Genomic DNA, 49,837 nt, shown 5'->3' on the forward strand with positions numbered 1-49,837 from the left:
ACCGCTGGATTTGCCCATCCGGGTCCCGCCCATCTACCTCATCCATCGTCAGGACCGCCCTCTGTCTAGCGCCGCGAACAGTTTCGCGGTGCAAATCAGTGGTTACACGCCCTAGAACAGCCGGCGCAGTTCACCAGAAACCCAAGCAAAAAAAAGCGCTGACAAACCTGTCAGCGCTGAGGAAAAGAGACCCGTCTGGCACCTATGCCAATCCCTTTTTACACGAGCACGCCTGTTTCGACCGCGCCCTTAATCATTCAACGGCTCAGCTCAAGGCTGGCCGCTTAGAGCAGTGGAATGCTGTAGCTGACAAAGACCCGGTTCTGATCCTGGTTACGGCTGGCGTCACTGTTGGACTTGCCGTTGCGCCAGCTAAACCCGACACCCTTGAGCGCACCGCTCTGCAGGACGTAGTCCAGGCTGATATCACGTTCCCACTCTTTCTGGCGATCGCCCGAGGTGGTCTTGATGTTGTCACCGGACAAGTACATGACCGAGGCTTTCAGGCCCGGCACACCCAGTGCCACGAAGTCATAGGCGTATTGACCAAAAACAGTACGCTCACCCGCTCGGGTAAAGCTCTGGATCAGGCGGTCGGTATACAGGTAGTTGCTGGCACCACCCGCGCCCTTGTCAACCAGGCTGCCCTGGTTCAGTTGGGTGAAGTTACTGCCATCCGAGACACTCTGGTAACCCGCTGTAATTGCATGGGCCCCAAGTGAGTAGATAAACGCTGCACTCCAGGTACGGTTGTCGATCTCGCCGTCACCGTTTTTGGTGTAACCGCCAATTCTGTAGCCAGAGGTGCCGGAGCTGTTTCTGCCCGAAGAGTCTGTCTTGAAGTAGCGCAAGTCGGTTTTCAACGACTGGTCGTCTGAAATCGAGAGCGTGTGAATCAACCCCAGGAAATGCTGGCTGTAGTAGTTCTCAAGGTTGGCATAGTAGTACTGAGCCAGCAGGTCTTTATTAACGCTCCAATCACCACCGGCAAAGTAGAACTGATTGCTTTCGCGCGTCCCGCCCGAAACGGCCAGGCCTGTCTGATCACTCGAACCACGCCCAGTGGCATGGTTGATCCGGCCACCGGTCAGGGTCAGCCCCTTGATCTCATTCGAGGTGATTTGGCCACCCTCGAACGTTTGCGGAAGCAGACGCCCATCGTTGGCAACCAGGATCGGCAATTTCGGAATCAGCGTGCCGTAGCGCATTTCGGTGTTCGACACTTTGACTTTGGCGGTCACGCCCAACCGGCTCCAGTCGTCGACGGCACGGTCGTCGCGGTTAGACGGAATCATGGTGCTGCCTACATGACGCCCTTTGCCGCTGTCCAGATTGATGCCGACCATGCCCAGCGCATCCACGCCGAAGCCTACCGTGCCTTCGGTGTAACCCGACTTGTAATCGAGCATGAAACCTTGTGCCCACTCTTCAGTTTTTGAAGGCGCAGCGGCCCCATCGCGGTTGTCATTATTGAAGTAGAAGTTCCTGATTCCCAGCGTGGCTTTACTGTCACCCAGAAAATCAGCATTCGCCTGGCTGCTTAATGCAATAGTGCCCAGACCGACCATTAAAACGATATGTTTACTGCCCACTTTTAACGCTCCGTTATTTTTATTGTTAAAGCACAACTTACAACCGGCCCTGACAACCCCTGTGGGTAAAACAGTGGGTCGCCAGAACACCTTTAGTTCCTTGACACTAAGGCCGCATACAACACTTAGAGGTTTAACCGCGGCGACCGCTCCCCCAACATCAAGCCATCGCGGTTAACGCCAGGTGCCCTGCGCAACAACTTGAGCCCATTATTCGAAGTGGTTGACCACCGTCTTGGTCACGATGAATTCGTCCATCGCCATAAGGCCTTTCTCGCGGCCATGCCCGCTCTTGCGAATACCCCCGAATGGCAATTCAACACCGCCGCCTGCGCCATAGCAGTTAATGAACACTTGACCGCCTTCGAGCCGTCTTGCCATGCGCTGCTGACGACCGCCATTTTCTGTCCATACGGAGGCGACCAGGCCATAATCCGTGCCATTGGCCAGTGCGACAGCATCATCCTCATCGTCAAACGGCAGCACCGCCAACACCGGCCCAAAGACCTCTTCATGGGCAAGCTTGTGGTCACGAGGAACGGGGCCGAAGACCACCGGGCGCACGTAATAACCGGCCTGAGGCAGGTCAGCGTCCATTTGAGCGCGGGCCAGTACCGGTAGCCCCGAGTCTTCACATTCCTTGATGAACTGCTGAACACGGCCGTACTGCGCTTTGGTGATGATCGGCCCACAATCCGGGTTGGTTTCTGGCAAGCCAACACGCATGTGCGAAAAGCGTTCGGCGATCAGCTTGACCGCTTTGTCGTAAATCGACCGCTGGATCAACACCCGGCTGCCCGCAGAGCAGGTCTGGCCAGCGTTCTGGATAATGGCACCGACCAGAATCGGCACCGCCTTGTCCAGGTCAGCATCGTCGAAAACCACCTGAGGGCATTTGCCGCCCAACTCCAGCACGCATTTCACATAGTGGGTAGCCGCCGCTGTCTGAATCGCAATCCCCACCTCAGGCGAGCCGGTGAAGGTGATCAGGTTGATGCCGGGGTGCCCCGCCAGTGCCGCACCGGCTTCGCGGCCAAAGCCGGTGACGATGTTCAACGCACCCGCCGGCAGCCCGGCCTCATGGGCAATTTCAGCCACGCGCAGGGCCGTCAGGCACGCGTCTTCAGCCGGTTTGATAACCGACGCATTACCGGTGGCCAGTGCGGGAGCCAAGGTGCGGCCCAAGGTCTGAGCCGGGTAGTTCCAAGGAATGATATGACCCACAACACCGCAAGGTTCACGCACCACACTGACGGAATAACCCGACAGGTAAGGGATGACCTCACCGTGCACCTTGTCGGCAGCCCCCCCGTAAAATTCAAAGTAGCGGGCCAGGGCTTCAATGTCTTTGCGCGCCAGAGCAAGCGGCTTGCCGGTATCTTTCGCTTCGATGGCCGACAGCTCATCAATATGATCCAGCACGCCCTGACCGATGCGGACCAGCACCCTGCCGCGTTCAGCGGCCGAGAACTGACCCCATGGGCCGCTCAGCGAAGCCCTGGCGGCGACCACCGCTGCATCGATATCCGCGGGCAAACCGCGACCGATTTCAGCGTAGGCCTCTCCGGTCACCGGCGAGTAAACAGGGATTGTCTGCCCACTGGATGCCGGTGTTTTTTTACCATTGATAAACATCATGCTCATAGTGATTGCTCCAGAGATACGCAATAGGTCGGCCAGGAGGCAAACGTGCCTGCGCATGGCCTCGCGGTTACCAATCGCATGTGCGCGCAACCCGCGGAGGGCGCAGCATGCTCATCGACCGGCGGGTAAATTATTCAAGCCCTTGGCTGTCAACCAGCCGTTGCGCCTGCCTGATCACAGGGGCATCCACCATTCGTCCGTCCAGGCGAAATGCGCCAGCCGATTGAGTACGTGCGGCCTCGATAACCCGGCGTGCCCAGTCCAGTTCTTCGGGGTTCGGCGAAAACGCCTGGTTAACCGGCCCCACCTGCGCCGGGTGGATGCACAGCATGCCGCACATCCCCATGTCCCGACCTTCACCCGCCATCTGTGCAAGGCCTTCAAGGTCTCCGATGTGCGTGAAAATCGTGTCCAGCGGCTTGGCCAGCCCCGCGTTGACGGACGCGAGAAGCATCGCGTAGCGAACGTGATCCATCACCTTGTGCGCGGCGTTGCTGCCCGCCTTCAGGCCAAGATCAAAGCCCAAATCCAGCGCACCAAAGGTCAAGCGCTCAACCCCCGCTGCGCCCGCAATTTCGGCAATAGCCAACACCCCTTGGGCGCTTTCAATCAGCGGCCACAGCGGCTTGCCACAGCGGGCCACGGCCTCGAGCTGAGCCTTGCTTTCGGCCTTCGGCAACATCACCGCGACCACTCCGGGGCAGGTTGTGCAAAAGGCTAAATCGGCCAGGTGCTCTGGATGCCCGACCGCGTTGATGCGCACAGCAACACGCACATCCGGTCGATCATTGAGGTAGGCCGCCAGGTGGCTGCGAGCGAGCGCCTTGAGGGCTTCTTCTACGGCGTCCTCAAAGTCCACGATCATACGATCCGCCCCCGTGGCGAGCGCTTTGTCAAAACGCTCTGGGCGGCTGCCCGGTACGAACAGTGCAGACCTGATCGGGTTAAGCGATATCATTAAATTGCCCCTTCAGATCGCAGCGCTTCAATTTGCGCAGTCGAACGCCCCAACGCACTGAGAATGGCATCGGTGTGTTGGCCCAGCGCCGGAATGGCATCCATGCGCGGTGTGAACGCACTGTTTGCACCGGGGGGTAACAGCGCAGGCAAGCTGCCCGCCGGGCTTTGCACCTCAACCCAGCGCCCACGCGCTTTTAGCTGCGGGTGCTGCCACACACCTTTCATGTCGTTGACCTTGGCGTTGGCAATCTGCGCGGTTTCCAGGCGCTCAACGACTTCGTCGATGGTCAGCGTAGAAAAGGCTTGCACGATGATCGCCCGCAACGCGTCACGGTTTTCCGAGCGACGTGCGTTGGCAGAGAACCGCTCTTCGCTTTTCAGCTCAGGTTGCAACAGCACATGCAGGCAGAACTGCTCCCACTCGCGCTCATTCTGCAAGCCGAGCATCACGGTATTACCGTCGCCCACCGCAAAGGGGCCATAAGGGTAAATCGTCGAATGCGACGCACCCGCGCGCGCCGGTTGCGGCGCATCGTTGTAGGCGTAATAAAGGGGGTAGCCCATCCACTCGACCAGGCTTTCCAGCATGCTCACGTCAATACGGCTGCCCAACCCCGTTTTTTCGCGAAGCATCAGTGCCGACAAAATATTGGTGTAGGCATACATCCCCGCAGCGATGTCTGCAATCGAACAGCCGGCCTTGGCCAGGTCGCCTTCTTCAGGGCCACCCGTGACCGACAAGAAACCGCCTTCACTTTGAATCAGAAGGTCGTAGGCCTTTTTCTTCTCATACGCGCCACCCTCGCCATACCCCGAGATGTCGCACACGATCAGTTGAGGAAAACGCTCATGCAGCGCCTCAAACGAGAGCCCCATGCGCGCCGCTGCACCGGGTGCCAGGTTTTGCACCAGAACGTCCGCCGAACCCAGCAACTCCAGGAGCACATCCTGGGCACCGGGCTTTTTCACATCCAGCGTCAGGCTTTCTTTCGAGCGGTTGGTCCAGACAAAATGCGAGGCCAGGCCATTGGTCCGCGTGTCATACGCACGCGCAAAATCGCCCACACCGGGTCTCTCGACCTTGATCACACGCGCACCCAGGTCAGCGAGCTGACGGGTACAAAAAGGGGCTGCGATAGCGTGTTCAAGACTGACCACGGTAATGCCATCAAGCGGCCGCACATTGGGGATTACGCTATTCATCGGTGTAACTCCGTTTGGCTACCAGGCCAAGCTCGGCAACCTGGTTTCTATGCAACCGAAACCAGGCAGAGGGCCCCAGATATCCGAAGGCCTTTATTCACTGGGCGAAGTTGGAACCATCAGACAGCAGCGTCACCATGTCCGGGATCGTCGCTTGCGGATCAGCTACCCGCTTGGCTTGCTCGTAGGTGCTGCGAACGCTTTCAGCGTTCTGATGGAAGGCACCCATTTCGCTTGCCATGGTGGTGTAGTAGGTCATGTCTTTGAGCGCGTTGCTGATGTAGAAACGGAAACCGTTTTCATCACCGGTCTCCAGGAACGGACGGAAGCGCTCAAGCACCACGCTGTTACCGCCGCCTTTACCCAGCACCTCCAGCAACACCTCTGAAGAGATCCCTGCATTTTTCGCGCACGCAGCGGCCTCTGCCAAAACGGCCGAGAACCCCAGGGAGACAAAGTTGTGAATCAGCTTGAGCTGGTGACCAGAACCCACATCACCGGCGTACACGACGTTTTCCGTGTAGCTGTTGAGGATCGGCAGAACCTGCTCATAGATCTCATGGCGACCGCCAACGGTCAGGTTCAAACGGCCTTGCGCAGCTTCTTTGGGGGTGCGCGTCATCGGTGCGTCGATAAAGAAGGCGTCGCGCTTCTCAACTTCGACGGCAATGCGTTTGGTCGAAGAGGGAATGGCCGTTGAGCAGTCGATGATGATGGTGCCGGGTTTGATCCCTTCCAGCAGGCCGCCCTCACGGAACAGAACGTCTTCAACCTCTGGAGTGCCGGTGACACAGAGAATGACTACGTCGACTTGGGAAGCCAACGATGAAAGACTTGAAGAAGACGTCGCGCCGGCGGCCAGCAGTGCGTCGAGAGGCTGGTTACCAGGGTGCTCAAACAGCACCATTGAGAAGCCTTGCTTGAGGATATTCGTCGCTATCCCATGGCCCATCAAGCCAATGCCAACCATGCCTATTTTCTTCATTACGAATGCTCTCCAGGAGACAATTTATAATTGTTAAGTCGTCTGTCAGCGTGAGCTGGGAGCCAGGCTCCATCGACACGCTGCACCACTGCACAAGCAGCACTGCTGAAGCGAATTCTAGAGCGTTGAGTTGCAGAGGTGATTAGTAAAATAACAACCGCCCTTCGCCGAATTGGAAATCAGCACACCCGAAAAACCGCTGCCCCCCCAAAAACCCGGTGCCGGGAGGATCAGCCCCTGCACGCAGTGGATTGGGTATGATGCGGGTTACCACTCCCGCATTGCAGCCTGGCGCCGGGACTTACTGATTCGGATCAAGCATGCTCCCAGACCTGGTATCACTGGCTTTATTCCTTCGAACCGTCGACAGCGGCAGCCTGTCCAAGGCCGCCGAGCAGTCGCACATCGCACTTTCCGCCGCCAGCCGACGCATCGCCCTGCTTGAAAGCGGCTTTGACGTGAAGCTCCTGACTCGCGGCCAAAGAGGGGTTTCACCCACCCCCGCGGGCATTGCACTGGCTGCGCACGCACGCCGCCTGCTGAGCGAGGCGGAACACCTGAAAACCAACCTCTCGGATTACGCCAAAGGGGTTAAGGGCATGGTTCGCCTGTACGCGAACACGTCCGCCCTGACTCAGTATTTGCCCCACGAGATTGCGCTGTTCGCCAAATCGTTCCCCAATATCCGGGTCGACATCACGGAGCGTTTGAGCTCTGAAATCATTCAGTCGGTCGCCGAGGGTTATGCGGATGTGGGCGTGGTGTTTACGGGTGACAACTGCCGGCCCGAGATGAAGTTCTACCCTTACAAGGTGGACTGCCTGGTGGCGGTGATGCCCGTCAACGCGATGCTGGGGCTCAGGTGCCTGAAGCTGTCGGACTTGCTCGACCATGACCTGGTCGTTCTGGAAAGCAACACAGCAATGCTGCGGCTGCTGGAAAGTGCGGCGGAAGCCGAAGGCAAGACCCTGCGGTTGCGGGTTCAGGTAAAAAGTTTCGAGGCCATCTGCAAGATGATCGAGGCGGGGCTCGGTGTGGGGGTACTGCCAAAAATCGCCGCTGAGGCGTTTGCACAAACGATGGGGCTGAGGCTGGTGCCGCTCGCGGATGCGTGGGCGATCCGGCAGATGTTTGTGTGTACGCGAGACGAACCGCTGTCCATCTCGGCACAAAAACTCGTCGAGCATCTGCTGGCAGATGCGCAACGCTCTGAACTGCTGACAGAGCGTAAACCGCTGTGAGGCCGAAATACGGCGAAGGCGTCAACGCGGTAAACCGCTCTATCTGACGCCTTCGCAGCCCCTCTGAAGCGTGATCGCTTCGTGGGTTAGACCTTCACCGGTTACTTGTTGACCATTTGGGCCGGGAACTTGGTGAGGACCAACACGCACGCCAGCAGCATACAACCGGCCAGCACATACATGCCCATATCGGTGCTCTGGGTCGCGTCCTTCACAAAGCCGACCATGTAAGGGCTCACAAACCCGGCCAGGTTACCCACAGAGTTGATGAAGGCAATCCCGCCGGCGGCAGCGACACCACCCAGTACAGCGGTCGGGCAGCTCCAGAACAGCGGCAGTGCGGAAATGATGCCCAGCGTCGCCAATGATAACGAGGCAATCGCCAGTACCGGGTTGGCACTGAAAATGACGCTCAACACCAAACCACTCGCCCCCAGAAAGCAGGGCACTGCAATGTGCCAGCGACGTTCTCTGCGCGCATCGGCACTGCGGCCGATCAACACCATGCCGATGGCGGCAACGAGGTATGGAATGGCATAGATCAGCCCGACGTTCAGGGAGTTACCCACACCCATGCCTTTGATGATGGTCGGTAGCCAGAAACTGACCCCGTAAAGCCCCATGATCAGGCAGAAATACACCAGACACAGCAGCCAGACTTGCGGGTTGCTGAACGCTGAAAGCGCGGAACCGTGGCTTTTGTCGGCGTTGTCTTTTTCGATGTTGGCCCTGAGTACTTTCTTCTCGTCGTCCTGAAGCCACTTCGCATCTTCGATGCGGTCATCCAGGTAAGACAGCACAACAAAACCGACCAGCACGGAAGGGATACCTTCCAGCAGGAACAGCCACTGCCAGCCCGCCAAGCCGTACTTACCGGCCATGCTTTCGAGAATCAGACCGGAAAGCGGCCCGCCCAATACACCGGCAATCGGGATACCGGTCATGAACAGAGCGGTCATTTGCCCCCGGCGTTCGGACGGGAACCAAAAAGTGAGGTAAAGGATGATGCCCGGGAAAAAGCCGGCTTCGGCAACACCCAGGAAAAACCGCAGCACATAAAACATGGTCGGGCTGGAAACGAACATCGTGCAGGTCGAAATGATGCCCCACGTGATCATGATCCGGGCAATCCAGCGACGCGCACCGACCCTGTGCAAGATCAAGTTACTGGGCACTTCAAAGAAGAAGTAACCGATAAAGAAGATCCCCGCACCCAGGCCGTAAACGGTCTCACTGAACTGCAGGTCACTCATCATTTGCAGTTTGGCAAAACCGACGTTAACGCGGTCCAGATAAGACAGGATATAGCAGAGAAACAGCAGTGGGATAATGCGCCAGACAACCTTTTTATAGGCTCTCGCCTCGACCCCGATGTCAGCACCAGCAGTCGCAATTTTATTATGGCCGGTTGTGTTCATAACGGTACTCTCAGAATTACTGCACTATTATTTTTTTAGCGGCATTCTTTTTTAAAATCGTTGCAGTACACCAGAAGCGCCTTACGTTCAAAGGCACACCCACCGTACTTTTCATTGCTTATATTTAAACGATTCTAGGTAACCGGCAGGGCGTCACGATAACGCCCTGCCCAGAAGCTCTTGACGTGTTATTCGCCAGCAGGCCAGATAAAACGTTCTTCTGTCACCATGACGCCGCTGAGCTTGTCTACGAAGTTAGGGATATCTGCCAACAGCTCAACCCCTTCTGGGCCGGAAAAGGCCGCATCGTGATCTTCTTTGCTGTCAAACCACAGCTCGGAAAAGCCGTCGTAGGGCACATCTGGGTTGGCTTCACGGTCAATGATATTGATGGCGTAGCGCTTCAGGCCCGGGATCTTCTGGCACAGCACCGCGTGAGTACCACGCCAGTGCGCCGCGAACTGTTCAGGGGTCAGGTCTTTGCGCTTTTGCAGAAAGCCAATACGCTTTGCGAAGGTCTTGGACATGCAATCTCCGAATTCTTGTTGGTGTGTAATCGTGACTAGCTGAGCACGAGTATATGGCCGTTCCCTACGTCGCAAGTTACCAAGATCTCAACCACCCTTCTCATTTTTGGAAGGCAGGCCCGCCGTGATCCAGCAGGCCCGGCCCGCCTTCAGGCGAGCGCAACCGCTCTATCTTCAGGCACAGGGGTTCAGGTCGCCCGTCGGGGGCACGGCAAATCGAGATGCAGAAGGCCTGCGCGCTATTGAGGCTGGAAGATGGCCTGCAACGCGGCCGCTGCAAGGTGCAGGGCGGGAGGCGCGTTACGTGAGGGGATGCAAGGAGCACGCGCCCACGTCAGCAGGCGCGTGAGGTGACGTGTTAACGGAAAACCAGCCCACCATCAATCAAGGGGGCCTGGCCGGTCATGTAGTCGGCGTCCGGGCTGGCGAGGTAGGCGACAAACGCGGCAACGTCCTCAGGGGTTTCGGCACGACCCAAGGCAATGCCATTGACGAATTTCTCGTAGGTCGCACCAATCGGGGCTCCAGTGATTTCAGACATGCGTTTGTCGATGTCGACCCACATATCGGTGCCCACCACGCCCGGGCAATACGCGTTGACGGTGATACCGTCCACTGCCAGCTCTTTGGCGGCTGCCTGCGTCAGGGCGCGTACGGCAAACTTGGTGGAAGAGTAAACGCCCAGCAAGGCATAGCCTTCGTGGCCAGCAATGGAGCTGGCGTTGATGATTTTGCCTTTGCGCTTGAGTTCCTTGAACTTGGCCGCTGCCGCCTGAATGCCCCAGAGGGTGCCCTGAACGTTGATCCGGTAAATGCGCTCGACTTCTTCCTGCGTCACGTCCAACAACGGCTTGACCTGAGAGATGCCCGCGTTGTTGACCATGATGTCGAGGCCGCCCAGCGTGGCATGGGCATGCTCAACCGCCGCAAACACTTCATCGCGCTCGCTGACGTCGGCCAGGCAGGTGGTGGCTTTACGCCCCAGTGCTTGAATGTCCTTGGCGACTTGAGTGAGTTTGTCCAGGCTCAGGTCGACCAGCACAATGTCGGCACCTTCCTTGGCCAGCCGCAGCGCAATGCCGCGACCAATGCCCTGTGCTGCGCCGGTGACCAATGCAACTTTTCCAGAGAGTTTCATTCGTTGGTTTCCTTTCAACAGTGGGTCTGTGTCCAGCAGGCCTTAACCATAGACCAATCATCGCCACACCTATTGATGCAGAGCACGCCCGCCTGCGGCCAGCACCGCTTCGTGCATGGCCTCACTCAGGGTGGGATGGGCGAATATGACCTGGCTTAATTCCGCGTCCGTGGCTTCAAGGCACTGGGCAATGCCGAACCCCTGGATCTGTTCGGTCACGTGCGGCCCCACCATGTGCGCCCCCAGCAACTCGCCGGTGTCAGCGTCGAAGATGGTTTTTACAAAACCGGTGCTGTCGCCCATGGCCAGCGCTTTGCCGTTGGCCTGATAGTCGAAACGCCCCACGCGGATGTTAAGGCCGCGCGCCTTGGCGGCTGTTTCAGTCAACCCCAGGCTGGCGACTTCCGGCCGAGCATAGGTGCAACCCGGGATGCGGCTTTTATCCAGTGGATGAACGCCGTCTACACCGGCCAGTTTTTCCACACACAACACACCCTCGTGGCTGGCCTTGTGCGCCAGGCACGGTGCCCCCGCGACATCGCCGATGGCATATAACCCGACGACCGAGGTGCGGCACCAGGCATCGGTCTTGATAAAGCCGTTTTCAAACTCGACGCCCAGGGTTTCAAGGCCCATGTCCTGCGTATTGGGTTCGATCCCGGCGGCCAGCAGCACCTGTGAGACGTGCACGGTTTGCTCGCCGCCCTCCTTGAGGGTGACCCGACAGCGTAACGCTCCCACTTCACCCTCGACGGCGCTGACCCGGGCCTGGGTGAGGACGCGAATCCCGCGCTGCTCGAATTCGCGCTGCACCAGGCTCGCGACTTCATGGTCTTCGACCGGCATGATCTGCCTGGCCACTTCCACCAGCGTGACCTCGCTGCCCAGATCGCGGTACAGGCTGGCAAACTCGACGCCGATGGCCCCCGAGCCGATCACCAATAACGACGCCGGCACGCTTTTGGGCACCAACGCATCGAAGTAACTCCACACCTTCTGCCCATCGGCAGCCAGGCCGGGCAGCGAGCGGGGCCGCGCGCCCGTGGCCACAATAATGTGCCGCGCCTGGAGCACCTGCTCGCCTTGCCCGGTGCTCACGCTCACCACGCCTTTGGCGCTGACACGGCCGCGCCCATCGATCACCCGCACGCCATTTTTTTTCAACAGCCAGGCAATGCCGGACGTCAGGCGTTGCGACACGCCACGGCTGTGCGCCACCAGTTGGGCGATGTCGAACTGCACATTCTCAGCGCTGAAGCCGAACGTGTTGAGGTGCTTGAGCGTGTGCCCCACTTCAGCGCCTTTAAGCATCGCTTTGGTGGGGATACAGCCCCAGTTCAGGCAAATCCCGCCCAGGTGCTGCTGCTCCACCAGCGCCGTGGTCAGCCCCAGTTGTGCCGCGCGAATGGCCGCGACATAACCGCCGGGGCCGCCGCCAATGACGACCACATCAATTTTATCGGTCATGGTAGCTCCTAGAGCATCATCAGGCTGGGGGTCTGTACCAGGCGCTTGAGTTCCTTGAGGAACGCCGCCCCGAGCGCGCCGTCGATCACCCGGTGATCACACGACAACGTGACGGTCATTTGCGTGCGCACCGCCACTTGCCCGTTGTGCGCCACGGCCCTGGGCTCGCCGGCACCGATGGCCAGAATCGCGCCTTGGGGCGGGTTGATGATGGCGTCAAATTGGCTGACGCCGAGCATGCCCAGGTTGGACATGCTGAAACTGCCCCCCTGAAACTCTTCAGGCTTGAGCGTGCCGGCCTTGGCGCGGGTCACCAGGCTGAGCATTTCTGCCGAGATCTGCGCCAGCGATTTGCGATTGGCCTGACGCACGATCGGCGTAATCAAACCACCGGGCAGTGCGACCGCGACGCTGATGTCGGCATCGCTGAAACGCAGCACCGCCTGGCGCGCTTCATCGAACTGCACGTTAACGTCGGGCACTTTGACCAGCGCCAGCGCGCAGGCCTTGATCAGCAAATCGTTGACGGAGAGCTTGATCGCCGGGGCCGACGCATTGATCTCGCTGCGCAAAGTCAGCAGCGCTTCCAGATCCAGCTCGGCTTGCAGGCGAAAATGCGGGGCGGTGCGCTTGGACGCTTGCAACCGCGCCGCAATCGCCTTGCGCATGCCGCTCATCGGTAACACTTCAACAGCGTCCGGTTCAGGGATGGCTTGGTCCGTGGGTGCCAGCACCGGGTTTTGAGCCGCACTGACTTCCAGTACGTCGGCCTTGCACACGCGCCCACGGCTGCCCGTTACGCGACAGTCATTCAGATTGACGCCCCGCTCGGCGGCCAACCGCCGGGCCAACGGGGTCGCCAGCACTTGGCTGTCATCGGCTCGCGAACGCACCGGGCCCGCGGCCTTGAGTGCGGGGGCGAATACGGCAACCTTGCCGCCACCCTCACGTACCGCGCGCTCAATGTCCGCCACGCTGATGCGCGCTTGCGGCCCCGTGCCAGTGATGCGGCTCAGGTCAATGCCCTGTTCATTGGCCAAGCGCGCGGCATGCGGTGTGGCAAACACCGATTCAGGGCAGCTCCCCAGCAATGCCTGAGGCACCGTCCAGCCTTGAGCTGCCTGCGCGTTCGGGGCAGGCGCAGGGCCAGGCACTGTGACACTCACCTCGGGAACCACAGGTGCAACGGGGGCCGCCGTGACCAGGTCAGGCACCGGCGCAGCCGTCGCCGGAGCCCGTTGGGCCAAAAACGCATCAATGTCTGCGTCACTGACCGACGCCTCGGCCACCACGCCCAACACGCCGCCCACCGGCAGGGTTTGACCCGCAACGGCTACTTTGCGGCGCAACACGCCCTCAAAGGGTGCCTCCATCACATTGGAAATCTTGCTGGTTTCGATATCACAGATTTCCTGATGCAACGTGAAACGATCGCCTTCCTCGATCAACCAGCGATTGAGGGTGCCCTCTTCCATCGACAGGCCCCACTTGGGTACCTCGATAATCTTGATTGCACTCATGCTCAGGCCTCCATCACTTTGCGCACGGCCGCTTCAATGCGGTCGACGCTGGGGATCCAGGCCTGTTCAAGCACCGGCGAGAAAGGGACCGGCGTATGCGGCGGCGTGACCATGATGATCGGGGCCTTGAGCTGATAAAACGCTTGGGTGGCGATCAGCGCCGCCAGGTCATGGGCAAAGCCCAGGCGCGCGGCAGACTCGTCAACGATCACCACACGGCCGGTGGATTTCACCGACTCCAGAATGCCGTCTTCATCCAGTGGCGACACGGTGCGCGGGTCGACCACCTCGACCGAGATGCCTTCACCCTTGAGTTTGTCAGCCACTTGGTTGGCTTTGTGCACCATCGCCGCCAAAGCGATGATGGTGACATCGGTGCCTTCGCGGGTGTAATTGGCCACACCAAACGGGATGGTATAGGGCTCTTCGGGCACTTCGCCCTTGATGTCATAGAGGGCTTTGTGTTCACAGAACACCACCGGGTCATCATCGCGGATGGCTTGAATCAGCAAGCCTTTCACGTCGTAGGGCGTCGATGGCACCACGACTTTGAGGCCAGGGGTGGTGGCAAAAATATGGTACGGCGACTGGGAATGCTGAGCGGCTGCCGAGAAACCGGCACCGATCATACCGCGCACCACCATCGGGGCCTTGGCCTTGCCGCCGAACATGTAGCGGAACTTGGCCGCCTGGTTGTAGAGCATGTCGTGGCACACGCCGAAAAAGTCCATGAACATCAGCTCGGCCACCGGCCGCAAGCCGGTCATGGCCGCTCCCGCCGCCATGCCGATAATCGCCGACTCGGTGATGGGCGTATCTATCACCCGGGCCGAGCCAAACTCAGTCCACAGGCCCTTGGTCACGCCCAGCACACCGCCAAACGCCTCACCTTTGCTACCGACTTCGGCCGTGCCGGCCTGCCCGCCACACACGTCTTCGCCGATCAGCACCACCCGATCGTCGAGTGCCATTTCCTGAGCCAGGGCTTCTTTGACCGCTTCACGATAAGTACGAATTGCCATGGTTTAAATCCTCAGTAAGACACGTAAACGTCGGTCAGCAGGCTGTCTACTGACGGGAACTCTGCCGCCCGGGCCTTGGCCACGGCGTCATCGACCAAGGCCTGCACCTCGGCGTCGATGGCCGCCAGCTCTTGGGCAGAGATCTGACCGGCAACGTGTTGACTGAAGATTTTCAGCGGGTCGCTGTCTTGACGCAGGCGCTCAACCTCGCCGTCGGCGCGATACAGCATCGGGTCGCCTTCAAAGTGGCCGTACCAGCGGTGGGCGACAGCTTCAATCGCCGTAGGGCCTTCACCGGCGCGTGCGCGCGCCACCGCGACGGCAACGGCTTCATGCACGGCAAAAAAATCGGTCCCGTCGACCTTCACGGCCGGCATGCCAAAACCCGCCGCACGCTGGGTGATATTGCGCCCACCCACCGCATAGTCATGGCCTGTGGCTTCGCCGAAGCCATTGTTTTCAAAAATAAATATGACCGGTAATTGCAAAACCACAGCCATGTTCATGGCTTCGAAAACCAGTCCCTGGTTCGAACCGCCATCTCCGGTGAACGACACTGCGACACCGCGATTGCCCAGGGTTTTAGCGGTCAACGCGGCCCCGATCGCCAACGGCGGGGCTCCGCCGACAATGGCATTGGCTCCAAGCATGCCTTTGCTCAGATCAGCAATGTGCATGGAGCCGCCCTTGCCGCGGCACAATCCGGAATCCTTGCCAAAAATTTCCGCCATCATCCCGTGAATGTCGCAACCCTTCGCAATGCAGTGGCCATGACCCCGGTGCGTAGAGCCGATATAGTCGGTGTCTTCAAGGTGCTCGCAGACCCCGACGGCGATGGCTTCTTCACCGCAGTAAAGGTGAATAAAACCCGGTATATCACCGGAGGTATTTTCCTGGTGGAGGCGCTCTTCAAACACACGGATCTCGCGCATTTTTCGATAGGCCTTAAGCAGCGCTGGCTTGCTAAGCGACATGGGTTCGCCCTCTTGTCTTGGCTTTTTTATTGGATGTATCGCGTGCCCGAAGGCCCACGACGATGGCGTTGGCTTACGGTAAGAGCCTGAAGTCGCGGCCATAACTACCCGGATGGGGGGGCGCGATCCTATGCATGGGGGGCTACTCTTCAGCCCCTGGGACGGCGGCGCCAAGCGCTAGAGGGAGACATGACAACAATGACCCACACCCCGCGCTCCAAGCCTGCCCCTCGCCTGGGCACCTTGGGTCTTGACCACGGTTTGCCGCTGATTACAACCAAGCTGGTCCCACCGCGATCGTCGGGCACCGTGCTGGTACGCTCGCGGTTACTGGAGCACGTCAGCCTGCTGAACGCGCACGCCATGACACTCGTCTGCGGCCCGGCGGGTTTTGGCAAAACCACCCTGCTAAGCCAATGGCGCGAGTGCTTGCTGGAACAAGGTCAAAGCGTGGCCTGGCTCAGTCTCGACGAACAGGACGATACCCCCCAAACCTTTCGCCGCTATTTACTGAGCGCCCTGGGCCAGGCCAGCGGCATTGCTCTGCCCTACAACGATGCACTCATTGAGTGCATCTCGCTGGCCGATAGCCAATTTGTCCGTGAGTTGATCAACCGCCTGCAAGACCAGCCGCACCCGCTGCACCTGGTGCTGGACGATCTGCACCTGATTCACCACCCAAGCATCCTTGACGACCTTGAACAGTTGCTCCAGCACGCCCCTCAGGGTTTTCATCTGCTGGTCGGTAGCCGCAGCGTTCCCCCCTTGCCCCTGAGTCGCCTGCAGGCGCGCAATCAACTGCTGGAAATCGACACGAACGCCCTACGCTTCAATATCGAAGAGACCCAGGTCTATCTGGCCAGCACCGCCGCCGAGCGCTTCCCACCGGCCGACTTGCAGCGCGTGCACAGCCTGACGGAAGGCTGGATCACCGGTATCCAGATGGCCGCGCTGGCTCCCAGCGACCCTTTGCGCAACTTGAATCGCCTGCGCTTGGGTAACCGTCACATCGGGCGCTACTTGTACGACGTGGTCTTGGCACCGCTGTCCATACCGTTGCAGGACTTCCTGCTGAAAACGTCGATCCTCGGCCGCCTCACCCCCTCCCTGTGCAATGCCGTCGCAGGCTGCGAAGACGCGCACCACAAACTGGCCGAGATTGAGCGGCATAATCTGTTTCTGTTCTCACTGGACGACCAGGGGCATTGGTTTCGCTACCACACCCTGTTTGTCGAAACCCTTAATGAACGCCTGCTGAACAGCGATATTGACGTTATTCAATTACACCAGCGGGCCAGCAACTGGCTCGCCCACCATCAATATTGGGCTGAAGCAATACGCCACGCGGTGGCAGCGGGGCAACTCGGCAGCCGTAACGATTGTGCCCACCTGGGCGCGCAATCGCTGGCCGAAGAGGGCGATGTCGACACCCTCGTGCGCTGGTTGCAACAAGTGCCTGAAACGACCCGTACCCCCCTGGATGAACAGAGGATCGACTTGCAACTCAACCTGGCCTGGGCGCTGGGCCATCGTTTTCACTTTGCCGCTTCGCTAAGCTTGCTCGACAACCTTCACCCGGCGCTAGCCTTACAGCCGGCAGGTACCCGGCTCAACATCAAATACCAGGTCATCCGCGCCATCACCGACGCTTTCGCCGAGCATATACCGCTGAGCCTTGAGCGCGTCACCCCCTTGCTGGCGCATGTCCCCTGCGGTGACACCTGGGTCGACGGGTTGATCTGCAACATCCTCAGCTACGATCACATGACGCAAGGTCACTACGCCAAAGCACAAGCTGTTCAGCGCCATATGCCCTGCCCCACCACGCCCTCCCACAACCTGTTTGTGAACGTGTACCGCGCCTTCGTATTAGGGTTGAGCCACTTGCGCCAAGCGGACCTTCAGAACGCCGAGCAGTATTATCGCCAGGCATTGGCACCGACCGAACACCTGACCGGGCCGCACTCCAGCGGCAGTGCAACGCTGGCCGCATTACTGAGCGAGGTGCTCTACGAGCGCGGCGAATGGCAGCCCTTGCAAACGCTGCTCGCCGAAAGACTGGGGCAGATCGACGCCTTCGCGCCCTTGGACGCATTGCTCGGGGCCTATACCAGCCTGGCGCGTCGCGCCGTGCTGATGAATCAGCCAACGCAAGCCCGTCACCTGCTCGAACATGCGCAGCAATTGGCCACATTACGCCGCTGGCCACGCCTGCAGGCCTGGCTGCTGGTGGAGGAAATACGCCTTCGCCTGGCCTGTGAACAACTGCCACAGGCGCTGGAGTTGCAAACACAGCTACACGCTCTGGAAACGGACAACGCCCACCCCGAGATTTCCCGCGCACGCGCCGAGGCCCACTGCCATATTCTCTCGGCGCAACAGCACTGGCATGAAGCAGCCACTCGATGGCACAGCATGCTGCAGAACGACGAGCATCAAGGCCAATGGCTGCGCGCAGCCCGCAGCCGCGCCGCTTGGGCATGTTCGTTATGGCCATACGACCCGACAGCCGCACTGAGCGCCTTGCACGCCTTGCTGCCACTGGCCTGCCGCCAAAACCTGTGCCGCACCCTGCTGGATGCAGGCGACGCAATGCCAGCCTTGCTTGAGGCCACCCTGAAAACCGTACGCCCCGACATGGCCGATTATGTGCGCGGACTACTGGCCAACCGTGAGCAGCCCTCTGCCAAGGCCTACCTCGCCCGCAATGAACCCAGCTTGAGTGATCGCGAACACCAGATCCTGCAACTGATTGCCCAAGGCCAGGCCAACAAACAAATCGCTCGCAGCCTGGAGATCTCGGCTGAAACGGTGAAATGGCACCTCAAAAACCTGTTCAACAAACTGCGCGTCACTAGCCGCATGCAAGCGATGGCCCGCGCGCAACAACTCAACTTGTTGAACTGAACCGATTGGGCCGAGCAATGCCCAACGAAGCAGCGTCTTGTCATCGGGCTCTGGCAGGTAATCGCTGTTCAGCGCTCGGTGCCGGTTTTAGACCGAGCCTCTGTGCACAAGGCCTAGTACCTTCGATATTTGCCCCAAAACCCGCTGTCTGCTAGTGTCAGCCGGTTTTAACGCCCACCGAGAGCGTCGCTATGGCCCGCAAAAAAGCTTCCCTGGATTTCGAACAGTCCCTCGCAGACCTGCAAACGCTGGTCGAGCGTCTGGAAAATGGCGAACTGTCACTGGAAGACTCGCTAACTGCCTTTGAACAAGGCATCCGCCTGACCCGTGACTGCCAAGGCGCACTGGCGCAAGCGGAACAGAAAGTCCACATCCTGCTTGAGCGCGATGGGGAACTGGCACAAGAGCCCTTTGATGCGGAACACCTCTCATGATTGACGCTTATCAGGGCAGTAGTCAGGCGCGCGTCAATGCCTCCCTTGAGCGCTTGTTTGTCGCACCGGCACCAGAGCTGGAACGCCTCTATGAAGCGATGCGTTACAGCGTAATGAACGGTGGCAAGCGGGTACGCCCGCTACTGGCCTATGCCGCGTGTGAAGCCTTGGGCGGCGCACCGGAGCAGGCCAACGGTGCAGCGTGTGCCGTGGAACTGATTCACGCCTATTCGCTGGTGCACGACGACTTGCCCGCCATGGACGATGATGACCTGCGACGCGGCCAACCCACGACCCACAAAGCCTTCGACGAAGCCTGTGCCATACTGGCCGGGGACGGCCTGCAAAGCTTGGCATTCAGCGCCCTGCTTGACCCGCAACTCACCCCGTTAAGCGCTGATATCCGTTTGCGCATGGTGACGGGACTGGCGTTGTCCGCGGGCCCGGCAGGTATGGTTGGCGGGCAAGCGATCGACCTCGGCTCAGTGGGCATCAAGCTGGATCAAACCGCATTGGAGTTCATGCACCGCCACAAGACCGGAGCCCTGATCGAAGCCAGCGTGCAACTGGGTGCGCTCGCCAGTGGCCAGGCGTGTGACGACACTTTGCACGCGCTGAACGTTTACGCCCGGGCAATTGGCCTGGCGTTTCAGGTTCAGGACGACATCCTCGACGTGGAAAGCGATACCGCTACCCTGGGCAAACGCCAAGGCGCTGATATCGCACGCGACAAACCGACCTACCCGGCGCTGATGGGCCTGGAAGGGGCGAAAGCCTATGCACTGGAATTATGCGATCAGGCCCTTGTGGCTCTGCAATCTTTTGATACAGCAGCAGAACCCTTGCGTGCATTGGCTTTGTACATCGTGAATAGACGCCACTAAACGCGTGAAAAAACGATTATTCAGACAACTTCTAGTATGTAGGTCTGACTAACGATTACTACACTTCGTGGGCAGCTTCCGTTCCTTAAGGTAAACTGCCGCCTCTTCTTATACCTATAACGATTCGCCTGATGCCAACGACGTTTCATGAGATTCCCCGCAATCGCCCCACCACGCCCCTGCTCGATAGAGCCGGCACGCCTGTGGGCCTGCGCCGGTTAGCCGAAGCCGAACTGGAAACCCTGGCCGATGAGTTGCGCCAGCAATTGCTCTACACCGTTGGCCAGACGGGTGGGCACTTTGGCGCAGGTTTAGGGGTTATTGAACTGACCATCGCCTTGCACTACGTGTTCGACACACCGGATGACCGGCTGGTATGGGATGTGGGGCATCAAGCGTACCCCCATAAAATCCTCACCGGCCGTCGCGAGCAGATGACGACGCTGCGCCAAAAAGACGGTGTTGCAGCGTTTCCGCGTCGCTCCGAAAGTGAGTACGACACGTTTGGCGTGGGCCACTCCAGCACCTCGATCAGCGCTGCGCTGGGCATGGCCATCGCCGCCCGCCTGCAAAACAGCGAGCGCAAGGCCATCGCCGTGATCGGCGACGGTGCGCTGACGGCGGGCATGGCCTTCGAAGCGTTGAACCATGCGCCCGAAGTCGATGCCAACATGCTGGTCATCCTCAATGACAACGACATGTCGATCTCGCGCAATGTCGGCGGGCTGTCCAATTACCTGGCCAAAATTCTCTCCAGCCGCACCTACGCCAGCATGCGTGAAGGCAGCAAGAAAGTGCTGTCGCGCCTGCCCGGCGCGTGGGAAATTGCCCGGCGCACCGAAGAGTATGCCAAGGGCATGCTGGTACCCGGCACGTTGTTTGAGGAGTTGGGCTGGAACTATATCGGCCCGATTGATGGCCACGACCTGCCCACCCTGATTGCGACCTTGCGCAACATGCGCGACCTTAAAGGGCCACAGTTCCTGCACGTCGTGACCAAAAAAGGTAAAGGCTTTGCCCCGGCCGAGGCGGACCCGATTGGTTACCACGCCATCACCAAGCTCGAACCGCTGGACGCCCCCAAAGTCACTCCCCAGGTAGCGAGCGGGCCGAAATACTCGGCAGTGTTTGGCGAGTGGTTGTGCGACATGGCGGCCGCCGATCAGCGCCTGGTGGGGATTACCCCGGCCATGAAAGAAGGCTCCGACCTGATTGCCTTCAGCGAACGTTTTCCACTGCGCTATTTCGACGTGGCCATTGCCGAGCAACACGCCGTGACGTTTGCAGCCGGCATGGCCTGTGAAGGTGCCAAGCCTGTCGTCGCCATTTACTCGACGTTCCTGCAACGCGGTTACGACCAGTTGGTGCATGACGTCGCTGTACAGAACCTGGACGTACTGTTCGCCATTGACCGCGCCGGCCTGGTGGGCGAAGACGGCCCGACCCATGCGGGCAGTTTTGACCTGTCTTACCTGCGCTGCATCCCGGGCATGGTGATCATGACCCCGAGCGATGAAAACGAACTGCGCAAAATGCTCACCACCGGCCACCTGTACAACGGCCCGGCAGCCGTACGCTACCCACGCGGTACAGGCCCGAACGCCGTGATCGAAAAAGACCTCGAACCACTGGAAATCGGCAAAGGCATCGTCCGCCGCCAGGGCTCGAAAGTCGCCCTGCTGGTATTTGGCGTGCAAGTGGCCGAAGCCCTGAAAGTAGCTGAAACACTCGATGCCACCGTGGTTGACATGCGTTTCGTGAAGCCGATGGATGAAGCACTCGTACGCGAAATAGCCAACAGCCATGAGCTGCTGGTGACCGTCGAAGAGAACGCCATCATGGGCGGCGCGGGCGCAGCCGTCAGCGAGTTCCTGGCCCGTGAAAACGTGCTCAAGTCCGTGCTCCACCTGGGCTTGCCGGATGTGTATGTCGAGCACGCCAAGCCGAGCCAGATGCTGGCTGAATGCGGCCTGGATGTCGCAGGTATCGAAGCGTCGGTACGTCAACGCATGCAACTGCTGGGGCTCTGAGCTCAACCTCTGCCAGCAGAGCGGGCTTGCTCGCGGTCTTCTACCCGAAAGATCGCGAGCCTTTGAGCCGAATCAGCCGCGTATCAGCCGACCTGACGCGGTATGCGATACAGGTAAAACAACACCAGCGTCGACACGGTCAGCAGCAGTAAAGGCACACCTTCCAGCCCGACAAATACGGCAAGCGCCCCAACCCATACGGGCAGCCCGGCGGCCAGCAATGCCGTGTGTCGAACGCGGGCCAAGTGCGCCCAGGCAGCGGGCTCTTGCGGGGTATCCAGCGCTTTTTGCAGCGCAATCAAACCCTGCTTGTACGGCCCGAAAAACCGCAGCGTCGCGAACATCGACACCACGCCCGCAATAAAGAACGGCATCGTCAGGGACGGTAACAAGGGCTCGGTTTTGCCGAAAAACCCGTTGGCCAACAGCAACGGCAACAGGGTCAACACGAGTTGCTGCCACCAGCTGAAGCTCATGCGCCGACGGATCTGCCCACGGGTCACGCCGGGTCCGCCTCGCTTTGGTGCTGATTGCCCATCATGTGGCCCAGTTTGTTGGCCTTGGTCGCCAAGTACAGCTTGTTGTGCGGGTTATGCCCGGTATGCAGCGGCACGCGCTCCGCCACGTTAATGCCCATGTCGGTCAATGCTTTGACCTTGCGCGGGTTGTTGGTCATCAAACGTAACGACTTCACGCCCAAGTGTTCCAGCATCGGCAAGCAAATCGCATAGTCGCGCTGGTCGGCGGCAAAGCCCAGGCGCTCGTTGGCCTCAACCGTGTCAGCGCCGCCATCTTGCAACTCGTAGGCACGAAGTTTGTTCAACAAGCCAATACCACGGCCCTCCTGACGCAGGTACAGCAGCACCCCACGGCCTTCACGGGCGATGGCCTGCAGCGCGGCTTCCAGCTGCGAACCACAGTCACAACGCTGACTGAACAGGGCGTCGCCCGTCAGGCACTCGGAATGAACCCGGCCCAGCACGGGTGCGCCATCAGCCACGTCGCCCAAACTGAGCACAACGTGTTCACGACCCGTGGCTTGCTCAAGGAAGCCATGCAGGGTGAATTCGGCAAAGGGGGTGGGTAACTTGCAAGCGGCAACAAAAGCGACGGGCACCGTGTGCTCCTGATCTATTTGAGGACTGGATTTTAGCAACCGCGGCATTGTAACAGGACGTTCCTACAGACGCTTAGGCTGAATTGTCGGCGATAAATATCTAAAAGTTTGATGGCTTTACGGCCTCGGTCGTTGCTGCCAAACGCTGCGCTAAAAGCCGCAAAACCTTTAGGCCCAACCCCCCCCCCTTCCGGCAGCGACTAAGGGGCTACGTCAGCCGCCAAAATGTTGGTAACCGTGCACGGCCGGGGTGATGTCCTGCCCGTCCGTGTCCAGCAGGTTGACGCCCCGGCCTTCCACCACCCGGCCCACCACATGGATCGGCCAGCCATCAGCCAGCAGTGTCGGCAGTTCAAGCGCAGGCAAAGTAAACGCCAGCACATAGTCATCACCGCCACTCAACGCAGCCTGTTGCGCCCCCGCCTCGCCCAGAAACGCTTCCAGCGCCGGCGACAGCGGCACCCGGTCGAGTTCAATCACCAGACCGACGCCCGAGGCCGCAGCAATATGCCCGCAGTCCGCCAGCAGGCCATCAGAGATATCCAGCGCCGAGGTGGCCTTGCCCCGCAAGGCCTGGCCCAACGCCAACTGGGGTTGCGGCGACCAATAGTGCGCCAGCAGGGGTTCGCTGAGTAATGGCTCAGCCTGACGCTGGCCCAACACCAGCGGTAAGGCTCCCGCCGCATTGCCCAGTTCGCCACCCACACACAGCAGGTCACCCGGCTGCGCACCGCTGCGGGTCAGCGCCTTGCCCTGGGGCACACGCCCGAACACCGTCAACGTCAGGCACAACGGCCCGCGGGTGGTGTCGCCGCCGACCAAACGTAAACCACACCCCTGGGCCATCAGGTTCAACCCGCAGGCAAAGGCGTGCAACCAGTCGGCTTCAACCGTCGGCACCGTCAGGGCAAGGGTAAACGCGAGAGGCGTTGCGCCCATGGCCGCCAAGTCGCTGGCCGCCACCGCCAGCGAACGCTGACCGAGCAAAAAAGGATCGCAGGGGTCTGCAAAATGCACCCCGGCAACCAGGGTGTCAGTGGAAACGGCCAGTTGTTCCCCGAAGGGAACATCCAGCAGGGCACAATCGTCGCCGATGCCCAGCGCAACGCCCTCGCCGCCTTGCGCACAGGGCGCAGCGGCGAAGACAGTGCGGATCAGCTCAAATTCGCCCATGACGCACCGCGCTGGTTAGCGCTTGAACGCCTTGACTTCGGCTTCGCGCAAACGCGGTGCCAGCTTGTCGAGTACACCGTTGACGAACTTGTGGCCATCGGTGGAGCCAAACACTTTGGCCAGCTCGATGCCTTCGTTGATGACAACGCGGTAAGGCACGTCGACACGCTTGATCAGTTCCCACGTGGACAGACGCAGCACCGACAGTTCAACCGGGTCCAGCTCTTCGATTTCGATGTCCAGGCAAGGCTTCAGGGCACCGTCGATCTCGGTTCTGTGGGCAGGCACGCCGTGCAGGATTTCGCGGAAGTACGCCGCGTCCACGTCGGTGAAGTCGTTATCGACGCGGAACTGCGCTTCGATTTCGTTCAACGATTGCTTGGCCATGTGCCATTGGTACAGAGCCTGAGTCGCAAGCTGACGCGCTTCGCGGCGCTTGGCACTTTTGGAAGGCTTGCCAGCGTCCGCAGGTTTTGGATCGCGCGGGTTGAAACGATCGCTTTCGTCGGAAATCACTTGGCCTCCAACTGTGCCAGCAGGCTGACCATTTCGAGGGCGGACAAGGCAGCTTCAGCGCCTTTGTTGCCGGCTTTGGTGCCGGAACGCTCGATAGCTTGCTCGATCGAATCAACAGTCAGTACACCGAAGGCAACCGGCACACCGAACTGCATCGACACCTGGGACAGGCCCTTGGTGCATTCACCGGCCACGTATTCGAAGTGCGGGGTACCGCCACGAATCACAGCGCCCAAGGCGATGATGGCGGCGAACTCATTGCGCTGAGCTACTTTTTGCGCAACCAGCGGGATTTCGAACGCACCCGGTGCACGGATGATGGTGATGTCGCTTTCGTTCACACCGTGGCGAACCAGGGCATCAACGGCACCACTCACCAGGCTTTCGACGACGAAGCTGTTGAAGCGGCCGACGATCAGCGCGTAGCGGCCTTTGGGGGCGATGAAGGTACCTTCGATGGTCTTCAGGGTCATTCGGTATGTCTCGTATTAAAGAGCCAGAACGCACTTTCGTGCGTTCTTGAGGATATAGGGGCCACGAATTGGGGACTGGAAATGCCCGGTCTTTATTCGGAGGGCACGTATTCTACAACTTCCAGATCGAAACCGGATATGGCATTGAACTTCATTGGTGAACTCATCAGGCGCAATTTGCGCACACCGAGGTCACGCAGGATCTGCGAACCGGCCCCGACGATGCTGTAAGTCGTCGGTGTTTTCACCGGCGCGGCGTCTGCCGTCTCGCGGATTTGCGCCAGCAACACATCGCCGTCCAGCGGGTGCCCCAACAACAGCACCACACCACTGCCCGCCTCTGCCACCGCGGCCATGGCGGCGCGCAAGCTCCAGCGACCGGGCTGCTTGACCATCAACAGGTCGCGCAAAGGGTCCATGTTGTGCACGCGCACCAGCGTCGGCTCTTCGGCGCAGATCTTGCCCAGGGTCAGTGCCATGTGCACATCGCCTTCCACCGAATCACGATAGGTCACCAGGTTGAATTGGCCCAGTTCGCTGTCCAGTGGCTGCTCGGCAATCCGCTGAACGGTACGCTCATGGATCATCCGATAGTGGATCAAGTCGGCAATGGTGCCGATTTTAATGCCGTGCTCGGCGGCAAAGGTTTCCAGTTCCGGGCGACGGGCCATCGTACCGTCGTCGTTCATCACTTCGCAGATCACGCCACTGGGCTCAAAGCCAGCCATGCGCGCCAGGTCGCACGCGGCTTCCGTGTGACCGGCGCGAGCGAGCGTACCGCCCGCTTGCGCCATCAATGGGAAAATATGGCCCGGGCTGACGATGTCTTCGGCCTTGGCGTCTTTGGCTGCGGCGGCTTGTACCGTGCGGGCACGGTCGGCGGCCGAGATGCCGGTGGTCACGCCGGTGGCTGCTTCAATGGACACGGTGAACTTGGTGCCAAAACCGGAACCGTTGCGCGGTGCCATCAACGGCAACTTGAGCGTTTCGCAGCGCTCGCGGGTCATCGGCATGCAGATCAGCCCACGGGCAAAGCGCGCCATGAAGTTGATATGCTCGGCCTTGCAGCACTCGGCGGCCATGATCAGGTCGCCTTCGTTCTCGCGGTCTTCGTCATCCATCAGGATGACCATCTTGCCTTGGCGGATGTCTTCAACCAGTTCTTCGATGCTGTTGAGCGCCACGCGGCACCCCCTTATTTCAGGATTTGAGGTAGCCGTTGGCGGCCAGAAAACTTTCGCTGATGCCACCCGAGGTCGGCTCGGCGGCTTTTTCGCCCAGCAGCAGCCGCTCGAGGTAGCGCGCCAGCAAATCGACTTCAAGGTTGACCCGGCGACCTGGACGATAGTCGCCCATGATGGTTTCGCTCAGGGTGTGCGGAATAATCGTGAGAGAGAACTCTGCGCCATTGACCGAGTTGACCGTCAGGCTGGTGCCGTCGACGGTGATCGAACCTTTATGGGCGATGTACTTGGCCAGCTCCTTGGGCGCACGGATGCGGAATTCGATGGCCCGGGCGTTCTCTTCACGGGCAATCACTTCACCCACACCATCGACGTGGCCGCTTACCAGGTGGCCGCCCAGCCGCGTGGTCGGGGTCAGGGCTTTTTCCAGGTTGACCCGGCTGCCGCTTTTCAACTCATTGAACGCGGTGCAATCCAGCGTTTCGCGGCTGACGTCAGCCATAAAGCCGTCACCCGGCAATTCAACGGCGGTCAGGCAAACGCCATTGATTGCGATGCTGTCGCCGAGTTTGACGTCGCTCAGGTCGAGCTTGCCGGTCTCTACATAAACCCGCACATCGCCGCCCTTTGGGGTCAGTGCGCGGATGCTGCCGATGGATTCAATGATGCCGGTAAACATGGGCGTTCCCCTTGAGAACAGAACCTGCACTAAAACAGAGGCTAAGAATTATACGCTCGCGGGCGGCACAGGTATGGCGGTGACTCGCCAGTCATCGCCTACCGCGCGCATTTCAGTAATTTTGAGCAATGGCGCTTCGCGCATATGGGTCAATGGCAGCTCCAGCAACGGCCGAGCGGTAGAGCCCAGAAACTTGGCGGCAATGAAAATCTGATATTCATCCACCAGGCCTTGTTCAGCAAAGGCACCGGCAAGGCTGGGGCCAGCTTCGACCAACACTTCGTTAACGCCCCGGGCAGCCAGCGCGACCAGCAGCTTACGCAAATCAACCTGGCCGTTGGCACCGTGAATCACCAGGCACTCGGGCCCGGTGCGGTATTGCTCGGCAGGGGGAACGCAGGTCGCAACCAGCGCCGGGCCAGCCTTGAAAAAGGGCGCATCCAGCGGCACCCGCAAACGCCCATCAACCAGCACCCGCAACGGCGGACGGCTAAGCGCCAGCGCGGTCAGCTCGGGGTCCAGGCCCAGTTCCGGGCCGCGTACGGTCAGGCGAGCGCCATCGGCCAACACGGTGTCCGCACCGGTCAACACCACGCTGGCCTGGGCCCGCAGACGCTGCACAGCCGAACGGGCTGCCGGGCCCGTGATCCACTGGCTTTCACCGTTGGCCATGGCTGTACGCCCATCAAGGCTCATCGCCATTTTGACCCGCACAAACGGCAACCCGTGTTCCATACGCTTGAGGAACCCCGGGTTAAGGGCACGCGCCTGGGCTTCAAGTACGCCGCTGCACACCTCGATCCCGGCATCGGCCAAGCGCTTGAGGCCGCGCCCGGCGACTTCCGGGTTGGGGTCTTGCATGGCCGCGACCACCCGCGCCACCCCGGCCGTGATCAACCCTTCAGCACACGGCGGGGTGTGGCCGTAATGGCTGCATGGTTCGAGGGTGACGTAAGCGGTGGCACCACGCGCCTGTGCGCCTGCCGCACGCAAGGCGTGGACTTCGGCATGGGGCTCGCCGGTACGGACATGCCAGCCCTCGCCGACAACCTGCCCGTCGCGCACGATCACGCAACCGACCCGTGGGTTGGGGTGGGTGGTGTACAGCCCCTTGCGCGCCAGTTCGAGGGCGCGCGCCATGTAATGGGCGTCTAAAACGGATTGTTCAATGGACAGCGTCATTGTTTTGAAGGCTCACGGGCAAGTCGGTCGATCTCTTCACGGAACTCGTTGAGGTCCTGGAAACGTCGATAAACCGAAGCGAAACGGATGTAGGCCACTTCGTCGAGCTTTTGCAATTCGCCCATGACCAGCTCACCGACCACAAGGGACTTGACCTCGCGCTCTCCGGTGGCACGCAGCTTACTTTTGATGTGGGCCAGCGCCGCTTCAAGGCGCTCGACACTCACGGGGCGCTTTTCCAGCGCGCGCTGCATGCCGGCACGCAGTTTTTCTTCGTCGAACGGCTGACGGCTGCCGTCTTGCTTGATAAGGCGCGGTAACACCAACTCGGCTGTTTCAAAGGTAGTGAAACGCTCACCACAAGCCAGGCATTCACGCCGGCGACGCACCTGGTCGCCCTCGGCAACCAGACGCGAGTCAATGACTTTGGTGTCGTTGGCACCGCAGAAGGGACAGTGCATGGTGGCAGCCAACAAAAATGGGGACCGCCATGTTAGCGCATCCCACTGGCAAGACAAGCCATAGGCTTTACGGTATACAGTCCGCCGACTACGTTTTACATCACCTGTTACGTCCACTGACACGCCGCTGGAGCCTTCCATGTCGCTACGATCGTTTGTTTTGCCGTGCCTGGCCTGTTTGCTGGTCGCCTGCAGCAGCGGGCCGCAATCACCGGCTCAACCCCAAGTGTTAGTGCAGCCGCAAACCGATGCACCGGTCGACCTGGGCCCGTTGCCGGCCTATCAGCGTGAACTGAGCGGCGTGCTGACCGGCGCACCGGCAGGGGCCGAGGTTGAGCTGGCCATGCTGATCGTCGACGCGCGCGGGCGCCCACAAGGGCTGATGGCCAGCAGCAAGATCATCGGCAACAACCAACCGTTACCGTTCACCTTGCGCTTCAACCCCGAGGCTTTCCCGGCGGGAGCACGGGTTGAACTGCGCGGGCGCGCCAGCCAGTCGGGGCAATTGATCTTGCACCTGCCGTCTCGCATTATCGGCCAGCCCTCCACTCAGGCTCTGGGCACCCTGGCTTTCGTCAAGGCCCCATGAAAACACCTCTGGGCCTGCAACAGTCCTTGAGTGAACTTCTGGGCGATGCCCGGTTGGTGGTCACCGACTTGCCCGAGACAACGCTCAAGTTGTGGCTGATCGACGCCCACAACATGGACCGCGCCTTCACGCCCGACGAGACCCGGCGCATCCTTTACGAGCCGCCCTACTGGGCCTTTTGCTGGGCCAGCGGCCTGGCCTTGGCGCGTTACCTGGCCGCCCGGCCACGGTGGGTCCAGGGCAAGCGGGTGCTGGATTTCGGCGCAGGTTCCGGCGTGGCCGCGATCGCTGCCGCCAAGGCCGGAGCCCTCGAAGTGGTGGCCTGCGACCTCGACCCTCTGGCACTCGCGGCTTGCCGAGCCAATGCTGAACTCAATCAGGTCGAATTGGGCTATAGCCCTGACTTCTTTGCCGAAGCAGATCGCTTCGACCTGGTGCTGGTGGCGGATGTGCTGTACGACCGTGAAAACCTGCCGTTGCTGGATCAGTTCCTGAGCCGCGGCCAGCAAACACTGGTGGCAGACTCCCGAGTGCGCGATTTCAAACATCCGCGCTATCGACAACTGGGCAGCCTCAAGGCCTTGACCTTGCCGGACCTGGCCGAGCCCCACGAATTTCGCAACGTGAGCCTGTATCACGCGCAGCGCTAGCACACCGCTTTCAGGCCGCACCCGCAGCCTTTATAGTTGCCCTCACTTACCTGTTTCGAGACCCACAATGACTCAGCCAAAGCCTTCTTTCAGTTTCGACGTGACCTCAGCAGATTTTGACAAGCAGGTGGTCGAAGCGTCGTTCGAACAACCTGTTCTGGTGGATTTTTGGGCCGACTGGTGCGCACCGTGCAAAGTGATGCTGCCGATTCTTGAGCAGATCGCCGAGGACTATCAGGGCGAACTGCTGCTGGCCAAGGTCAACTGCGACGTCGAGCAGGACATTGTAGGCCGCATTGGCATTCAAACCTTGCCGACGGTTGTGTTGTTCAAAGACGGAAAAGTCGTCGACGGCTTCCAGGAGGCACAACCCGAGTCTGCGATACGGGCCATGCTTGAAAAGCATGTCGAGTTGCCAGCACCCGCCGAGGAAGACCCGATGGTGCAGGTGCAGGCCCTCTTTGCAGAGCGCCGCTTTGCCGATGCCGAAGCCCGGCTCAAAGACGTGCTGACAGAAAACAACACTAACGCCCTGGCGTTGATTCTGTACGGGCGCTGCCTGGCTGAACGCGGTGAGCTGACGGAGGCTCAAGCCGTGTTGGACGCGGTGAAGAGCGACGAGTACAAAGCCGAGCTGGCCGGAGCCAAGGCGCAACTGACCTTTTTGCGTCAGGCCGCCGACCTGCCTGACGTAGCCGACCTGAAAAGCCGCGTGGCGCAAAACCCGCAAGACGATGAAGCGGCTTACCAACTGGCGGTTCAACAACTGGCGCGCCAGCAATATGAAGGGGCGCTTGAAGGGCTGCTGAGGCTGTTTGTGCGTAACCGCAGCTATAACGAAGGCATCACCCACAAAACCCTGCTGCAAGTGTTCGACCTGCTGGGCAGCGACCACCCGCTGGTCAAAACCTACCGCCGCAAATTGTTTGCTGCGCTGTATTAAGCCTCCCTGCCTTGCTCGCGACCTCGACCGGCTGCTCCTACGGATGGCAGCGTTTGTAGGAACGAGCTTGCTCGTGATCTTTTGATCTGGCTTTTGATCTAAAAGGGCCCCCTCAAACCACGCTGGCCGAACGCGGGTTAGCCGCGACACGGCCAAAGATGGCCGATCGCGGCGTGCCCACGGAGCAAAGCCTGTGTGAGGGCATGCCGAGCCACAGCGAGGCACCGAGTGGTAGGGGCATGAGCGTTTGGTTACTTTGCGCTCCATCAAAGTAACACGGCGTAAAGCCGGAACCTTAAGTGGCCGTGACCGCAGCAATGGATAGGATTGCTGCACGACAGCGCGGCTGTCATTGAGCGTTTAAAGATCAAAAGATCGCGAGCAAGCTCGCTCCTACGCACCCTTCCCCCCCGCAAAACAAGGTTCTGTAGGAACAGCCGGTCGACGCTCGATTGCTCGTGATCTTTTGATCGTTAAAACCTCGCGCCTACAAAACCGCAGGTTTGTTTTATTCGATCCAGCTGTAAACAGGTGAGTCGGCACCGCTGACGACCTTGACCTGCGCGCAATGGCGCAAGCGCACCAGCAAGCGCTTGCCTGCGCCCGTACTGCCGGTTAACGCTTCGAGCTGCCCCAATAACTCCGGCCCGGTCATTTGCCCGGCGGCGCGCAACAGGCCTTTGGTCGTCTCCCAGAGGGCGTCGTCCTGACTCACCGGCCTGGCCGATGACGAGCTCGCTGGTGCATCAGCCACAGGCACCTGCGCGCCCAGCTTCGCCCAATCTGCTTCATCCAGCTCGACCGTCAAATCCACCGGCCATTCACCGATTGTTCCGCGAATACGTACCATCGTCCCGTTCCTCAAGTTTCATGAAGACATGCTCCCATGCGTCTTGCGTAACGCCAAGCACACGGGCAAACTCTCGCAACATTGTTATAAGATCACATAACAAAACATGTGCACTTTCTTGCTGGAGTCCCGCTATGCGCCGTTTGTTTCTTGCTTTGCCGTTTGTGCTGTTGCCACTGGCCATGGCCAATGCCGCCGACGCGCATGATCACGACCATGAACACGACAGCCTCCCCCCCCATGAACATGGCGTCGGCAGCTTGAATGTTGCGCTGGATGGTCAAACGCTGGAGCTGGACCTGGACGGCCCATCGATAAACCTCGTGGGCTTTGAGCACATAGCCACCACTGATGCGGATAAGGCCAAGGTCAACGCAGCGCGCAAGCAACTGGAAGACCCACACACCTTGTTCAGCCTGCCCAAAGCTGCTGGTTGCACCACTGAAGCACAGGAACTGGAGAGCCCATTGTTTGATCCGGCCCCCGAAGAAAGCACCGCAAAAGGCGGGCACCACCACAGCGATATCGACGTGCATTACGCCTTTACCTGCAGCAAGCCTGACGGGTTAAAGTCACTGGATCTGGCTCAATTCTTCAAAACCTTCCCAGGCACTCATAGCCTCAAGGTGCAATTGATTGGCCCAAGCGGTCAGCAATCGGTGGTGGTCACTTCAAAAGCGCCTACTGTCACGTTTTAAGCCTTGGCAGGAGCGGGCACACTCGCTCTTGTACACCTCCCCCGCTGGCTACCCGCACCTCATTACAGGCGATTTTTCCTCCCCATGACCCAAGCACTTATCGAACTCAGCGACCTGCGTTTCAGTTGGCCGGGGCAGCCCGTGTTACTGGATATCCCCGCCTTTCGCCTGGAGCCCGGTGAAACGCTGTTTCTCAAAGGGCCAAGCGGTAGTGGCAAAACCACCTTACTGGGGTTGCTCGGTGGGGTACAAATGGCGGAGGGCGGCAGCGTTCGTTTGCTGGGCCAGGAACTGGGGCAACTCGGTTCGGGGGCCCGCGATCGCTTTCGGGTCGACCACACCGGCTATATCTTTCAGCAGTTCAATTTGCTGCCATTTCTATCGGTACGCGAGAACGTTGAACTGCCCTGCCACTTTTCCACACTGCGTGCCCGCCGCGCCGCACAGCGCCACGGCAGTGTGAATAACGCCGCACGCACCCTGCTCGCGCACCTGGGCCTCAAAGACCCGGCACTGCTGGAACGGCGAGCAGACTCACTGTCCATCGGCCAACAACAACGAGTGGCTGCCGCCCGCGCGCTGATCGGCCAGCCTGAACTGGTGATCGCCGATGAGCCGACGTCGGCCCTCGACGCCGACGCACGCGAAGCCTTTATCCAGCTGCTGTTTGCCGAATGCCGCGAGGCAGGTGCCAGCCTGCTGTTTGTCAGTCACGACCAAAGCCTGGCCCCACTCTTCGACCGCAACTTGTCGCTGTCTGAACTCAATCGCGCCGCTCAATCGGCAGAGGTCTGAGATGTATTTGTTTCGTCTTGCCCTGGCCAGCCTGGCTAACCGGCGCTTCACCGCACTGCTGACAGCCTTCGCCATTGCCTTGTCGGTGTGCCTGTTGTTGGCGGTGGAACGCGTGCGCACCGAAGCCCGCGCCAGCTTTGCCAGCACCATCAGTGGCACCGACCTGATCGTGGGAGCCCGTTCAGGCTCGGTCAATTTGCTGTTGTATTCCGTGTTCCGGATTGGCAATGCCACCAACAATATTCGTTGGGACAGTTATGAGCATTTCGCCCACAACCCCAAAGTGAAATGGGCCATTCCCATGTCGCTGGGTGATTCCCATCGCGGCTATCGGGTAATGGGCACCAGCGAGGCCTACTTTGAACATTATCAGTATGGCCACCGGCAAAACCTGAAGCTGGCTGCAGGCCGCGCATTTGCTACTGACCCGTTTGAAGTCGTCCTCGGTGCCGAAGTGGCTGATGCCTTGCACTACACGCTCGGCGATAAACTGGTACTGGCCCACGGTGTGGCAGCGGTGAGCCTGGTCAAGCATGACGACAAGCCCTTTACCGTGGTCGGTATCCTCGAACGCACCGGCACCCCGGTCGACCGCACCTTACATATCAGCCTGGGCGGCATGGAAGCGATCCACATTGACTGGCATAACGGCGTTCCGGCCCGCGGTGCCGGGCGAATCAGTGCCGATCAGGCTCGTAACATGGACCTCACACCGCAGGCCATCACCGCGTTTATGGTGGGCTTGAACAGCAAAATTTCGACCTTCGCCCTGCAACGTGAGATCAACGATTTTCGTGGCGAACCCATGATGGCGATCTTGCCCGGCGTGGCGCTGCAAGAACTGTGGAGTTTGATGAGTACCGCTGAAAAGGCGCTGTTTGTGGTGTCGCTGTTCGTGGTACTGACGGGCCTGATCGGCATGCTGACGGCCATTTTGACCAGCCTTAATGAACGGCGTCGCGAGATGGCCATTCTGCGCTCAGTGGGTGCCCGGCCCTGGCACATTGCAACGCTGCTGGTGTTCGAGGCATTGGCCCTGGCACTGGCCGGAGTGATTGCCGGGGTCGCTTTGCTTTACGCAGGCATCGCCCTGGCCCAGGGGTATGTGCAATCCAACTACGGGCTCTACTTGCCCCTGGCCTGGCCAAGTGAATATGAATGGGCCCTGCTCGGCGGTATTCTGGCGGCCGCCCTGCTAATGGGCTGCGTGCCAGCCTGGCGCGCCTACCGACAATCGCTGGCCGATGGCCTGTCCATTCGTTTATGAGTGCCGTGCTATGAATACGTCTGTGTTGTCACGAGTGGTGCTGGCATTGTGGATGCTGATGTCCACGTCGCTGTGGGCGGCCGGCTCGAAAGAACTGACCTGGGCCGAGATGATTCCGCCCGACGCACCGCCTGAAGTCCCGAACATGACGCCCCTGCATGACCTCTCCCAATTGGGCAATCTGGACCCGGAAGCCGCACCCGCGGCCAAACAGGACTTGCCCGATGCCCCCGTGGTGTCCGCGCTGGACGGCCAACTTATCCGCTTGCCGGGCTATATCGTGCCGCTTGAAGTGAGCGAAGACGGCCGCACCACCGACTTTCTGCTGGTGCCGTATTTCGGTGCGTGTATTCACGTGCCGCCTCCGCCCTCTAACCAGATCGTACATGTGACCAGCAAAGAAGGCGTCAGGCTTGATGAGCTGTACCAGCCGTACTGGATAGAAGGCGCGATGCAGGTCAAGCCGAGCACCAGCGAATTGGCCGATGCAGGCTATCAAATGGAGGCGCAAAAAATCGTTGTCTACGAACTGCCCGAGTGAAGCCCGGCCGCTAAAACCAAGATAGCGCCGACAGACTGCGCACCAAATGACGAATTTTTCACAAACTCACCCTTCATTGAGCTGGGTCAACAGAAGCGCGCCAACCGCTCTTTACCATGGGTTATAACGTTTAAATATCCCAATGGAGCTCCCATGCACAAGTCTCTGCTCAGCGCCGCCGCTCTGGCGATTGCCGTCGTCACACCTCTGGCCCACGCACACACCGAAGGCGACATCATCGTGCGGGCCGGTGCTATCACGGTAAACCCTAAAGCCGACAGCTCCAGCGTCAAGGTCGACCAGGGGCCGATCGCAGGTACAGACCTGGGCGGCAAGGCAACCATGAGCAGCAACACGCAATTGGGTCTCAACTTCGCTTACATGGTGACTGACCATGTGGGTATCGAACTGCTGGCCGCTACGCCGTTTGAGCACGACGTCAAACTCAAAGGCACCAGCCTGCCCTCCGCCAACGGCAAATTGGGCAGCCTCAAACACTTGCCACCGACCTTGAGCGTTGTGTACTACCCGCTGGACAACAAGTCCGCATTCCAACCCTATGTCGGTGCTGGCATCAACTACACCTGGATCTACGACGAGCACGTTGGCAGCCGCGCCACCACTGCAGGCTTCGACAACTTCAAAGCCAAAAACTCGTGGGGCCTGGCCTGGCAGATCGGTGCTGACTACATGCTGACCGACAACATCATGATCAACGCCCAAGCGCGTTACATTGATATCGATACCCGGGCTACCGTAGAAAACAACGCCGTCGCCCCTGGCACACGCGCCAAGGTCAACGTCGACGTGGACCCATTCGTTTACATGGTGGGTTTGGGTTACAAGTTTTAATAAGCCCCATGAAAAAGGCACCTTGCGGTGCCTTTTTTTTTGCAGCAGTTAATCCCTGTCGCGAATCAGCAATGGCTTCAAATAGAACCCTGTGTGCGATTGCGGCATGTCAGCGACTTCTTCAGGTGTGCCGGTTGCAATAATTTGCCCGCCCTTGGAACCGCCCTCTGGCCCCAGGTCCACCAGCCAGTCGGCCGTCTTGATCACATCCAGGTTGTGCTCGATCACCACCACCGTGTTGCCGTGATCGCGAAGCCGATGCAGCACATCCAGTAATTGCTGGATATCCGCAAAGTGCAAACCGGTTGTAGGTTCATCAAGGATATACAACGTCTTGCCGGTATCTCGCTTGGACAGCTCGCGGGACAACTTCACCCGTTGCGCCTCACCGCCTGACAGCGTTGTGGCGGATTGCCCCAGCTTGATATACGAAAGCCCTACGTCCATCAGCGTTTGCAGCTTACGCGCCAGCGCAGGGACGGCATCAAAGAACGTGCGCGCTTCTTCGATGGTCATTTCCAGCACTTCGTGAATGCTTTTGCCCTTGTATTTGACCTCAAGGGTTTCGCGGTTGTATCGCTTGCTCTTGCACACATCGCAAGGCACATAGATGTCCGGCAGAAAGTGCATTTCCACCTTGATCAGGCCATCGCCCTGGCAGGCCTCGCAGCGCCCACCCTTCACGTTGAAAGAGAAACGCCCCGGCCCGTAGCCGCGAGAGCGGGACTCCGGCACGCCCGAGAACAGTTCGCGGATGGGGGTGAACAAACCCGTGTAGGTCGCCGGATTGGAGCGCGGGGTGCGGCCAATCGGGCTTTGATCGATATCGACCACTTTGTCCAGGTGCTCCAGCCCCTTGATGCTGTCATGGGCCGCCGCTTCGAGAGTGGTTGCACCGTTCAGGGCAGTCGCGCTGAGGGGGTAAAGCGTGTTGTTGATCAGGGTCGACTTGCCAGAACCGGACACGCCGGTTACGCACGTCAGCAGGCCAATCGGGATCTCCAGGTCAACATTGCGCAGGTTGTTGCCGCGTGCGCCCTTGAGCGACAGGGTCAGCTTTTTGTTGCGCGGCGTGCGTTTGCCAGGCACGGCAATCTTCACCCGGCCCGACAGGTATTTGCCGGTCAACGAATCCGGATGGGCCATGACTTCAGCGGGCGTGCCTTGGGCAACGATATGCCCGCCATGCACCCCGGCACCGGGGCCGATGTCCACCACATAGTCGGCCAAACGGATGGCGTCTTCGTCATGCTCGACCACGATCACGGTGTTGCCGATGTCACGCAAATGCTTGAGGGTCTCCAGCAAGCGATCATTATCGCGCTGGTGCAGGCCAATCGACGGCTCGTCGAGAATGTACAACACGCCCACCAGGCCGGCACCAATCTGGCTGGCCAGCCGAATACGCTGGGCCTCACCACCGGACAAGGTGTCAGCACTGCGGTCCAGTGACAGGTAGTCGAGCCCCACATTCACGAGAAACTGCAAGCGCTCACGAATTTCCTTAAGAATCTTTTCCGCGATTTCACCACGGCGCCCGGTCAGGCTCAGCGTGCTGAAGTACTCGGTGGCATCGCCAATCGGCAGGCTGGTCACTGCTGGCAGGGTTTTCTCGCCGATCCAGACATGGCGTGCCTCGCGGCGCAAACGTGTGCCCCGGCAGTCCGGGCAGGACTGCGTGCTGAGGAACTTGGCCAGTTCTTCGCGCACGGTCGCTGACTCGGTTTCGCGATAACGTCGCTCAAGGTTAGGCACGATGCCTTCAAAGGGGTGGGCACGCTTGACGATGTCGCCGCGATCATTCAGATAGCGGAAGTCCACATTTTGGGTGCCGCTGCCGTACAGGATGACTTTTTGCTTGTCAGCAGGCAGCTCACTGAACGGCACTTCCAGGCTGAAATCGTAATGCTTGGCCAAAGCACCCAGCATCTGGAAGTAATAGACGTTTCGCCTGTCCCAGCCGCGTATAGCACCTTCGGCCAATGTCAGTTCGCCATTAACCAGACGTTTGATGTCGAAGAACTGCTTCACCCCAAGGCCATCGCACGTTGGGCATGCACCCGCGGGGTTGTTGAAGGAAAAAAGCTTGGGCTCCAACTCGCTGATCGCATGACCGCAAATCGGGCAGGCGAAGCGCGCCGAGAAGATCATTTCTTCGCCGGGCTCATCGTCCATGGGCGCGACCAGCGCAATACCGTCTGCCAGTTTCAGCGCGGTTTCGAACGACTCGGCCAGGCGCTGCTGCAAGTCGGCCCGCACTTTAAAGCGGTCGACCACCACATCAATGGTGTGCTTCTTCTGCTTGTCGAGTTTTGGCAGCTCGTCCAGTTCGCAGAGCTTGCCATTGACCCGGGCGCGTACAAAACCTTGCGCGCGTAGCTCTTCAAACACCGAAAGGTGCTCGCCCTTGCGTTCACGAATCACGGGAGCAAGCAGCATAAGCTTGCTGCCCTCGGGTTGTGCCAGCACCAGGTCGACCATTTGGCTGACGGTTTGGGCTTCGAGGGGGATATCGTGGTCAGGGCAACGCGGGATACCTACGCGGGCATACAGCAAGCGCAGGTAATCGTAAATTTCAGTGATGGTGCCAACCGTTGACCGCGGGTTGTGCGACGTGGATTTCTGCTCGATGGAAATCGCTGGCGACAGGCCTTCGATCGTGTCGACGTCGGGCTTTTCCATCATCGACAGAAATTGACGCGCGTAGGCCGATAACGACTCGACATAGCGACGCTGACCTTCGGCATACAAGGTATCGAATGCCAATGAAGATTTGCCGGAGCCAGACAGTCCGGTGATGACGATCAGTTTGTCCCGTGGCAGGGTCAAGTCGATGTTCTTCAGGTTGTGGGTTCGTGCCCCACGTATCAGGATCTTGTCCACTGCGGCCTCGCTTGGCGGGCATAACATAAACGAATGAGTATACGGATCTGCGTGAAAACTGTGCAGGCCTTGATGGCACGATGTCTATCAGGGTCTTTATAACGTTAACGTGACAAAGCGTCGCGCATGGCTCGTGTGTGTGCTGTTACTCGATGGGACTGGTAGAATCGCCGCCGGTTCACATGAGGTTTATCCATGCACGATCCCCACAGCGAACGCATGAGTGGCAGCGAGACCCGCGCAGCAGGCGGTCTGGCCCTGGTGTTCGCCTTCCGTATGCTTGGCATGTTTATGGTATTGCCGGTTCTGGCGACCTATGGGATGGACCTCGCCGGCGCAACGCCTGCGCTGATTGGTCTGGCTATAGGGGCTTATGGCTTGACTCAAGCGGTTTTCCAGATCCCCTTCGGCGTTATTTCTGACCGCATCGGGCGGCGCCCCGTCATTTACCTAGGGTTGATTATCTTCGCGCTGGGTAGCGTACTGGCAGCGGGCTCAGACTCCATCTGGGGCGTAATCGCCGGGCGTGTCCTGCAAGGTGCAGGAGCCATTTCTGCCGCCGTGATGGCGCTGCTCTCTGACCTTACGCGCGAACAACATCGCACCAAAGCGATGGCCATGATTGGCATGACCATCGGCTTGTCATTTGCCGTGGCGATGGTTGTAGGGCCTTTGCTGACCAGCGCATTCGGCCTGTCGGGGTTGTTCCTGGCGACCGGGGTCATGGCCCTGATAGGGATTGTGATCATCATGTTTATGGTGCCGCGCTCGACGGGGACGCTACAGCACCGTGAATCTGGCGTGGCCAAGCAAGCCCTGATGCCGACATTGCGTCACCCCGACTTGCTGCGCCTGGACCTGGGCATTTTTGTGCTGCACGCCATGTTGATGTCGAGCTTCATTGCCTTGCCGTTGGCCCTGGTCGAAAAGGCCGGGCTGCCCAAAGAGCAACATTGGTGGATCTACCTGACCGCCTTGCTGATTTCTTTTTTCGCCATGATCCCGTTCATCATCTATGGCGAAAAGAAACGCAAAATGAAACGAGTTTTACTCGGAGCGGTCGGTACGTTGATGCTGACTGAGCTATTCTTTTGGCAGTTCGGTGATAGTTTGCGATCGTTGCTCATTGGCACTGTGGTGTTTTTCACGGCGTTCAATCTGCTTGAAGCGTCACTGCCTTCACTGATCAGCAAAGTGTCACCGGCCGGCGGCAAGGGGACGGCAATGGGGGTTTACTCCACGAGCCAGTTCCTCGGCGCGGCACTGGGAGGCATCCTCGGTGGCTGGATGTTTCAACAAGGGGGGCTATCACTTGTGTTTTTGGGATCCGCAGGTCTGGCTGCACTCTGGTTAGCCTTTGCTGTTACCATGCGCGAACCTCCCTATGTGACGAGCCTGCGCTTGCCGTTATCGCCCGAAGCGATCCGCGAAGCCGGCTTGGTCGAGCGCCTAAAGGCCGTTACCGGGGTTACGGATGCAGTTGTCGTGATTGAAGAAGCTGCCATCTACATCAAATTGGACACCGAATTATTGGATCGCGCGACGCTCGAGCAACTGGTCAACCCAGTGCCGACAGCGCACCCAGCCTAGGAGAACGTTATGGCCCGTGGGGTTAACAAAGTTATATTGGTCGGCACATGCGGCCAGGATCCCGAAGTTCGCTACTTGCCTAACGGTAATGCCGTGACCAACCTGAGCCTGGCAACCAGCGAACAGTGGACAGACAAGCAAACTGGCCAGAAAGTTGAAAAAACCGAATGGCACCGCGTATCGATGTTCGGCAAGGTGGCTGAAATCGCTGGCGAATACCTGCGCAAGGGTTCGCAGGTGTACATCGAAGGCAAGCTGCAAACCCGCGAATGGGAAAAAGACGGTATCAAGCGTTACACCACAGAAATCGTGGTCGACATGCAAGGCACCATGCAGTTGCTGGGTGGCCGCCCACAGGGCGACCAGCAAAACCAGGGTGGCGGTAACAACTACCAGCAATCGGCACCGCGCCCACAGGCTCAACGCCCGGCTGCGCAACAACAGCCACAACGCGAGTCGCGCCCTGCCCCTCAGCAGCAGGCACCGCAACCTGCTCCGGACTTCGACAGCTTTGATGACGATATTCCGTTCTAAAGCGCTGTGGTCTCAAGCCGTAAACACTAAAAGCGATGCCATGAAAATGGCTTCGCTTTTTTATTGCGCACAAAGCCTGTAACTCAGGGACTTTTGAACAAGCTCCACAAAAACGCCATCACCCCTCCTAACGTAGCGATCGCTGCCAGCCAACTGAAAAGTGGCAGACCCAACCACACCGGGCCAGCAGCAGCAATTTGCGGACCGAAGGCAATGACCAGCGCACTCACCAGCAACGCCAGAGACAGCCGTGTCGACGCCAGCCTCAGGGAGCGCTCCAAACGCTCCAGCCCCGGCAGGTCCATACGGACTTCCAGCACACCGTGTTTGAGGCGGCTCACCAGCAACCGCGTCAATTGCGGCAGTTCGCCCAGCAACCCGCGCCCCAATTCAAGGCCATCCAGCCCGAGACGCTTGGCGATCTTCCAGCTCAGTTGTTCTTTGAGCATTTTGGCGATAGCCGGTTTGGCTGTAGTGATAAGGTCCAACTGAGGGTCCAGACGCGTGAGTACGCCATCTGCTGTTACCAATGCTTTGAACAGCACCAGCAGATCGGCCGGTAGCAACAACTGGTATTCACGCATCAGTTCCAGAAAGTCCGTAATCATCGCACTCATGTTCAGTGCTTGAGCGCCGTGCCGCGCCATGTATTCACTCGCGGCTTGTTCGATGGCAGCCATGTTCTGTACGCCATCGCTGTTCCAGTCAATCAGCAACGTCACCAGCACATCGCGGTTGCCCTCGGTCATGGCGCGCATAAAACTCATCACTTCCAAGCGCCTGCGTTCGTCCAGGCGACCGACCATGCCGAAATCGATAAAGCCGACACGATTATCACTCATGGCCTTAAGGTTGCCTGGATGAGGATCGCCGTGGAACAACCCGTCCTCCAAGAGCATTTTGATAAAGGCCCGAGCTCCACGGCGGGCCAGCACGCTCGGGTCCAACCCCTGCTCAATTAATGCCTTGCGCTCCAGTGGCATGTAGCTGGGCAAGTACTCCTGCACCAGTAATCGCTCGCTGGAATGAGCCCAATAAATACGCGGTATGACAATGTGCGGCTGCAGCAAAAAATTGGCCGCCACGGCATCGCAATTAAGGCCTTCCTGGGTGAAGTCCAGCTCTTCCAGCATCGCCCTGGCCAATTGACGGACCATCTTGCGCGGCTGGTATTGTGCCAGTTCGCCGGTTTGCTCGATCAGTTGCGCGATGCTTTCCAACAGCTGGAGATCGGCAGTCATTTTACGGCGCAGGCCCGGGCGTTGAACCTTGACGACCACCTCATCGCCATTGAGCAGCCGCGCCCGGTACACCTGAGCCATCGAAGCCGCCGCGAGCGCAGTGGTGTCGAATTCAGCGAATACATGCTCCAACCCAGTGCCGAGATCCTCAAGAACCTGGGCTTGCAAGTGCTCCCAAGGCAAGGTCGCAGCGCTGCTGTGCAGGGTTTCCAGTTCATCGGTCCACGCGGCTGGCAAGATATCGCTACGGCTGGCAAGGATTTGTCCGAGCTTGACGAACGTGGGCCCCAATGCTTCCAGTGCCTGACGGACACGTCGCGGAGTCCCCGCTTCTTTCACCTGATTGGGCTCCCGCTCTGCCTCGCCCAACAAAGCGCCCAGCCCTAAGCGATACAACACATCCTGAGCACCGAAACTGGCGATGATGATCACAATCTGCCGCACCCGTTGATGATGCTTGAGCGCAGCCCAAGTCGATTCGAGCATGAGGAGCATTCCCGATGGGTTACCAACTGTTCGTTATGTATGACCTGTACACAGGCGGTACGTTCTCAACTCTAGCCTACTCGGCTACTGGCTCTTTCCAAGGCTATGGATTTGTTGATTCTGAGCAGCCTTTGTCTGATTAACATGTGAGAATGCTTTACAGCCATCGTGGGAAGTCTTTCTACGGATTGGCTACGCTGAACTCAAAAAGAGGCGGGCAGGGTTGACTTGCACGAATGCATATCGATCACCCCCTACGGTTTCCAGGAGGTTTACCCGGTTTTGTCTCATTTTAAATCAGTGATGTTACTACTCATTCTGGTGCTTTCAGGGAGTGGAGCGCTTCAGGCCGCGCCTACGCTGGCGTCGGTCATGAAGGCTGAAGAGTCCGATGGCAAGCCGCCGGTGCTGGTCGATGGCGGCTTACTGGGCGCGTTGGGCGCTGGTATGGATGAAGTTCAGGGGCGATTAGGCGTTAGCATCGACTTCCTGGGCATCTGGCGTTTGAGGGTGGAGCGCGCATTCGACGAAGCCGGAGTGCTGATTGAGCAGGCCTACACGCGTCCCTCTTGGGGGGCGATGGCCGACTTTTTCATATTATCGGCGATCTGGTTCAGCGTGTTTGTCGTATTGGTACTGGCGGGGAGGTGGCTGTCACGTCACCTGAAAATGAGCCGATGGGTGACCCACCGACCCCGCCTGCAGTCTCTGGTCGGCAATACCTTGCCCTACATAGTTCCCGCTCTGATCACGTTCATCCTCACGCTTTACGCCAGTCGGTTTATGCACGAATCGATCGGTCGCTCGCTGGGGTTAACGCTGGCGTATGCCAGCAGTGCCGGCGTGCTGTGCGTGGCGCTGGTGCTATCGCTGACGGCAATGTTCTATGTGGGACACAAACGACGTGCCGTTCAGATTATTCGGGCATACGCCAAACGCCCCTTGTTCATGATCGGCTTTCTTTCTGCCCTTAGCGATGCAATGAACAGTTCGACCATCATTCTGGAGGTTGGCGACAACATTGCGAGTTGCGTATCCGTATCCTCCGGGCTGATAGCTTGCGCCATTTTCGGCTACCTCACTGTGCGGCTCCGTCGCCCGATAGCGCACTTGATCAGTAACCGTGGCCTGGCACAGCGCTTGGGTCAGCCGGCACTGCAGGAGTCGTTGCGCATTTTTTCCATGCTGTGGTACTGGCCCATTCTGCTGATGCTATTGGTGTCTGCACTCAACTTGCTAAGAGTGGGAGAAGACAGTGATCGCGCGCTACGCAGCGCACTGCTGACATCAGGGTTACTGATCGCCACCGTGTTTTTGAGTACGGTTTTGCACCATTCATTTAACACCCAAGGGCAGCGTTCCAGTATCTACAAAGAGCGCTTGATGAACGTGCTGTACGCTCTGTCGCGCGTGGCCATTGCCGTAACGTTCATTGAATTGTTGGCGCAAATCTGGGGCTTTTCTCTACTGGCGTTTGCCTCTGATAGCCACACAGGCCGAGTCATCAGCGATTCGTTGGGGCATATTCTTTTGATCTTGCTGGTGACGTGGCTGACATGGGTCGTGCTTGACACTGCGATACAGCAAGCCCTTGAGCCGACAACTAACCGACGCGGAACCCACGAGCCCAATACGCGTATCAAAACTATTCTGCCGTTACTTCGCAACGCGATTAAAGTGGTTCTAGTGGTGGTATGCACCATCACCACAATGGCGAACCTGGGCGTCAATGTCGCTCCGTTCCTGGCAGGGGCCGGCGTCATCGGGCTGGCCATCGGCTTCGGCTCTCAGCAATTGGTGCAGGACGTTATTACCGGGTTGTTCATCATTATCGAGGACACTATTTCAGTCGGCGACTGGGTGGTTGTCGATTCAAGCCATGCGGGAACGGTCGAAGGGCTAACCATTCGAACCTTGCGCTTGCGTGACAGCAGAGGGTTTGTTCACTCCGTCCCGTTTGGCCAGATCAAAGCGGTGATAAACCATTCTCGCCAATTCGCCTTTGCGTATTTTTCGATCCAGTTCACCTACGATACCGATACGGACAAAGCGACGGAACTGATCTGCGAGGCGGGCCGTCAGATTAGTGATGACCCCTTGCTCAGCCTTAGTCTGCAGGGAACATTGAGCGTTTTAGGCGTCGACAGCATGACGCTGGATGGTGTAACCATTACTGCACAATTTCGCACCATGTCCGGTGCACAGAACACCGTAGGGCGCGCTTTTAATGCCCGTCTTAAGAAGCTTGTGGATAAGTCGAACGATGTTCATTTTGCTCAACATTATCCACAGGGCCTTTTAATGCCTTTGCGTGAGCCGGCCAGTTCCGTTACTGACCCGCGACACTCACCGGTACTGCTGACAGATCAACCGCTGCAACCAAGGTGATCACTGCGCGGGGTGGGCGCAGTTTCTCAGTGACGACTGGCCCATAAACCCGCAAAATACGAATGTCTTGATAATGGCCAACAGCTTTTACGGTTGGTCCCCCGATGTACACCATCGTTTTGAATAGACTGAGCCTGCACACTCTATGCGAATGCGCCTTATGTTATTGGGCGGCGGAAATGCTCTCGGGCAGGCGCTGATTCGTCTGGGTGCCGAGGAAGATGTGAATTTCCTCGCCCCTCGTCCGCCGCATGACGGTTGGGACGCCGCGAGCCTGACGCAACTGCTGGACGACACCCGCCCGGATGCGGTCATCAACCTTGCGTACTACTTCGACTGGTTCCAGGCACAAACAGTGAGCGAGGCTCGCTTGGCCAGCCAGGAACACGCCGTCGAACGCTTGGCCGAACTGTGCCAACACCACAACATCATATTGATGCAGCCCTCCAGCTATCGTGTGTTTGATGGTTCGCGGGCCACAGCCTACAGCGAAAAAGATGACCCTGTGCCACTTGGGTTACGGGGTCAGGCCTTGTGGCGCATCGAACAGTGTGTGCGAGCCATTTGCCCACAGCACGTGCTGCTGCGTTTCGGCTGGTTGCTTGATGACAGCGCTGAAGGCACGCTCGGACGTTTCCTGGCGCAAGCTGAAAAGACTGGCGAGTTGCTGATGGCCGATGACCGAAGAGGTAACCCTACGCCGGTGGATGACGCCGCCCGGGTCATCATCTCGGTACTCAAGCAACTCGATTGCGCGGCACCTTTGTGGGGGACTTACCACTACGCCGGGCATGAAGCGACAACGCCGCTCGCACTGGGGCAAGCCATCCTGACCGAAGCCCGCACATTACATCCGCTCGCGATTGAAGCGCCGACTCCTCAGGCCCATGCAGCACGCCCGGATGCGGCTGAAGAACCTCAGCATGCCGTGCTGGCCTGCAAAAAAATTCTACACACTTTCGGGATAAAGCCGCGCGCCTGGCGCACGGCGCTCCCGACCTTATTGGACAGGTTTTATCGTCATGGTTGATGCTCTCGTTTTAGTGACTGGCGGCGCAGGTTTTATTGGGTCCAATCTGGTAGATGCCTTGTTGACCAAAGGTTATGCCGTACGCGTTCTTGATGACTTATCCACTGGCAAACGTAGCAACCTGCCTCTGGATAACCCCAAGGTCGAACTGATCGAAGGCGATGTGGCAGACGCCGCACTTGTGGCCAGAGCGATGCACGGCTGCAACGCGGTGGTTCACTTGGCTGCCGTAGCCTCGGTACAGGCCTCGGTGGATGACCCCGTGCGCACTCACCAAAGCAACTTCATCGGCACGCTGAACGTCTGCGAAGCCATGCGTGAAACCGGTGTAAAACGCGTTGTCTTTGCCTCCAGCGCTGCGGTCTACGGCAATAATGGCGAAGGCGAGTCGATCGCCGAAGACACCCTCAAATCACCCTTGACCCCCTATGCATCGGACAAATTGGCCAGCGAGTACTATCTGGACTTCTATCGTCGCGAGCATGGTTTAGAACCCGTAATCTTCCGGTTTTTTAACATTTTTGGGCCCCGCCAGGACCCTTCTTCGCCCTATTCGGGCGTGATCAGCATTTTTAGCGAGCGCGCTGAAAAAGGCCTGCCGATTACGGTCTTCGGAGACGGTGAACAAACACGTGACTTCCTGTACGTAGGCGACCTGGTAAAGATTCTGGTTCAAGCTATCGAACTGAACAAGGTTGAAGCCGGCGCGGTCAACGTTGGCCTGAACCAAGCCACCAGCCTCAATCAAATGCTGAAAGCGCTTGGCGAAGTCGTTGGCCAATTGCCCCCCGTCAGCTATGGCCCTGCCCGCTCCGGCGACATACGCCACTCACGCGCCGACAACCAGCTTCTGCTGCAGCGCTTCACTCTGAGTGAACCCACGCCAATGAGCGTAGGCCTGGCCCGCTTGCTCGGGCGGTAAGCGATCATGAAAAAGCCCCTGCCATTGTGAAATGGCAGGGGCTTTTCTAGGGTGCGACGCCTGTACCGACGCGCCTGGCCAAGACGGTCAATCCGCTTGCTCAGGTTTTCAGTCACTCAAAACTGCGACTGAAGGTAGTTTTCCAGGCCTATCGACTTGATCAGACCCAGCTGCTTCTCTAGCCAGTAGGTGTGGTCTTCTTCGGTGTCAGCCAACTGAATGCGCAACATATCGCGGCTCACGTAATCTTTGTGCAGTTCGCACAAGGCGATACCTGTGCACAGTGCAGCACGTACCTTGTACTCAAGACGCAGGTCTGCGGCAAACATCTCTGGCACCGTGGTACCGACGTCCACATCATCCGGGCGCATACGCGGTGTGCCTTCCAGCATCAGAATCCGGCGCATCAACGCATCAGCGTGTTGTGCCTCTTCTTCCATTTCGTGGTTGATGCGCTCAAACAACTTGGTGAAACCCCAGTCCTCGTACATACGGGAATGGACAAAATACTGATCACGCGCAGCCAGCTCACCGGTGAGCAACGTGTTGAGGTAATCGATTACATCCGGGTGCCCTTGCATCGCCGCACATCTCCCTGCTTTAAAGACCATAGTGTGAACCAAGCCAGCGAAGACGTCACGGAACAATCGCAATAAAAACGCTAAATTCCGTAGAAAACCAGCCTAAATAACGCAAAAACCGCCCATTTGAGGGCGGTTCTGCTTCTCACTTAGACTTACTTCACGGTTACACCCAAGGCTTTGGCAACGCCTTCACCGTAGGCCGGGTCTGCTTTGAGGAAGTGCTGCAACTGACGCTGAACAACGTCCTCTGTGACCCCTTCCATCGCACCGGCGATGTTGTTGATGAGCAGGGCTTTCTGATCATCATTCATCAAGCGGAACAGAGCACCGGCGTAGCTGTAGTAGTCAGTGTCCTCACGGTGGTCGTAGCGGTCTGCTGTGCCACTGAGCGCCAATGGCGGTTCAGCATACTGCGGGGCTTGCTTGGGCGCGTCAGCGTAGCTGTTGGGTTCGTAGTTAGGCGCAGCACCCCCGTTGTTGCCATAGGCCATGGAGCCGTCGCGCTGATAGTTGTGCGCAGGTACACGCGGGGCGTTGATGGGCAGGTGCTGGTGGTTAGTCCCTACACGGTAGCGGTGTGCATCCGCATAAGCGAATACACGACCCTGCAGCATGCGATCAGGCGACAGGCCGACACCCGGAATCATATTGCTTGGGCCAAACGCAGCCTGTTCAACTTCCGCGAAGTAGTTGAGCGGATTTCGGTTGAGTTCAAGCTCACCGATTTCGATCAACGGGTACTCTTTCTGCGACCAGGTTTTGGTGACGTCAAATGGGTTATCGCGATGAGTCGCGGCCTGCGCCTCGGTCATGATCTGCATGCACACACGCCATTTTGGGTAGTCACCACGCTCAATGGCTTCGAACAGGTCGCGTTGTGCGTAATCCGGGTCAGTACCCGCCAGACGAGCAGCCTCTTCGGGCGGCAAGTTCTTGATCCCTTGCTTGGTTTTGTAGTGCCACTTGACCCAATGACGCTCACCGGCCGCATTGATCAGGCTATAGGTGTGACTGCCAAAACCGTGCATATGACGGAAACCATCGGGAATGCCGCGGTCCGAAAACAGAATGGTGACCTGGTGTAACGATTCCGGTGAGTGCGACCAGAAGTCCCACTTCATCTGTGCACTTTTGAGATTGCTTTGCGGCAAGCGCTTTTGGGTATGGATAAAGTCAGGGAACTTCAGCGGGTCACGAATGAAGAACACCGGAGTGTTGTTGCCAACGATGTCCCAGTTGCCTTCTTCGGTGTAGAACTTGAGAGCAAAACCACGCGGGTCGCGCTCGGTGTCAGCAGAGCCACGCTCACCGCCTACGGTTGAGAAGCGCAAGAAGGTTGGGGTTTGTTTGCCAACCGCCTCAAACAGCTTCGCGCTGCTGTACTGGCTGATGTCACGCGTGAGTGTGAACGTACCATGCGCAGCCGAACCTTTGGCATGCACACGACGCTCTGGAATATTTTCGCGGTTGAAGTGCGCGAGCTTTTCGATCAGGTGAAAATCGTCGAGCAGCAACGGACCACGCGGTCCAGCCGAACGAGAGTTCTGGTTATCAGCAACTGGTGCGCCGCTGGCGGTCGTAAGCGTTTTTTTCTGGCTCATGCTAATCCATCCTCAGTCAGTCTTGATGCTGCCGGCTAATCGGCTGACAAGGAGTATTGACCATGAACTTCATACGGGCAAATGCATTAAATTATCAAGATCCATAGAAAATGATAATCAGACGCGCACAAAAAACCGGGCATTAAGCCCGGTTCTTTGTAGAGACTGACGTCTTACTCAGCGGATACAGCTTCGCCGCCAACTGGACGATCAACCAACTCGACGTAGGCCATAGGCGCATTGTCGCCAGCGCGGAAACCGCACTTGAGGATGCGCAAGTAGCCACCCTCACGAGTTGCATAACGCTTGCCCAGATCGTTGAACAGCTTACCAACCATTGCTTTCGAACGAGTACGGTCGAAAGCCAGACGGCGGTTAGCTACAGAATCGATCTTGGCCAGAGTAATCAGCGGCTCAGCAACGCGACGCAACTCTTTGGCTTTCGGCAGAGTCGTTTTGATCAGCTCGTGCTCGAACAACGACACTGCCATGTTTTGAAACATAGCCTTGCGGTGCGAGCTAGTGCGGCTCAGGTGACGACCACTTTTACGATGACGCATGGTTCATTCCTTACCAAACACAACGTTCGGTGATTACGACGATCAGGCAGTCGCCTTGTCGTCCTTCTTAAGACTTGCAGGCGGCCAGTTGTCGAGGCGCAT

Annotated in this window: 46 protein-coding genes (1 of these 46 running past the window's edge); 19 read left to right on the forward strand and 27 right to left on the reverse strand. The window is 58.8% G+C overall.

The window, feature by feature from the left end; genetic code table 11:
* Positions 1 to 115 carry the 3' portion of a LysR family transcriptional regulator gene (locus Q1W15_RS14315; RefSeq protein ID WP_300729624.1) on the forward strand. It extends 815 nt beyond the left edge of the window, so only the last 115 of its 930 coding nucleotides appear in the window; its start codon lies beyond the left edge, outside the window; it ends in the stop codon at positions 113 to 115.
* A gap of 169 nt (positions 116 to 284) precedes the next feature.
* Here the strand turns inward: Q1W15_RS14315 and Q1W15_RS14320 are convergent, their stop codons facing one another.
* From Q1W15_RS14320 to Q1W15_RS14340, 5 genes are all read right to left on the reverse strand, one after another.
* Complete coding sequence (locus Q1W15_RS14320) at positions 285 to 1,568, reverse strand: OprD family porin (RefSeq protein WP_300729709.1); 1,284 nt, start codon at positions 1,566 to 1,568, stop codon at positions 285 to 287.
* Between the two features lie 234 nt (positions 1,569 to 1,802).
* Entirely contained in the window at positions 1,803 to 3,236 is a 1,434-nt protein-coding gene (locus Q1W15_RS14325; RefSeq protein ID WP_300729627.1) for an aldehyde dehydrogenase family protein, read from the reverse strand.
* Between the two features lie 130 nt (positions 3,237 to 3,366).
* Positions 3,367 to 4,194 (reverse strand): CoA ester lyase, encoded by an 828-nt coding sequence (locus Q1W15_RS14330; RefSeq protein WP_300729629.1) that lies wholly within the window; start codon positions 4,192 to 4,194, stop codon positions 3,367 to 3,369.
* A complete protein-coding gene (locus Q1W15_RS14335; RefSeq protein WP_300729631.1) occupies positions 4,194 to 5,399 on the reverse strand; it encodes a CaiB/BaiF CoA-transferase family protein in 1,206 nt (401 codons plus the stop codon). Before Q1W15_RS14335 ends, Q1W15_RS14330 begins: the two co-directional genes overlap by 1 nt.
* A 97-nt stretch (positions 5,400 to 5,496) precedes the next feature.
* The gene (locus Q1W15_RS14340; protein ID WP_300729632.1) at positions 5,497 to 6,384 is read right to left on the reverse strand and encodes an NAD(P)-dependent oxidoreductase; all 888 of its coding nucleotides are present in this window, start codon (positions 6,382 to 6,384) and stop codon (positions 5,497 to 5,499) included.
* Between the two features lie 320 nt (positions 6,385 to 6,704).
* Here Q1W15_RS14340 and Q1W15_RS14345 point away from each other — a divergent pair, with 320 nt between their 5' ends.
* Positions 6,705 to 7,625 carry a LysR family transcriptional regulator gene (locus Q1W15_RS14345; protein ID WP_300729634.1) on the forward strand — a complete coding sequence of 307 codons (921 nt, stop codon included), beginning with the start codon at positions 6,705 to 6,707 and terminating at the stop codon, positions 7,623 to 7,625.
* Positions 7,626 to 7,726: 101 nt separating this feature from the next.
* On the opposite strand, the gene Q1W15_RS14350 is transcribed toward Q1W15_RS14345, so the two are convergent.
* From Q1W15_RS14350 to Q1W15_RS14380, 7 genes are all read right to left on the reverse strand, one after another.
* Positions 7,727 to 9,043 carry an MFS transporter gene (locus Q1W15_RS14350; RefSeq protein ID WP_300729636.1) on the reverse strand — a complete coding sequence of 439 codons (1,317 nt, stop codon included), beginning with the start codon at positions 9,041 to 9,043 and terminating at the stop codon, positions 7,727 to 7,729.
* 188 nt (positions 9,044 to 9,231) lie between these two features.
* Complete coding sequence (locus Q1W15_RS14355) at positions 9,232 to 9,570, reverse strand: EthD family reductase (RefSeq protein WP_300729637.1); 339 nt, start codon at positions 9,568 to 9,570, stop codon at positions 9,232 to 9,234.
* Positions 9,571 to 9,928: 358 nt separating this feature from the next.
* Positions 9,929 to 10,708 carry an acetoin reductase gene (locus tag Q1W15_RS14360; protein WP_300729639.1) on the reverse strand — a complete coding sequence of 260 codons (780 nt, stop codon included), beginning with the start codon at positions 10,706 to 10,708 and terminating at the stop codon, positions 9,929 to 9,931.
* A 69-nt stretch (positions 10,709 to 10,777) separates the two neighbouring features.
* A complete protein-coding gene (gene lpdA / locus Q1W15_RS14365; RefSeq protein ID WP_300729641.1) occupies positions 10,778 to 12,175 on the reverse strand; it encodes a dihydrolipoyl dehydrogenase in 1,398 nt (465 codons plus the stop codon).
* 8 nt (positions 12,176 to 12,183) lie between these two features.
* On the reverse strand, positions 12,184 to 13,695 hold the full coding sequence (locus Q1W15_RS14370; RefSeq protein WP_300729643.1) for a 2-oxo acid dehydrogenase subunit E2: 1,512 nt from the start codon (positions 13,693 to 13,695) through the stop codon (positions 12,184 to 12,186).
* Positions 13,696 to 13,697: 2 nt separating this feature from the next.
* Complete coding sequence (locus Q1W15_RS14375; RefSeq protein ID WP_300729645.1) at positions 13,698 to 14,717, reverse strand: alpha-ketoacid dehydrogenase subunit beta; 1,020 nt, start codon at positions 14,715 to 14,717, stop codon at positions 13,698 to 13,700.
* Between the two features lie 11 nt (positions 14,718 to 14,728).
* Entirely contained in the window at positions 14,729 to 15,691 is a 963-nt protein-coding gene (locus tag Q1W15_RS14380; RefSeq protein WP_300729647.1) for a thiamine pyrophosphate-dependent dehydrogenase E1 component subunit alpha, read from the reverse strand.
* A 189-nt stretch (positions 15,692 to 15,880) separates the two neighbouring features.
* On the opposite strand from Q1W15_RS14380, the gene Q1W15_RS14385 reads away from it, so the two are divergent.
* The 4 genes from Q1W15_RS14385 (at position 15,881) to dxs (ending at position 21,946) form a co-directional block, all read left to right on the forward strand.
* Entirely contained in the window at positions 15,881 to 18,598 is a 2,718-nt protein-coding gene (locus tag Q1W15_RS14385) for a LuxR C-terminal-related transcriptional regulator (protein WP_300729649.1), read from the forward strand.
* Between the two features lie 191 nt (positions 18,599 to 18,789).
* Complete coding sequence (locus Q1W15_RS14390) at positions 18,790 to 19,032, forward strand: exodeoxyribonuclease VII small subunit (protein ID WP_300729651.1); 243 nt, start codon at positions 18,790 to 18,792, stop codon at positions 19,030 to 19,032.
* Positions 19,029 to 19,916 (forward strand): (2E,6E)-farnesyl diphosphate synthase, encoded by an 888-nt coding sequence (gene ispA, locus Q1W15_RS14395; RefSeq protein ID WP_300729654.1) that lies wholly within the window; start codon positions 19,029 to 19,031, stop codon positions 19,914 to 19,916. The genes Q1W15_RS14390 and ispA overlap by 4 nt, the downstream gene beginning before the upstream one ends.
* A 131-nt stretch (positions 19,917 to 20,047) precedes the next feature.
* Positions 20,048 to 21,946, forward strand: a complete 1,899-nt coding sequence (dxs, locus tag Q1W15_RS14400; RefSeq protein ID WP_300729656.1) for a 1-deoxy-D-xylulose-5-phosphate synthase — start codon at positions 20,048 to 20,050, stop codon at positions 21,944 to 21,946.
* A gap of 83 nt (positions 21,947 to 22,029) precedes the next feature.
* On the opposite strand, the gene Q1W15_RS14405 is transcribed toward dxs, so the two are convergent.
* From Q1W15_RS14405 to nrdR, 9 genes are all read right to left on the reverse strand, one after another.
* On the reverse strand, positions 22,030 to 22,449 hold the full coding sequence (locus Q1W15_RS14405) for an MFS transporter (RefSeq protein ID WP_300729658.1): 420 nt from the start codon (positions 22,447 to 22,449) through the stop codon (positions 22,030 to 22,032).
* Entirely contained in the window at positions 22,446 to 23,063 is a 618-nt protein-coding gene (gene ribA / locus Q1W15_RS14410; RefSeq protein ID WP_300729660.1) for a GTP cyclohydrolase II, read from the reverse strand. Before ribA ends, Q1W15_RS14405 begins: the two co-directional genes overlap by 4 nt.
* A gap of 213 nt (positions 23,064 to 23,276) precedes the next feature.
* Positions 23,277 to 24,236, reverse strand: coding sequence for a thiamine-phosphate kinase (gene thiL / locus Q1W15_RS14415; protein ID WP_300729662.1), 960 nt, complete (start codon positions 24,234 to 24,236; stop codon positions 23,277 to 23,279).
* A 15-nt stretch (positions 24,237 to 24,251) separates the two neighbouring features.
* The gene (nusB, locus tag Q1W15_RS14420) at positions 24,252 to 24,752 is read right to left on the reverse strand and encodes a transcription antitermination factor NusB (RefSeq protein ID WP_300729664.1); all 501 of its coding nucleotides are present in this window, start codon (positions 24,750 to 24,752) and stop codon (positions 24,252 to 24,254) included.
* Entirely contained in the window at positions 24,749 to 25,225 is a 477-nt protein-coding gene (ribE, locus tag Q1W15_RS14425) for a 6,7-dimethyl-8-ribityllumazine synthase (protein WP_300729666.1), read from the reverse strand. The genes nusB and ribE overlap by 4 nt, the downstream gene beginning before the upstream one ends.
* A gap of 92 nt (positions 25,226 to 25,317) precedes the next feature.
* Complete coding sequence (gene ribBA / locus Q1W15_RS14430) at positions 25,318 to 26,409, reverse strand: bifunctional 3,4-dihydroxy-2-butanone-4-phosphate synthase/GTP cyclohydrolase II (protein ID WP_300729668.1); 1,092 nt, start codon at positions 26,407 to 26,409, stop codon at positions 25,318 to 25,320.
* Between the two features lie 16 nt (positions 26,410 to 26,425).
* Entirely contained in the window at positions 26,426 to 27,088 is a 663-nt protein-coding gene (locus Q1W15_RS14435) for a riboflavin synthase (RefSeq protein WP_300729670.1), read from the reverse strand.
* Between the two features lie 48 nt (positions 27,089 to 27,136).
* Positions 27,137 to 28,270, reverse strand: a complete 1,134-nt coding sequence (gene ribD, locus Q1W15_RS14440; protein ID WP_300729672.1) for a bifunctional diaminohydroxyphosphoribosylaminopyrimidine deaminase/5-amino-6-(5-phosphoribosylamino)uracil reductase RibD — start codon at positions 28,268 to 28,270, stop codon at positions 27,137 to 27,139.
* Positions 28,267 to 28,731, reverse strand: coding sequence for a transcriptional regulator NrdR (gene nrdR / locus Q1W15_RS14445; protein ID WP_300729674.1), 465 nt, complete (start codon positions 28,729 to 28,731; stop codon positions 28,267 to 28,269). Before nrdR ends, ribD begins: the two co-directional genes overlap by 4 nt.
* Positions 28,732 to 28,870: 139 nt before the next feature.
* Here nrdR and Q1W15_RS14450 point away from each other — a divergent pair, with 139 nt between their 5' ends.
* From Q1W15_RS14450 to trxA, 3 genes are all read left to right on the forward strand, one after another.
* A complete protein-coding gene (locus Q1W15_RS14450; RefSeq protein WP_300729676.1) occupies positions 28,871 to 29,320 on the forward strand; it encodes a YbaY family lipoprotein in 450 nt (149 codons plus the stop codon).
* Positions 29,317 to 29,970: a methyltransferase gene (locus tag Q1W15_RS14455; protein WP_300729678.1), complete on the forward strand. Its 654-nt coding sequence runs from the start codon at positions 29,317 to 29,319 to the stop codon at positions 29,968 to 29,970. The genes Q1W15_RS14450 and Q1W15_RS14455 overlap by 4 nt, the downstream gene beginning before the upstream one ends.
* Positions 29,971 to 30,037: 67 nt before the next feature.
* Complete coding sequence (gene trxA, locus Q1W15_RS14460; RefSeq protein WP_300729679.1) at positions 30,038 to 30,913, forward strand: thioredoxin; 876 nt, start codon at positions 30,038 to 30,040, stop codon at positions 30,911 to 30,913.
* A gap of 508 nt (positions 30,914 to 31,421) precedes the next feature.
* On the opposite strand, the gene Q1W15_RS14465 is transcribed toward trxA, so the two are convergent.
* A complete protein-coding gene (locus Q1W15_RS14465) occupies positions 31,422 to 31,763 on the reverse strand; it encodes a hypothetical protein (RefSeq protein WP_300729680.1) in 342 nt (113 codons plus the stop codon).
* A gap of 134 nt (positions 31,764 to 31,897) precedes the next feature.
* Here Q1W15_RS14465 and Q1W15_RS14470 point away from each other — a divergent pair, with 134 nt between their 5' ends.
* From Q1W15_RS14470 to Q1W15_RS14490, 5 genes are all read left to right on the forward strand, one after another.
* On the forward strand, positions 31,898 to 32,461 hold the full coding sequence (locus Q1W15_RS14470) for a DUF2796 domain-containing protein (RefSeq protein WP_300729681.1): 564 nt from the start codon (positions 31,898 to 31,900) through the stop codon (positions 32,459 to 32,461).
* Between the two features lie 84 nt (positions 32,462 to 32,545).
* On the forward strand, positions 32,546 to 33,256 hold the full coding sequence (locus tag Q1W15_RS14475) for an ABC transporter ATP-binding protein (protein ID WP_300729683.1): 711 nt from the start codon (positions 32,546 to 32,548) through the stop codon (positions 33,254 to 33,256).
* Position 33,257: 1 nt separating this feature from the next.
* Positions 33,258 to 34,523, forward strand: a complete 1,266-nt coding sequence (locus tag Q1W15_RS14480) for an ABC transporter permease (RefSeq protein ID WP_300729685.1) — start codon at positions 33,258 to 33,260, stop codon at positions 34,521 to 34,523.
* Between the two features lie 10 nt (positions 34,524 to 34,533).
* Positions 34,534 to 35,064, forward strand: coding sequence for a DUF3299 domain-containing protein (locus tag Q1W15_RS14485; RefSeq protein WP_300729687.1), 531 nt, complete (start codon positions 34,534 to 34,536; stop codon positions 35,062 to 35,064).
* A 153-nt stretch (positions 35,065 to 35,217) separates the two neighbouring features.
* Positions 35,218 to 35,916, forward strand: coding sequence for an OmpW family outer membrane protein (locus tag Q1W15_RS14490; protein ID WP_300729689.1), 699 nt, complete (start codon positions 35,218 to 35,220; stop codon positions 35,914 to 35,916).
* A gap of 48 nt (positions 35,917 to 35,964) precedes the next feature.
* On the opposite strand, the gene uvrA is transcribed toward Q1W15_RS14490, so the two are convergent.
* Positions 35,965 to 38,799, reverse strand: coding sequence for an excinuclease ABC subunit UvrA (uvrA, locus tag Q1W15_RS14495; protein ID WP_300729691.1), 2,835 nt, complete (start codon positions 38,797 to 38,799; stop codon positions 35,965 to 35,967).
* A gap of 195 nt (positions 38,800 to 38,994) precedes the next feature.
* Between uvrA and Q1W15_RS14500 the strand changes: the two genes are divergently transcribed.
* Both Q1W15_RS14500 and Q1W15_RS14505 read left to right on the forward strand, forming a co-directional pair.
* Complete coding sequence (locus Q1W15_RS14500) at positions 38,995 to 40,389, forward strand: MFS transporter (protein WP_300729692.1); 1,395 nt, start codon at positions 38,995 to 38,997, stop codon at positions 40,387 to 40,389.
* A gap of 9 nt (positions 40,390 to 40,398) precedes the next feature.
* Positions 40,399 to 40,923 (forward strand): single-stranded DNA-binding protein, encoded by a 525-nt coding sequence (locus Q1W15_RS14505; protein WP_300729694.1) that lies wholly within the window; start codon positions 40,399 to 40,401, stop codon positions 40,921 to 40,923.
* Positions 40,924 to 41,006: 83 nt separating this feature from the next.
* Here the strand turns inward: Q1W15_RS14505 and Q1W15_RS14510 are convergent, their stop codons facing one another.
* Positions 41,007 to 42,650, reverse strand: a complete 1,644-nt coding sequence (locus tag Q1W15_RS14510; RefSeq protein WP_300729695.1) for an AarF/UbiB family protein — start codon at positions 42,648 to 42,650, stop codon at positions 41,007 to 41,009.
* A 282-nt stretch (positions 42,651 to 42,932) separates the two neighbouring features.
* Between Q1W15_RS14510 and Q1W15_RS14515 the strand changes: the two genes are divergently transcribed.
* The 3 genes from Q1W15_RS14515 (at position 42,933) to Q1W15_RS14525 (ending at position 46,990) form a co-directional block, all read left to right on the forward strand.
* Positions 42,933 to 45,038, forward strand: coding sequence for a mechanosensitive ion channel family protein (locus Q1W15_RS14515; RefSeq protein ID WP_300729696.1), 2,106 nt, complete (start codon positions 42,933 to 42,935; stop codon positions 45,036 to 45,038).
* Positions 45,039 to 45,183: 145 nt separating this feature from the next.
* Complete coding sequence (locus Q1W15_RS14520) at positions 45,184 to 46,068, forward strand: sugar nucleotide-binding protein (RefSeq protein WP_300729698.1); 885 nt, start codon at positions 45,184 to 45,186, stop codon at positions 46,066 to 46,068.
* Positions 46,061 to 46,990, forward strand: coding sequence for an NAD-dependent epimerase/dehydratase family protein (locus Q1W15_RS14525; protein WP_300729699.1), 930 nt, complete (start codon positions 46,061 to 46,063; stop codon positions 46,988 to 46,990). The genes Q1W15_RS14520 and Q1W15_RS14525 overlap by 8 nt, the downstream gene beginning before the upstream one ends.
* Before the next feature lie 116 nt (positions 46,991 to 47,106).
* Here the strand turns inward: Q1W15_RS14525 and bfr are convergent, their stop codons facing one another.
* The 3 genes from bfr to rplQ all read right to left on the reverse strand — a co-directional run bounded on the left by bfr (position 47,107) and on the right by rplQ (position 49,735).
* Complete coding sequence (gene bfr / locus Q1W15_RS14530) at positions 47,107 to 47,571, reverse strand: bacterioferritin (RefSeq protein WP_300729701.1); 465 nt, start codon at positions 47,569 to 47,571, stop codon at positions 47,107 to 47,109.
* A gap of 155 nt (positions 47,572 to 47,726) precedes the next feature.
* Entirely contained in the window at positions 47,727 to 49,175 is a 1,449-nt protein-coding gene (locus Q1W15_RS14535; RefSeq protein ID WP_300729702.1) for a catalase, read from the reverse strand.
* A gap of 173 nt (positions 49,176 to 49,348) precedes the next feature.
* The gene (gene rplQ / locus Q1W15_RS14540) at positions 49,349 to 49,735 is read right to left on the reverse strand and encodes a 50S ribosomal protein L17 (protein ID WP_016779185.1); all 387 of its coding nucleotides are present in this window, start codon (positions 49,733 to 49,735) and stop codon (positions 49,349 to 49,351) included.
* Positions 49,736 to 49,837: the final 102 nt, after the last annotated feature.

Source organism: Pseudomonas sp. (genome assembly GCF_030150285.1).
Classification (GTDB): Bacteria; Pseudomonadota; Gammaproteobacteria; order Pseudomonadales; family Pseudomonadaceae; genus Aquipseudomonas.

Excerpts from the sequence above, each read along its gene's own strand:
- ribE (WP_300729666.1), bottom strand. The coding sequence starts at position 25,225 with ATGACCCTGAAGACCATCGAAGGTACCTTCATCGCCCCCAAAGGCCGC.
- Q1W15_RS14355 (WP_300729637.1), bottom strand. The coding sequence starts at position 9,570 with ATGTCCAAGACCTTCGCAAAGCGTATTGGCTTTCTGCAAAAGCGCAAA.
- Q1W15_RS14510 (WP_300729695.1), bottom strand. The coding sequence starts at position 42,650 with ATGCTCGAATCGACTTGGGCTGCGCTCAAGCATCATCAACGGGTGCGG.
- Q1W15_RS14535 (WP_300729702.1), bottom strand. The coding sequence starts at position 49,175 with ATGAGCCAGAAAAAAACGCTTACGACCGCCAGCGGCGCACCAGTTGCT.
- Q1W15_RS14370 (WP_300729643.1), bottom strand. The coding sequence starts at position 13,695 with ATGAGTGCAATCAAGATTATCGAGGTACCCAAGTGGGGCCTGTCGATG.
- thiL (WP_300729662.1), bottom strand. The coding sequence starts at position 24,236 with ATGGGCGAATTTGAGCTGATCCGCACTGTCTTCGCCGCTGCGCCCTGT.
- Q1W15_RS14380 (WP_300729647.1), bottom strand. The coding sequence starts at position 15,691 with ATGTCGCTTAGCAAGCCAGCGCTGCTTAAGGCCTATCGAAAAATGCGC.
- Q1W15_RS14505 (WP_300729694.1), top strand. The coding sequence starts at position 40,399 with ATGGCCCGTGGGGTTAACAAAGTTATATTGGTCGGCACATGCGGCCAG.
- Q1W15_RS14340 (WP_300729632.1), bottom strand. The coding sequence starts at position 6,384 with ATGAAGAAAATAGGCATGGTTGGCATTGGCTTGATGGGCCATGGGATA.
- Q1W15_RS14345 (WP_300729634.1), top strand. The coding sequence starts at position 6,705 with ATGCTCCCAGACCTGGTATCACTGGCTTTATTCCTTCGAACCGTCGAC.
- Q1W15_RS14435 (WP_300729670.1), bottom strand. The coding sequence starts at position 27,088 with ATGTTTACCGGCATCATTGAATCCATCGGCAGCATCCGCGCACTGACC.
- trxA (WP_300729679.1), top strand. The coding sequence starts at position 30,038 with ATGACTCAGCCAAAGCCTTCTTTCAGTTTCGACGTGACCTCAGCAGAT.
- lpdA (WP_300729641.1), bottom strand. The coding sequence starts at position 12,175 with ATGACCGATAAAATTGATGTGGTCGTCATTGGCGGCGGCCCCGGCGGT.
- Q1W15_RS14520 (WP_300729698.1), top strand. The coding sequence starts at position 45,184 with ATGCGAATGCGCCTTATGTTATTGGGCGGCGGAAATGCTCTCGGGCAG.
- dxs (WP_300729656.1), top strand. The coding sequence starts at position 20,048 with ATGCCAACGACGTTTCATGAGATTCCCCGCAATCGCCCCACCACGCCC.
- Q1W15_RS14450 (WP_300729676.1), top strand. The coding sequence starts at position 28,871 with ATGTCGCTACGATCGTTTGTTTTGCCGTGCCTGGCCTGTTTGCTGGTC.
- Q1W15_RS14490 (WP_300729689.1), top strand. The coding sequence starts at position 35,218 with ATGCACAAGTCTCTGCTCAGCGCCGCCGCTCTGGCGATTGCCGTCGTC.
- Q1W15_RS14375 (WP_300729645.1), bottom strand. The coding sequence starts at position 14,717 with ATGGCAATTCGTACTTATCGTGAAGCGGTCAAAGAAGCCCTGGCTCAG.
- Q1W15_RS14465 (WP_300729680.1), bottom strand. The coding sequence starts at position 31,763 with ATGGTACGTATTCGCGGAACAATCGGTGAATGGCCGGTGGATTTGACG.
- Q1W15_RS14385 (WP_300729649.1), top strand. The coding sequence starts at position 15,881 with ATGACAACAATGACCCACACCCCGCGCTCCAAGCCTGCCCCTCGCCTG.
- Q1W15_RS14500 (WP_300729692.1), top strand. The coding sequence starts at position 38,995 with ATGCACGATCCCCACAGCGAACGCATGAGTGGCAGCGAGACCCGCGCA.
- Q1W15_RS14475 (WP_300729683.1), top strand. The coding sequence starts at position 32,546 with ATGACCCAAGCACTTATCGAACTCAGCGACCTGCGTTTCAGTTGGCCG.
- Q1W15_RS14325 (WP_300729627.1), bottom strand. The coding sequence starts at position 3,236 with ATGAGCATGATGTTTATCAATGGTAAAAAAACACCGGCATCCAGTGGG.
- Q1W15_RS14525 (WP_300729699.1), top strand. The coding sequence starts at position 46,061 with ATGGTTGATGCTCTCGTTTTAGTGACTGGCGGCGCAGGTTTTATTGGG.
- Q1W15_RS14350 (WP_300729636.1), bottom strand. The coding sequence starts at position 9,043 with ATGAACACAACCGGCCATAATAAAATTGCGACTGCTGGTGCTGACATC.
- Q1W15_RS14390 (WP_300729651.1), top strand. The coding sequence starts at position 18,790 with ATGGCCCGCAAAAAAGCTTCCCTGGATTTCGAACAGTCCCTCGCAGAC.
- nrdR (WP_300729674.1), bottom strand. The coding sequence starts at position 28,731 with ATGCACTGTCCCTTCTGCGGTGCCAACGACACCAAAGTCATTGACTCG.
- Q1W15_RS14480 (WP_300729685.1), top strand. The coding sequence starts at position 33,258 with ATGTATTTGTTTCGTCTTGCCCTGGCCAGCCTGGCTAACCGGCGCTTC.
- Q1W15_RS14470 (WP_300729681.1), top strand. The coding sequence starts at position 31,898 with ATGCGCCGTTTGTTTCTTGCTTTGCCGTTTGTGCTGTTGCCACTGGCC.
- bfr (WP_300729701.1), bottom strand. The coding sequence starts at position 47,571 with ATGCAAGGGCACCCGGATGTAATCGATTACCTCAACACGTTGCTCACC.
- Q1W15_RS14320 (WP_300729709.1), bottom strand. The coding sequence starts at position 1,568 with ATGGTCGGTCTGGGCACTATTGCATTAAGCAGCCAGGCGAATGCTGAT.
- ribD (WP_300729672.1), bottom strand. The coding sequence starts at position 28,270 with ATGACGCTGTCCATTGAACAATCCGTTTTAGACGCCCATTACATGGCG.
- Q1W15_RS14330 (WP_300729629.1), bottom strand. The coding sequence starts at position 4,194 with ATGATATCGCTTAACCCGATCAGGTCTGCACTGTTCGTACCGGGCAGC.
- Q1W15_RS14360 (WP_300729639.1), bottom strand. The coding sequence starts at position 10,708 with ATGAAACTCTCTGGAAAAGTTGCATTGGTCACCGGCGCAGCACAGGGC.
- Q1W15_RS14485 (WP_300729687.1), top strand. The coding sequence starts at position 34,534 with ATGAATACGTCTGTGTTGTCACGAGTGGTGCTGGCATTGTGGATGCTG.
- Q1W15_RS14335 (WP_300729631.1), bottom strand. The coding sequence starts at position 5,399 with ATGAATAGCGTAATCCCCAATGTGCGGCCGCTTGATGGCATTACCGTG.
- Q1W15_RS14455 (WP_300729678.1), top strand. The coding sequence starts at position 29,317 with ATGAAAACACCTCTGGGCCTGCAACAGTCCTTGAGTGAACTTCTGGGC.
- rplQ (WP_016779185.1), bottom strand. The coding sequence starts at position 49,735 with ATGCGTCATCGTAAAAGTGGTCGTCACCTGAGCCGCACTAGCTCGCAC.
- ispA (WP_300729654.1), top strand. The coding sequence starts at position 19,029 with ATGATTGACGCTTATCAGGGCAGTAGTCAGGCGCGCGTCAATGCCTCC.